The following is a 57,671-nucleotide window of genomic DNA, read 5'->3' as shown; positions in this document are numbered from 1 at the left end:
GTCCATGATCTTTTTCATGATAGGCAATATTGTATTGATTAACCAGTTGAATAAAATCCCATTGAGTAAAGCGCTTTAATGCAGACTTACAAAAATGACGATTTTCTGAAATATAATGGGTTGATTCTACGTTAAGGTTGGTAAAATTACATTTACCACCACCAGACATTAAAATTTTGCGTCCTAATTTTTTACCATTATCAATAACAGTTACATCATAACCTTTTTGTCCTAATAATCCGGCACAAAAAAGCCCAGCAGCACCCGCACCAATAATTGTAATTTTATTTTGCATATAAGACCTATTACCCATAATAAAGATTATCTATTATATAAGAGTAGCGATTCTAACTCACTCATTCTTGAAAAAATGTGTAAAAATCGCCAATTTTGATGCTCAAAAACCCCGTTCCTCAACTTTTTTTTAATCAAATATTAATTATTATTATGAGAAAAAAACCAATTTCTGAAACTTTTGTCTCTATTAAATTTTAATTATAGTATAAACAAATAGTTAATATGAGATATTAGCTTCATTAATAAATATAGACTGAGTTATTAAAAGATTGACTTATAAGTAATATTTATTTGACCAAAAACCTATTTTTAATTACCTTCACACCTATTATGGGATTAATGCCTATATCTTCTCAAAAAATAATAACGATGAATTAGAGGCAATGATATGTTATATAACCAGCATCATGAGAAAGATAACTGCGGATTTGGTTTAATCGCTCATATAGAAGGGCAACCAAGTCACAAAGTGGTGCGTACTGCAATCCACGGACTTGCTAGAATGCAACACCGTGGTGCCATTTTATCCGATGGTAAAACGGGCGATGGCTGCGGGCTTTTAATGCAAAAACCAGATCGATTTTTTAGAGTTGTCGCAGAAGATGCCGGATGGCGTTTGGCAACAAACTATGCTGTAGGCATGCTATTTTTAAGCCAAGATGAAGCCGAAGCCCAAGCAAGCCGTGATATTGTAGAAGAAGAGCTAGCCGAAGAAACTCTATCTATTTTAGGTTGGCGTGAAGTACCAATTGATAAAAGCGTTCTGGGTGAAATTGCCCTGTCATCACTGCCAAGAATCGAACAAGTTTTTGTTAATGCCCCTGCTGGATGGACAAAAATTGATTTAGAGCGTCGTTTATATATGGTACGACGCCGCATAGAAAAACGTGTGCAAGATGATACGTTTTACGTATGTAGTTTTTCAAATCAGGTCAATATCTATAAAGGCTTATGTATGCCTAAAGATTTACCTAGATTCTATTTAGATTTGGCTGATATTCGTATGGAAACAGCAATTTGTTTATTCCATCAGCGTTTTTCAACCAATACCGTACCACGTTGGCCACTTGCTCAACCATTTAGACATTTAGCCCACAATGGTGAAATTAATACTATCGAGGGTAATCGGCAATGGGCTAAAGCGCGATCTTACAAATTCAAAACGCCACTTATACCCGATTTACAAGATGCCGCGCCGTTTGTTAATGTTACAGGCTCGGATTCAAGCTCGCTAGATAATATGCTTGAATTATTTTTAGTAGGCGGTATGGATATTGTTCGTGCTATGCGTTTACTTGTGCCTCCTGCATGGCAAAACAATCCGGATATGAATGAAGATCTCCGTGCTTTTTTTGATTTCAACTCTATGCATATGGAACCGTGGGACGGCCCTGCAGGTATCGTTATGTCCGATGGACGTTATGCCGCTTGTAACTTAGATCGTAATGGCCTTCGCCCTGCACGTTATGTGATTACCACTGACAAACTAATTACTTGTGCATCCGAAATTGGTATTTGGGATTATCAACCAGATGAAGTAGTGACCAAAGGACGTGTTGGCCCCGGTGAATTACTAGTGATTGATACTGAAGAAGGTCGCATTTTACAATCGTCAGAAACGGATAACGATTTACAAAAACGTCATCCGTACAAAGAATGGATGGCTAAGAATGTAAAACGGCTGATTCCATTTGAAGATCTTCCTGATGATGATATCGGCTCTCGTGATTATGACGATACTTTACTAGCGACGTACCAAAAACAATTTGGTTATAGCAGTGAAGAACTTGACCAGTGTATTCGAGTTTTAGGTGAAAATGGTCAAGAAGCAACAGGCTCTATGGGCGATGATACGCCATTTGCGGTATTATCAAGTCGTCCTCGCTTAATTTATGATTATTTCCGACAAAAATTTGCTCAGGTAACTAATCCACCTATCGACCCATTGCGTGAAGCACACGTGATGTCACTATCAACGAGCATTGGTCGTGAAATGAATGTGTTTGCTGAAGCTGAAGGTCAAGCTCATCGAGTTGCTTTTAAATACCCGGTATTAGTTCATTCGGATTTTAAACAATTAACGACCTTAGAATCACGCTACTACAAATCTGAAACGCTTGACATCACTTATGAAATTGATGGTAGCTTACGTGATGCAATTGAACAATTATGTGGTGATGCCGAAGCAAAAGTACGTGAAGGAACTGTACTACTAATCCTATCTGATAAAAATATAGCGCCAGATCGCTTACCTATTCCAGCCCCAATGGCTGTTGGCGCAGTGCAACAACGTCTAGTTGAAAAAAATCTACGCTGTGATGCCAATATCATTGTTGAAACCGCAAGCTGTCGAGATCCGCATCAGTTTGCAGTCTTGCTAGGGTTTGGCGCAACTGCAATCTATCCATACTTAGCTTATGAAACTTTAGCGCAAATGGTCGATAATGGTACGATGAATAAATCTTACCGTGAAGCGATTATTAATTACCGTAATGGTATTAATAAAGGCTTATATAAGATTATGTCAAAAATGGGGATTTCAACAGTCGCCTCTTACCGTTGCTCTAAACTATTTGAAGCAGTTGGTCTCCATGAAGAAGTCGTTGAGCTATGCTTCCAAGGTGTAACTAGCCGTATCAGTGGTGCCAATTTTGAGGACTTTGCTCAAGATCAGTTTAATTTATCTAAAAAAGCATGGTTACGACGTAAACCATTAGAACAAGGTGGATTACTCAAATTTGTTTATGGTGGTGAATACCACGCTTATAATCCAGATGTGGTGCAATCACTACAAAAAGCAGTTAATGAAGGTAATTATGAAGATTATCAACGTTATGCGGATATTGTAAATAATCGACCACCAGCAACTCTACGAGATTTATTAAAACTAAATCCTCCTGAAAACGCGGCTATTTCGCTTGATGAAGTTGAACCAGAATCATCATTGTTTAAACGCTTTGACTCCGCTGCCATGTCAATCGGTGCCTTAAGCCCAGAGGCGCATGAATCATTAGCTGAAGCAATGAATACATTAGGTGGTTTTTCTAATTCTGGTGAGGGTGGAGAAGATCCCGCTCGTTACAACACGATAAAAGTATCACGTATCAAACAAGTGGCTTCTGGTCGATTTGGTGTTACACCAGGCTACTTAATGAGTGCCGATGTTATTCAAATCAAAGTAGCCCAAGGCGCAAAACCAGGTGAGGGAGGACAATTACCTGGTGATAAAGTCACCCCTTATATTGCAAAATTACGTTTTTCTGTGCCGGGAGTGACATTAATTTCACCTCCACCACACCACGATATTTATTCAATTGAAGATTTAGCTCAATTGATTTTTGACTTGAAACAGATTAATCCAACTGCAATGATTTCGGTTAAATTAGTCTCTGAACCAGGAGTAGGCACTATCGCAACAGGGGTTGCTAAAGCATATGCAGATTTAATCACCATTTCAGGTTATGACGGTGGTACTGGTGCCAGCCCATTAACATCAGTTAAATATGCGGGTTCCCCTTGGGAGCTTGGCTTGGTTGAAACCCAGCAATCATTAGTTGCTAACGGGTTACGTCATAAAATACGTTTGCAAGTTGATGGTGGGTTAAAAACCGGGGCAGATATTGTAAAAGCTGCAATTTTAGGCGCTGAAAGTTTTGGTTTTGGTACTGGGCCAATGGTTGCATTGGGTTGTAAATACCTCCGTATTTGTCACCTAAATAACTGTGCAACCGGCGTAGCCACTCAAGACGAAAAATTACGTAGCGAACATTATCATGGATTGCCAGAAAAAGCGATGAACTACTTCCGTTTTCTTGCGCGTAATACTCGAGAAGTTATGGCTGAACTTGGTGTTAGACAAATTGTTGATTTAATCGGTCGTACTGATCTGCTTATTGAACTAGATGGTATTACTGCAAAACAGCAAAAACTGGATTTATCAAGTTTACTTAAAACAGCATCCCCTATTGAAGGCAAACCAGTTCACTGTATTGAAGATAACAAACCATTTGATAAAGGTGTGCTTAATAAAGAGATCATAACTCAAGCACAAGATGCGGTTGATAATCGTCAAACTAAAAGTTTCTACTTTGACATTCAAAATACAGATCGCTCTGTTGGTACCACTTTATCCGGTTATATTGCTAAAAAATATGGCGATCAAGGCTTGGTTACCTCCCCTATTTCATTGAACTTCAATGGTACTGCAGGTCAAAGTTTTGGCGTTTGGAATGCTGGTGGTGTGGATTTAACCCTTACAGGGGATGCTAATGACTATGTTGGTAAAGGCATGGCGGGTGGTCGCATTGTCATTCGTCCACCACAAGGCTCTGCATTTTTGAGCCATGAAGCAACCATTGCTGGTAATACCTGTTTATATGGCGCAACTGGCGGTAAATTATTTGCTGCTGGTCGAGCGGGTGAGCGTTTTGCTGTGCGTAACTCTGGAGCCATAAGTGTGGTTGAAGGCATTGGTGATAATGGCTGCGAATATATGACGGGCGGAATTGTCTGTGTTTTAGGAAAAACTGGCGTAAACTTCGGTGCTGGTATGACTGGTGGTTTTGCTTATATTTTAGATACCGATGGTGATTTGCATAAGCGTATTAATAAAGAGTTGGTTGAAATGTTAAATGTTGCTGACTACTCGATTCATGAAGAACATTTACGTGGTTTAATCATGGAACACGCACAGCTTACTCACTCATCTTGGGCAGAAGAGATATTAGCTAATTGGGAAGATTTTGCGAAACAATTTGTTTTAGTTAAACCAAAATCTAGTGATGTTAAAGCGTTATTAGGTCACCGTAGTCGCTCTTCAGCAGAGCTACGTGTGCAAGCACAGTAAGGAGAAAACACGATATGAGTCAAAATGTTTATCAGTTTATCGATTTACAACGTGTTGATCCGCCTAAAAAATCGCTAAACGTCCGTAAAATTGAGTTTGTTGAAATTTATGAAGGCTTTTCAGCCTCGCAATCTCAAGCACAAGCAGATCGTTGTCTGGCTTGTGGTAATCCTTATTGTGAATGGCGCTGTCCAGTACATAACTATATTCCTAATTGGTTAAAATTAATTAATGAAGGAAAGATTTTAGAGGCGGTTGAGCTATCTCACCAAACCAATAGCCTACCAGAGGTGTGCGGTCGAGTTTGTCCGCAAGATCGTCTTTGTGAAGGTTCCTGTACTTTAAATGCTGAATTTGGAGCCGTAACGATTGGCAGTATTGAACGTTATATTACTGATGAAGCCTTTAAAATGGGATGGAAACCAAATCTATCTAACGTGGAAAAAACTGGACTAAGAGTCGCAATTATTGGTGCAGGCCCTGCTGGGTTAGCTTGCGCTGATGTCTTAGTACGTAATGGTGTTACACCAGTTGTTTTTGATCGTCATCCGGAAATTGGTGGCCTATTAACTTTTGGTATTCCTGCTTTCAAATTAGATAAAGAAGTCTTAATTCACCGCAGACATGTCTTTACCGAAATGGGAATTGAGTTTCGCCTTAATACTGAAGTGGGTAAAACTGTACAATTAGCCGATCTCATCAATGAATTTGATGCAGTTTTTGTTGGTACTGGTACTTATCAATCAATGCGTGCAGGCCTAGAAAATGAAGATGCCGATGGTGTTTATGATGCCCTACCATTTTTAATTGCTAATACCAAACATATTATGCAACACCAACAAACTGATGATGCGCCTTATGTCGATATGAAAAATAAACGCGTCGTGGTATTAGGTGGTGGTGATACAGCAATGGATTGCGTTCGAACGTCTATACGTCAAGGTGCAACTGAAGTGACTTGCGCCTATCGCCGGGATGAAGCTAATATGCCGGGTTCTAAACGCGAGGTTAAAAATGCTAAAGAAGAAGGCGCACAATTCCAATTCAATGTACAACCTCTGAGCATCGAAATCAATGATGCCGGTCATGTTACTGGTGTAAAAATGGTAAGAACGGAGCTTGGCGAACCTGATGCAAAAGGACGTCGTTCTCCGGTGATAATTCAAGGATCGGAATTTGTACTTCCGGCAGATGCAGTTGTAATGGCATTTGGCTTTAAACCTCATTCTATGCCGTGGTTAGCCGAACATGGTGTTGATTTTGATGATAGAGGGCGCATAATCGCACCACAAAGCAAAGGTTACCAAACCAGCCATCCAAAAATCTTTGCTGGTGGTGATGCGGTAAGAGGATCGGATTTAGTGGTAACTGCCATTAACGAAGGTCGCAAAGGGGCAGAAGGGATTTTAGATTACTTAGAAGTATAAAGTGATTAACTAAGTAAACCTTATTTCCATTCCCTACTGAGTGGGAGTAAGGCTTATTACTTAATATTTATTGATCTGCCTAAACCATAACGTTTATTGATTACAACCTAAATATCGTCATTTATCGGGTTGAAATCGCCAATGCATATTCACTTTGATAATTGGCATTAATGACTATTAGCTGATACCATGAAATTGTATCAGCTAATAACCTTTAGTTATTGTATTATTTGGTTATAAATAGACAATCTGAGAACCATTTTCAGGATTTTTAGTCGCCTCAGCAAACCCTTCTAAGAAAAAGGCTAGATGATCAGCTTCATCCCCTAAAAGGCGCCCTTTGACTTTATTCCAAGTTAATAACACGATAGCTGCTTGTGGTTCACAACAAATTAACATCGGTTGTTCAAGTTCTTCATTCCAATAAAACTCACCGCCGTATAATTTTTGGGCTGTCAGTAATAAGTAACAACCATACTCTTGAGCAATCATATTAAGCTGTTCTTCAGGGATACTAAAATTTTTCTCAGCTAATTCACCAATAATAATTTCAACAACAGCAATACTTTTTTCGGAATAATCGAGCTGGTTAATACTCCACGTTGGGCTATGTAAAATGGCATTTTGTGCCCATGCTTCGATTTCTTGATATAATTCATTTTTTTGTTCAGTCATTTTGATTTACTTCGCTAGATAATTGTTCAGATTGTTTGACAATTTGCCATGCATCTTCCATTTCTTCAAGTGTTGCGTCAATTAAATTGTGATTTTTTTGTTTAAGTAATAATTCTACCTGCTTAAAACGCCTTATAAACTTGTTATTGGCATTTTGTAAACATAACTCAGATTTAACTTTTAAATGTCTGGCTAAGTTAACGGTGGCAAAAAATAAGTCGCCAAGCTCTTCTTCAATTTTGGATTGATCTTGTGCGGTTTTATTCAATTCCTCTTCCACTTCGCTAAGCTCTTCTTTAACTTTATCAATAACAGGTTTTAACTCTACCCAATCAAATCCAACTGATGCACAGCGTTTTTGTATTTTTTCAGCTTTCATTAATGCTGGAATGGCGGTGGGAATATCATCTAATAGTGAATATTGTGCTCGTTTATCACGTTCTTGTTGCTTAAGTTGTTCCCAATTTGGCTTAACAGTAGTATCATTTGAAAAGACATGGGGATGACGACTAATCAGCTTATCAGCAACAGAGAGGCAGATATCATCAAAATTAAATAAACCTTGTTCATTTGCTAAGTCAGCATAAAAAACAATCTGAAACAGTAGATCACCCAGTTCATTTTTAAGTTCAGCCATATCTTTTTTTTCTATGGCATCTAAGACTTCATAAGTTTCTTCTAGAGTATATGATTTTAATGATTCAAAAGTTTGCTTACTGTCCCATTCGCAACCTTTAATTGGATTACGTAATTGTTTAGTAATAGCTTGTAAACGTTCTAATTGGTTCACGATATTTCTCACAAAGTAGTAATTGTTAAATAACATTGTATCAAAACAAAATAGTAATGTTTTAATAACTAAATAGTAAGCATCCAAAATTTAATAAAAATATTTCCATTTAAAAACAATGAATAAAAATTTAAAAACAACAAAATCACACAGATTTACACTCAAAATACACAATTAAGTATATAATACATTTAATTTCAACTTAAAAAACACTAAAAATATGAATAAACTACGAGAACTTACATTTAGAGGTATTATTCTTGGTGCACTGATAACAATGATTTTTACTGCATCAAATGTTTATCTGGGCTTAAAGGTCGGTTTAACTTTTTCATCTGCAATTCCTGCAGCTGTAATTTCTATGGCGATTTTGCGGTTTTTCCCTAATTCAACCATTTTAGAAAATAATATGGTTCAAACGCAAGCTTCTGCTGCAGGGACATTATCTTCAATCATTTTTGTTATTCCGGGCTTATTAATGATGGGATACTGGCATGATTTCCCATTTTGGTTAACCTTTGCTGTATGTTTGGCTGGTGGTATGTTAGGTGTGTTATTTTCTATACCGCTTCGACATGTCATGGTAGTAAAAAGCGATTTACCTTACCCTGAGGGTGTTGCTGCTGCCGAAATATTAAAGGCTGGGTCAAAGGCAGAAGGAAATGACGCTAATGGTGGATTAAAAGATATTTTATTCGGTGGCGTAATTGCTTCTTTAGTCAGTTTATTTACTAATGGATTTAAACTGCTATCTGGAAATACAGCTTATTGGTTCACAGCAGGCAAAGCAATATTTCAAATACCCTTAGGGTTTTCTTTAGCGTTATTAAGTGCTGGCTATCTAATTGGTATTATTTCAGGTATTGCAATACTACTTGGGACTATTATTGCTTGGGTATTTGGCATACCGATTTTAACAGTTATCAACGGTTATGATTCAAGTTTACCTTTATCTCAAGTTGCCATGCAAATTTGGGACAACGATATCCGTTTTATTGGTGCAGGAACGATTGCTATTTCAGCTGTTTGGACTTTGCTCTCTTTAATAAAACCAGTTATTGAAGGAGTGAAAATTTCTTTTAAAACTCTACGTTCAGATGTGCCAATAAAAGACACAACAGAACGCGATCTATCCCCTAAATGGATTTTTTCTATTATGGGGATGATGTTAGTCATTTTAGTCGTGACTTTTTATTCATTTATAGCTGATAGTGGCTTATCTACAGGCATAGCTTGGTCATTAGTTGCATGTGCGGTATTGTTTTCTTTTATTATGGGTTTTTTAGTTGCTGCAGCTTGTGGATATATGGCTGGTTTAGTCGGATCATCAGCAAGTCCTATGTCTGGTATTGCAATAGTTGCAGTTATTGCTGTTTCACTTATTTTATTAGGACTAGGTGAAATTAATGGCATGTTATCAACGATTGAAGGATCGAATTTTGCAACAGCATTAGCATTATTTACGACAAGTACTGTTTTAGCAATAGCATGTATATCAAATGATAATTTGCAAGATTTAAAAACAGGCTATCTAGTCAATGCAACACCATGGAAGCAACAAGTTGCTTTATTAATTGGTTGCTTTGTGGGTGCTTTAGTTATAGCTCCTATTCTAGAAACCTTATATCACGCTTACGGATTTACAGGTGCTGTTCCTCGCAGTGATATGGATCTTTCTCAAGTTTTAGCTGCTCCTCAAGCATCTTTAATGACAACTATTGCACAAGGTATTTTTTCGCATAAACTTGATTGGACAATGATTTTTATTGGCCTAGTATTAGGGGGAATAATTATCATCACTGATTTAATTTTTGCTAAAAATAACTCAAAATTTAGATTACCAGCTCTTGCTGTCGGATTAGGCATTTATTTACCACCAAGTGTCACTACACCGATTTTTGTTGGCACATTACTATCTTGGATTATAAAACGTTATACTTATGCTAACGCAAAGAAAAATAATACTGATCCAGAAATACAATTTAAAAAAGTTGATAGCAAAGCAGCTTTAATTGCATCAGGCTTAATTGTTGGTGAAAGTTTAATTGGCGTTATATTAGCGGTAGTAATTGTGATAAGTATTACTAATGGAGGAAGTGATGCCCCATTGGCAATATTTAAAAACTTAGGAAATTTACCACAATACCTAGGATTATTTGTATTTATCCTTATCTGTTGGCTTTTTATTCGCAGAGCTTTGTCGGCGATAAAAAGTAAAATTTAAGTGATATTAATATTTAGGCAATTATTACATTAATTATTAAATATGATTTTTATTCAACATATTAATAAATAATCTTATTTTATCATTTTCCGCATTGTTTACCGTATCAATCATAAATATTCGATTCAAATGCAATGCGGATAAATCACCAGTAAAACGTATTGCATAAAGTTCTTTTTTTGTTAGCATAGCTTTTTTTTAGAGTAATAGATGGCAATATTATGATTGTTTTTGATTCTATCCAAATTCGTCGTGGTGTTAATCTGCTTTTAGATAACGCTTCAGCAACAATTAATCCTAAACAAAAAGTTGGATTAGTAGGTAAAAATGGTTGTGGTAAATCCACCCTTTTTTCATTAATTAAAGGCGAAATTCACTCTGATGCTGGAAGTGTATCAATACCTACACAATGGCAGCTTGCTTGGGTTAATCAAGAAACACCTGCTTTAGATGTTCCAGCTATTGAATACGCTATTGATGGGGATCGAGAATATCGCCAATTAGAACAAAAACTAACGATTGCTAATCAAGAAAATAATGGTGAGCAAATTGCGATCATTCACGAACAACTCGATACCATTGATGCTTGGACAATACGGGCAAGAGCCGCAACACTATTACATGGTTTAGGATTTTCTAACGAACAACTCAATTTACCGGTTAAATCCTACTCCGGTGGTTGGCGGATGAGACTAAATTTGGCGCAAGCGTTAATGTGCCGTTCTGATTTACTGCTGCTTGACGAACCAACTAACCACCTTGACTTAGATGCAGTGATTTGGCTTGAAAAATGGTTGAGTAATTATCAGGGAACGCTTATTTTAATCTCTCATGACCGAGACTTTTTAGATCCACTTGTTAATAAAATTATTCATATTGAACAAAAAAGTTTATTTGAATATACCGGAAACTATTCTTCATTCGAAAACCAACGTATAACTAAATTGGCACAACAACAATCATTATACGAAAGTCAGCAACAAAAAGTCGCCCATCTGCAAAGCTATATTGATCGCTTTAGAGCAAAAGCAACCAAAGCAAAACAGGCTCAAAGCCGAATTAAAATGTTAGAAAAAATGGAGCTTATTGCACCGGCACATGTGGATAATCCTTTCCATTTCAATTTTAAACCTTCTGAATTTTTACCAAGTCCATTATTGATGATGGATAAAGTGGTTGCTGGTTATGGAGATAAAATCGTCCTTGAAAAAATTAAATTAAATCTTGTTCCCGGTTCGAGAATTGGTTTATTAGGACGGAACGGAGCTGGTAAATCGACTTTAATTAAATTATTAGCGGGAGAATTACAACCTAAAGAAGGTCATATTAATTTAGCCAAAGGTGTTCAATTAGGCTATTTCGCTCAGCATCAGTTAGAGTATTTGCGTGGTGAAGAATCCTCACTTTGGCATTTAACCAAGCTTTCTGATCCTAAAATAACAGAACAAGAATTGCGTAATTACTTAGGTGGTTTTGATTTTCATGGCGATAAAGTCAATGAACCTGTAAAAACATTTTCAGGTGGTGAAAAAGCTCGATTAGTTTTAGCATTAATTGTTTGGCAAAAGCCAAACCTACTGTTACTTGATGAGCCAACTAACCATTTAGATTTAGATATGCGCCAAGCATTAACTGAAGCGCTTATTGATTTCGAAGGCGCGTTAGTTGTTGTATCGCATGATCGCCACTTACTACGTTCAACAACTGATGAGTTTTATTTAGTTCACGATCACAAAGTTGAACCATTTAATGGTGATCTCGATGATTATCAAAAATGGCTTGCCGACGAGCAGAAAGCGGAAAATCAGCCTGAACCAGATCAAGATACAGCTAAAAAAGATAGTGTCCAAAATATTTCTTCGCAAGAACGAAAAGAACAAAAACGCCGTGAAGCGGAATTAAGAGCGCAAATGCAGCCAATTAAAAAATTGTTGCAAAAAGAAGAGCAAAAACTTGAACAATTGAGTACCGCTCTTAAAGACATTGAATTGCAATTATCAGATCCGATTATTTATGAAAATGATAAAAAATCAGAATTAACTGAATTATTATTAAAACAGAGTCAACTAAAAAACCAGCAGGAACAAGTAGAAATGAATTGGCTGGATTTACAACAACAATTAGAAGATCTTAATTGTGAGCAGTGAAACGGCTTCTTAAATTTTATTGTTGTTAATTTGAAGTGCACTCAGAATAATCTTTAATATTAATCATTGCCGCTAGTTATTTTCCCTTTAATGGCTAATTTTGGATATTCCAATATAGGCTTCGCACCACCAATATATCCTTTCTTGGTCACTGTTTACTAAGAGTTATCTGATTAAAGAACAAACGATTTAAATGACAACAAAAATACCTCCTTAGAAGAGGAGGTATTATACTTTAGTAAAAAATGATAAAAACAGTTAAGCAAACCAGATTGTATCACTAAAAATGATTTATTAAATCTGTATAGGTAATTTACTCATCTAACACAAACATTCCTTCTGGATGAATTTTTAGATAAAATTCATCGCCTACTTTAGGTTTTAATAAAATAGAATTAACTTGTAAAAGTAAAATTTGATCATGCCAGTTAACTGAAATTTCATACTGAGCCCCCATGTATGCTACATTTTCGACACGACATTTTTGGCAATCTTCAGCGCGGTTTTCCATCAATTCAATAGCCTCTGGCCTAACACCAACAACGCATTGTGTTGATTTAGGTTTGATTTGATCTTGGCAATCGAGCTTATAACCAAAAATTGAAATATAACCATTGTCATAATGCGCAGGGAAAATATTAGCGTCCCCCATAAAATTAGCCATGAACCTTGAAGCGGGTCTGCGATATAAACGTTGTGGTGAATCAACTTGCATAATGATCCCCTTTTTCATAACCAGTACCCTATCCGATACAGCAAAAGCTTCGCTCTGATCATGAGTGACATAAAATGAAGTAATATTAAAACGTTGCTGTAGTTCTCGTATTTTCTCTCGCATACTGCGACGTAAATTGGCATCCAAGTTACTTAATGGTTCATCAAATAATAAAACTTTAGGCTTAAGTATCAACGCACGGGCTAAAGCAACACGTTGTTGTTGTCCACCCGAAATTTGGTCGACAAAACGATCGGCAAATCCGGCTAGATCAACTAATTCTAATGCTTCTTCAACCCTTTTTTTACGCTCCTCTTTAGGTACACCAATCATTTTCAATCCATAACCAATGTTTTCACCTATCGACATATGTGGAAAAAGTGCATAAGATTGAAACACCATACAAATATCTCGTTGCTGAATAGATAAATTAGTTACATCTTCACCATCAATAAATATTTGCCCTTCACTAGGCTTTTCAAGTCCTGCAAGTTGACGCAAAATTGTGGTTTTTCCACAGCCTGAAGGGCCTAGTAAGGTAATCATTTCACCTTTAGCAACAGATAAATTGAAATTTTCAATCACCGTGTTTTTACCAAATCGTTTAGTAATATTTCTTAGTTCAACATAATTCTCATTCGACATAATTCATTCCTACACAAAAGTTTTTTAAGATTAAACTTTTAATTTAATTCAAAAAATTTATTAACCTTATAGATTCTATTTATATAATTAAACAATCCTAAGATTCAAGCATAACCAAAAGCTACTTACGTTCAATTAAACCTATAGTCCTTCTGAGACAAACTATTGGGTATTTTTAGCAGTTGAACGAGAAGTTCTTGATTCACCAACTAAATAATCAAACAACAAAATAATTGACAGCATAACTACAATTAATATTGAGCCGTAGGCAATGGCAATACCGTATTCACCATCTTCAACTCTATTTAAAATATAGGCAGTTGCAACACGTGTATCGGGTGTAACCAAGAACACAATTGCGCTCACCGTAGTAATAGCTCGCACAAAGCTATAAACTAAAGCTGATAAAATCGCTGGGCGTAAAAGCGGAATTAAAATATAAAATATAGTTCTAAATGATCCAGCCTTTAAGCTTAATGAAGCTTCATCTAGAGATTTATCTAATTGCCCTAGCCCAGCTATTCCAGCCCGAATACCAACCGGTACATTACGCATAATCATCGAGATAATCACTATAGCAGCGGTACCTGTTAGATAAAAAGGGGCGGTATTAAAAGCTAAAATATAAGATACTCCAGCAACTGTTCCTGGCACAGCAAAGCAAAGCATTGTAGTAAACTCAATAATCTTTTTACCTTTAAAATGTTGTCTAACAACAACATAAGCGATTAATAAACCCAAAAAGGCTGTGATTGGCGCAGCAATACCTGCAAATAATAAGGTATCTAATAAAGATGGCCATGCGCCATCGCTAAATCCTTGTCCAAATAGATTAATGAAATTTGCCAATGTTAGGGTGTAATCAACGCCCCAATTAACCGTAAAGCTACCATAGAAGATACTTCCATAAAGCAATCCATTAAATAGTGTCCAAAATGCAAATAATCCCACAATGATCCATTTCAAACTAATTGGTAATGGCTGAACATCACCACGAGAAAATTTTCCTGAAACGGTAACGTAAGATCTTTTACCAATCCAAAGATACTGTACACAAAATATTGCTAAAGAAAATAGTAATAACACACTACCAAGGGTACTTGCTGAAGGATAATCTAACTGTGCCCCAGTAATATAAAAATAGATCTGTGTAGCAAGCACATCAAAATTACCACCTAAAACTAAAGGGTTACTAAAATCGGCAAGTGATTGTACAAAAACAATTAAAAATGAATTGGCTAATGCTGGTTTTATTAATGGCAGAAAAATAGAAAAAAATGTCTTATAGGGTGTTGCTCTTAGTGTATAAGAAGCTTCTTCCAATGAAGGATGAACTGTTTTGATAGCACCGTCTAAAATCATAAATGACATTGGAGCAAAAGCTAATACCTGTGCAAGCCAGATACCAGTAAAACCATACAACCAGTTAGTATCAGATAAACCTAAATAATTAGCAGCAAATTCAGTAACATAACCAGATCGCCCCATCATCAGCGTAACACCAAGCCCAACGACAAAAGGAGGGGTAACAATTGGTAATAGAGAAAAAATTCGACCTATAACCACCGAACGCTTAGCGATTCTAGCAGTATACAGCGCACAGATTAAACCAAAAAATGTTGCACTAATTCCAACAGCAATACCTAATAAAATAGAGTTAAAAATCACCCGAATAATATAAGATTTTGACAAAATATCGATGAATTGGAATGGTACAAACTTCTCTCCGTCAGTAAACATTGGCATAAAGATAGTAATAGTTGGGTATAAAATAAATATTAATATCAATACGATAATTGTTATCATTGATCCAATAACAAAGCAATCCCCACCCATCCACTCAAGGCGAGCAAATGCATGAGTCATTATCATCCCTAAGCCAATAAACAAAAATATTGTCGCATAGCCCATGCTGTGATTAAAAAACCATGAACTTGTTACGGTAAATACCATACAAAATAATGCATAAACAGCATCAAAATAATGACGAGGTAGCGCAGAACGATCAAGAGGCTTAATAGGTCTTACTAATAAAACTAATGGTAATACAAACCATACAATACTAATACCAATATTTGACCAACCATATGATTCTAATAATTCATCAGTAGTTGATTCAAACAATCCATAATCTAATCCATAGGATGGAAATAAAATAAAAGAAATAACAATAAAAGCTAACCAGAAAAAAACTGGATCACACTTACACATTTGCTGTTTTAATTGACTAGAAATACTATATGACATAAATTCACCACAACTAACATAGTGCAAAAATTTTATTATCTACACAAAAAGAAGTAATTAGTAATTACTAGCTGATATACACAGCTAGTAGTAGGTAATATTCCAGAAAAATAATGTTATTTTTCCATTTTGACGTCATTAACCCATTTGTTAATTAAATAAGTTCGCATTTTGGAATCACCATATTTATCAAAATCATACTTAATTAGGTTAAGATCATTTAATTTTAGTGCTAGTGGTGAGGACTCTGCTGTTATATTAGTTGGAATCTGATAGGATTTGGCTTTTTGCCAAGCAATTTCTTGTGCTTGCTTAGATAATACCCAATCAACAAATAACTTAGCATTATCTAAATTACGTGCTCCTTTAATAATACTTATACCTCCGATCTCATAACCAGTGCCTTCACAAGGTGAAATTAAATCTAATGGCGCTCCGTTTTCCTTTTCTAATGAATAGTCATGTAAAAAACCGATACCAATCATAGTTTCTCCTCTTGCAGCATTACGTGCCGGAGCTACTCCAGATTTAGTATATTGAGAAATATTACGATTAAGCGCTTTAAGATAATCAAAGGCTTTATCTTCACCCCATAATTGAGTAAAAGTCGCTAGTGCTGTATAAGCGGTGCCAGAACTTTGTGGATCAGCAATTTGGATTTCACCTCGAAATTCAGGTTTAATCAGATCAGCCCAACATTTTGGTACTTCAACACCTAGCTGTTTTGCTCTGTTAGTATTTACACCAAATCCTAAAATACCAATATAAACGGCTGAAGAATAATTCCCTTTTATTTTAGCTGGATCACGGAATTCTGGTATGATTTGCTCTAAATTTGGTGATTGATATGCATACAATAATCCCATTTCACCGGCTTGAGAATGTGGATCTAGTGTTCCACCATACCAAATATCTGATTGCGGATTTTCTTTTTCTGCTTCAATTTTTGCCAATGTACTACCACTACCATTACGAATAAGTGATGTTTTAACATTATATTTTTCGCCAAAAGCCTTCGCTTCTTCCTCACATAACGCGTTTGTACCACTACAATAAATAACCAATCGACCTTTGGCATTAGCAACCGATGCACTTCCAACAGCAATTCCCATCAACATCAATAATGTTAATATTTTTTTTTGCATAGTTAATTCCTTCCCTTAGATAATTAATATTTTCTTTTTCATTGAATAAAAAACTATAATTTTTATATGTTACATAAAATGCATAATTGATACTGTGATAACGATCTAATTTTTTAGACAATTTATAATATTTACAACTATTTAATAAGAATGTTGTTTAAGACTTAAAGTTAAGTACATCATTATGAACTATCAAAATACTTGTTAGGAGAGATACTTAATGAGGTATGTAGTGATAGGATTGAACTTTTGAAGAAAAAAATATAAAAAAAGTATCCAATTTGTCGGTGATGAAAAAAATTCACCAACATTTTATATCGTACTTTTTATCGAAAGAATAGAACGTTGACGTTGATATCAAAACAAGGCTATCTACGTCATTACGTTTAAGTAGTGAATAAAGAATAATAGTTGTTATTTTATAAGGCAGGTTAAAAAAAATCACAGAATAATTTCTGTGATTTTTCTTTTCATTGAATTAAAAATATTCAGATAAATTAGCTCTTTTCTACTTGGCTAAAATCAAGTTCAACCGGTGTTGAACGACCAAAAATGGATACCGATACTTTTAGGCGACTTTTTTCATAATCAACTTCTTCAACTACACCATTAAAGTCTGCAAACGGTCCTTCATTAACTCGAACAAGTTCACCTGGTTCAAATAGGGTTTTAGGACGTGGTTTATCACCAACTTGTTGTAAACGATTCATGATAGCGTCAACTTCACGCTGGCTGATTGGTGCTGGTCGATCTGATGTTCCACCGATGAATCCTAAAGTTCTTGGAACACTTTTAACTAGATGCCAAGTTGCATCGTTCATCATCATTTCAACTAAAACATAACCTGGGAAAAATTTACGTTCACTTTTACGGCGTTGACCGCTTTTCATTTCGACAACTTCTTCGGTTGGTACTAAAACTTCACCAAAAGAATCTTCCATATTATGTAATTTAATATATTCACGTAATGATTGTGCAACACGTGCTTCATAGCCAGAATAAGCTTGGATCACATACCAGCGTTTTTGTTGTGTTTCACTCATATTAACGCCCTATTAATGTTAAATAAAAGATGACTGAACGGAATAAAGAATCCATACCCCAAAGAGCTGTACCAACAATAATTGTAATAACAGCTATTAATAAAGTTGTTTGTACTGTTTCTTTACGAGTTGGCCATACAACTTTTCTTAACTCTTTTCGTGATTCTTGCAGAAATGTTATAAATGATTTTCCTTTATTGGTTGTAAATGCAATAAATAAGGTTAAAAGCGAAATGACAACAACCGCAATAATTCGAACAACTGTATTTGGTTGATATATATCATTAGGCGCAGAGAAATAAGAATTTCCCCAAACAATTAACGCAATTAATACTAGAACCAAAACCCATTTAAACTTGTCTAGAACTGTGCTTGTATCTTGACTCTCGTTACTTACTAGCATATAGAACCTATAATTATGTTATTTATAATATTATCCATTTTCCAAAATGCTCTTTTTAATAAAAACATTTTGCTAAACAGACTAGATAAGAAAGGGCATCAAACGACACCCTTTCTAAATAGTGCTTGCTTTAATTATTTAATAACCTTAGCAACAACACCAGCACCAACAGTACGACCACCTTCACGGATAGCGAAACGTAAGCCGTCTGCCATTGCGATTGGGTGAATTAATGATACTGTCATTTTGATGTTATCACCTGGCATTACCATTTCTACGCCTTCTGGTAATTCAATAGTACCAGTTACGTCAGTTGTACGGAAGTAGAACTGTGGACGGTAGCCTTTGAAGAATGGAGTATGACGACCACCTTCATCTTTGCTTAGGATATATACTTCTGATTCAAAATCTGTATGTGGTGTGATTGAACCTGGTTTTGCTAATACTTGACCACGTTCGATTTCTTCACGTTTTGTACCACGTAGTAATACACCTACGTTCTCACCAGCACGACCTTCGTCTAGTAATTTACGGAACATTTCAACGCCAGTACAAGTTGTTTTTGTTGTTGGTTTGATACCAACGATTTCAACTTCTTCACCAACTTTGATCACACCACGTTCTACACGACCTGTTACCACTGTACCACGTCCTGAAATTGAGAACACGTCTTCAATTGGAAGTAGGAATGGTTTATCGATATCACGCTCTGGTTCCGGAATATAGCTATCTAAAGCTTCAGCTAATTCAACAATTTTTTCTTCCCATGCTGCATCGCCTTCTAACGCTTTTAACGCTGAACCACGAATTACTGGAGTGTCATCACCTGGGAAATCGTATTGAGATAGAAGTTCACGTACTTCCATTTCAACTAATTCTAATAATTCTTCATCATCAACCATATCGCATTTATTTAAGAATACGATGATGTAAGGAACACCTACTTGACGACCTAAAAGGATGTGCTCACGAGTTTGTGGCATAGGACCATCAGTTGCTGCTACTACTAAAATAGCACCGTCCATTTGTGCCGCACCAGTGATCATGTTTTTAACATAGTCAGCATGGCCTGGGCAGTCTACGTGTGCGTAGTGACGAGTTGGTGTATCGTATTCAACGTGTGAAGTGTTGATGGTGATACCACGTGCTTTTTCTTCTGGTGCATTATCGATTTGATCGAATGCGCGAGCTTGACCGCCGTATTTTTTAGAAAGTACAGAAGTAATAGCTGCTGTTAAAGTTGTTTTACCATGGTCAACGTGGCCGATTGTACCAACGTTAACGTGGGGTTTTGTACGTTCAAATTTTTCTTTAGACATTTATAGTCCCTCAATGTAATACAAATCGGTGGTGAATCACCACATTAACCAAGTATCATATTTAGTTTTAACATAATACTAATTTAAAATTAGCTTTGCATAATAACAGATAAAGCCATCTAGTGACAAGCTTTAAAGCTATCAAATATAATTTTTTTAGAAGTTTAGGAAAGTAACAAGAATGGTGCTGATAGGCAGATTTGAACTGCCGACCTCACCCTTACCAAGGGTGCGCTCTACCAACTGAGCTATATCAGCAATTGGAGCGGGCAGCGGGAATCGAACCCGCATCATCAGCTTGGAAGGCTGAGGTAATAGCCATTATACGATGCCCGCATGTTCAAACTCGGCTACCTAAATGCTTCAATTAGCAATTGCTAATGTTAGATAATGGTGGTGGGGGAAGGATTCGAACCTTCGAAGTGTGACACGGCAGATTTACAGTCTGCTCCCTTTGGCCGCTCGGGAACCCCACCCCGAATCATTATAAACTGTTTACTTAGGAAAATGGTGCCGGCTGCCGGAATCGAACTGGCGACCTACTGATTACAAGTCAGTTGCTCTACCTACTGAGCTAAGCCGGCCTAAGTGCTGCGCATTATGGACTAGAACATTTAACCTTGCAAGCAAAAAAAACATTTTTTTTATTGTTTGCTTAAAAAAAAATCAAAAATATAAAAAAAACCTGAAATATAGACTATTTCAGGTTTTTATTTAATCAAAAATAATGTGTTAAATTATTTCTTTTTTGTTGCTTTTTTAGTCGTTGCTTTTTTCTTAGTTGAAGCAACACCTTTAGCTGCTGTATGTACTGCTACATCTTCGCTGATATCACCTTTATCTTGATATGCACGACCGTAATAAGTATCAAGTAGAATTTGTTTCAATTCTGCAATTAAAGGATAACGAGGGTTAGCACCTGTACATTGATCATCAAATGCATCAACTGCAAGTTGGTCAACTTGAGCTAAGAAAGCTTTTTCATCAATACCAAACTCTTTAATAGAGAATGGAATTTCAAGATCTTTTCTTAATTGATCTAACCAACCAATTAATTTCTCAACTTTCTTCTCGTCTTTGTCTGATGCAGCAGTTAAGCCTAAGTGGTCAGCAATTTCAGCATAACGTCTAACGGCTTGAGGGTAACCATATTGGCTAAATGTACCTTGTTTAGTTGGTTTATCTGTTGCATTGAAGCGAACAACATTACTAATCAGCATTGCATTTGCCACACCATGAGGGATATGGAATGCAGCACCAATTTTATGAGCCATAGAGTGACAAACACCTAAAAATGCTTGAGCAAATGCAACACCAGCTAACGTTGCAGCACTATGCACTTTTTCACGAGCAACTGGGTTTTTAGCCCCTTCTTTATAGCTTGTAGGTAGATATGCTTTCAATATGCTCAATGCTTGTAATGCTTGTCCATCAGAGAACTCGCTTGCCATAATTGACACATAAGCTTCTAAGGCATGAGTTACCGCATCATAACCACCTGCAGCACAAAGTGATTTAGGCATATTCATTACTAAGTTAGCATCAACAATTGCCATATTTGGTGTAATTGCATAATCAGCTAATGGATATTTTTGGCCAGTTGCATCATCTGTTACTACCGCAAACGGTGTAACTTCAGAACCTGTACCAGAAGTAGTTGTCACACAAATTAATTTGGCTTTTTTACCCATATTAGGGAAATGACAAGTACGTTTACGGATATCCATAAAGCGCAATGCTAATTCATCAAATTTTGTTTCTGGATGTTCATAAAGTACCCACATAATTTTTGCGGCATCCATTGGAGAACCACCACCTAAAGCAATAACAGTATCCGGTTGGAATGCTATCATTGAGTCAGTACCTTTACGAACAACACTTAATGTTGGGTCTGCTTCAACATCAAAGAAAGTTTCACAAATTACACCACGCTCTTCAAGTTGATCGGTAATTTGTTTTGAGTAACCATTGTTAAATAAGAATTTATCGGTTACTAAAAATACGCGTTTGGCACCTTGTTCAATTACTTCATTTAAAGCAACTGGAAGTGAGCCACGTTTAAAATAGATAGAACTTGGTAATTTGTGCCATAACATGTTTTCTGCTCTCTTAGCGATTGTTTTCTTGTTGATTAAGTGTTTCGGACCGACATTTTCTGAGACCGAGTTACCACCCCAAGAACCACATCCTAGTGTTAAAGATGGCGCCAAATCAAAGTTATATAAATCACCAATACCACCGTGAGCAGCTGGTTGATTAATTAAAATACGACATGTTTTCATTTTACTACCGAAATAAGCAACACGATCACGATTGCTATCTTGGTCAGTATAAAGAACAGAAGTATGACCCATACCGCCCATTTCAACTAATTTCTCAGCTTTATCTACTGCTTCATTGAAGTCTTTAGCTTTAAACATAGCTAAAGTTGGAGAAAGTTTTTCATGAGCAAATGGTTCTGATAAGTCAACTTTACTCACTTCACCAACAAGCACTTTTGCACCTGCCGGGGCTTTAAATCCAGCTAATTCAGCAATTTTAGTCGCTGGTTGACCAACGATATTAGCATTTAAAGCACCTTTATCATTTAAGATAATACCTTGAACAGCTTTGGTTTCCTTAGCATTTAAAATATAAGCGCCATATTGTTTTAATAAACTACGAACTTCGTCATAAACAGAATCAACAACCACAATAGCTTGTTCTGAGGCACAAATCATACCGTTGTCGAATGTTTTAGACATCAATACTGATGCAACAGCACGTTTTAAGTCAGCTGTTTCATCAATAATTACAGGAGTATTACCTGCTCCAACACCTAATGCTGGTTTACCAGAACTATAAGCTGCCTTAACCATACCTGGACCACCAGTAGCTAAGATAGCTGACACACTATCATGATGCATTAATGCATTAGATAATTCGATAGATGGTTCATCAATCCAACCAATAATATCTTTTGGAGCACCAGCTTTAATTGCAGCATCTAGCACAATTCTAGCTGCTTCAATGGTAGATTTTTTAGCGCGTGGATGAGGTGAAAATACGATAGCATTACGAGTTTTTAAGCTAATTAATGATTTAAAGATTGCAGTTGATGTTGGGTTTGTTGTTGGAACGATACCACAAATAATCCCTAACGGTTCAGCTAAAGTAATGGTCCCATATGGTTCATTCTCAGCGATAACACCACAAGTCTTATCATTGCGATATTTATTAAGAATATACTCAGCAGCAAATAGGTTTTTGATAACTTTATCTTCAACAATTCCCATTCCTGATTCAGCAACAGCTTGCTGTGCAAGAGGGATTCGAGCTGCGGCTGCAGCTGTTGCTGCTGCTACGAAGATTTTATCAACTTGCTCTTGAGTATAAGTAGAATAAGTTTCTTGAGCTTTTTTCACTCGAGTCATTAACTCATTTAACTCATTCATATTGGTTACTGCCATAGATTTCTCCTTGAAAATTAAAAAATAAACTGGGATCGTTTGGCGTCTTCCTTGAACATATTTGTAATAGCAAAACGAAATTGTGGAATATCGTAAATCAGTTTTTTACTTAATACAATAAGATATTTAACAAAAAATGAATGTTCTTTAAAAGAACAAAATTTATTATTACTTTAAGCGAATTAAATTTGAAGATTTTTAAAAAATATAATTAATTAGCTAAAGGAAGCAAAATTGTTTCTTTAGCTAAATTGAATTAAAAATCAAACATTAATTAACTTGTCTAATACATAACTCACAGCCACAAAACCAAAAGTCGCTGTCACGGTAGTAATAGCACCAAATCCGGACTGACAATCCATTTTCTTACTACCTTCAGCTTGATTTTTAGTTGAACAAACCTGACCGTTTGGAGCTGGATAAATTAACTGTTCAGTCGAGAAAACACACGCTATGCCATACTTACCTTTACTATCTTTATTGAGTTTATAATCATTTTTTAAGCGCTCACGCAATTTAGCCGCTAACGGATCTTGAATGGTTTTAGCTAAATCAGCAATTTTAATTTTGGTCGGATCTTTTTGCCCGCCAGCGCCACCAATGGTGATAACTTTTAATTTATTTCGCTTGCAGTGCGCTAAAAGTGCAGCTTTATCACGCACGCTGTCAATGGCATCAATAATAAAGTTGAAGCATGGGTTTTGTTTCGACCCTAAATAATTTGCAACATTATCCGGACTGATAAAATCATCGATGACATTGACGATGCATTGAGGATTGATCTGTAAAATTCGTTCAGCCATAACAGCAGTTTTAGCTTTACCAATATTGGTATTTAACGCATGAATTTGCCGATTAGTATTGGTGATACACACATCATCCATATCAATTAAGGTAATTTGCCCAATACCACTACGGGCAAGGGATTCGGCCACCCATGACCCAACACCACCAATACCAATGACACAAATATGAGCTTGTGAAAATTGCGTTAATGCTGCTTCACCATAGAGCCTTGCAATACCGCTAAAACGTTGAAAGTAGGATTCTGATTTCATAATTGATTATCGAAGGTGCTTATCGTCAAACACCCAACACTCCAAAAACTTGTTTACCAATAATAAAGATAATTTGCTTTGCTAACTAATTTATATATAAATAATGTCGATATATTCGTTTTCAAGGACTCTGGATGCAATATATGCTTTCTCATTGCCAGAAAAGTCGATATTAAACTTGATTCACGCTGCATAATCAGCCATGAGATTGCTATTGGCCATTTTTGTACCTCACTGGAAATGTCCGGCTTTTCGATCACTTTAGTCAAATTAGATCAGCAGTTACAATACCTTTACGACCTACCTTGCCAAACCTTAGGAAGGAGAAAATAGAATGAACTTATCACTACTAATAAGATTATCGCCTTACTTGCAACTGTTTGAGATGTAGCCGCTCCACTCCCACATGCAATGATAATCTTTTTCTTAAAGTCTCCCAATAAATAGATTATTTGATGTCGATAATTTAAAAACTTAACGCGGGTAATATCTGGGATTAGTTATACTAAGTTAGTTAGACAATTGTGATTCTGCTATTAGCAATTTAATAGACAGAATCACAATAAGTATTGAAGGTTATTTAATTTTTGAAAGAGTGAATTGGTGCCGGAATTCGTCCGCCACGATGAATGAAATCGAATGAACTGAATTTACTCACCGGCATCACAGGAGCATGACCGAGTAATCCACCAAACTCAATATTATCACCCACCTTTAATCCCACAGCGGGAATAATCCGCACAGCAGTGGTTTTGTGGTTAATGACACCGATTGCTGCTTCATCGGCAATAATAGCAGAAATCGTTTCAGCGGAGGTATCACCCGGTATAGCTATCATATCAAGACCAACTGAACATACACAGGTCATGGCTTCGAGTTTTTCCAGATTAAGTGCCCCGCAATTAACCGCATCAATCATGCCAGCATCTTCGGAAACGGGTATAAAGGCGCCACTTAAACCACCGACATGACCACACGCCATTACGCCGCCTTTTTTAACGGCATCATTTAACATTGCTAAAGCTGCCGTTGTACCATGTGTGCCGACAACTTCCAGTCCCATTTCTTCTAAAATATGCGCAACCGAATCACCAATTGCCGGCGTCGGTGCGAGCGATAAATCTACGATACCAAATTTCACACCTAAGCGCTCTGATGCTTCTTTTCCAACTAATTGTCCCATACGGGTAATTTTAAAAGCAGTTTTTTTAATCGTTTCGGCAACCACATCAAAAGGTTGACCTTTTACTTTCTCAAGCGCACGTTTAACAACACCCGGTCCACTAACACCGACATTAATCACACAATCAGCTTCACCAACACCATGAAATGCGCCGGCCATAAAAGGGTTGTCTTCAACTGCATTGGCAAATACAACTAATTTTGCACATGCCATACTGCTATTATCAGCGGTTAACTCTGCCGCTTGTTTGATAATTTGCCCCATTTGCTTAACCGCATCCATATTGATACCGGTTTGAGTTGAGCCAACATTGACCGATGCACACACTCGCTCTGTTTGAGCCAGCGCTTGCGGAATGGATTTAATTAAAATCTCATCACCTTTGTGATAGCCCTTTTGTACTAAGGCAGAAAACCCACCAATAAAATTAACACCAACGGCTTTAGCTGCACTATCAAGGGTTTTAGCAAAGGCAACATAATCTTTATCATCACTGGCGCCGGCAATTAATGACATTGGCGTGACGGAAATACGTTTATTGATAATAGGGATGCCAAATTCGGAAGTGATTTGATCCCCAACTTTGACAAGATCTTTAGCCAATGTGGTTATTTTGTCATAAATTTTTTGACGCGCTTTCTCACCATTACTATCGATACAATCAAGGAGAGAAATTCCCATGGTTATTGTGCGGATATCAAGTTTTTCTTCCTCAATCATTTTAATTGTTTCGAGGATCTGTTTTGTTTCCATTAGTCCTATCCTTTAGTAAGAAATGTAGAATTAGAATTGAAATTACAAACGATGCATAGCATCGAAAATCTCTTCTCGCTGAATATTTACTTTTACCTTCAATCTGTCGCCTGTTTGCGTTAGCGAAGTTTTAACTTCATCAAACGAGACTTTTATTTTGGATAAATCAAGCAACATAATCATGGTAAAATATTCATCCATAATCGTTTGGCTCACATCTAAGATATTGATATCTAATTCAAACAGCTTCTGACTGATTCCCGCAATTATTCCGGTTTGGTCTTTTCCAATGACAGTTAAAATCGTTTTCATCACATACTCCGCACAAAATTCACACAATTAAAAGATATTTATTGAGTTGATTATAATAACATCTTCAAAAATTATCGAAATAGGAGTAGATTGTTTTTTTCAACAAAAATAAAAATATCATTAGAATAAACTGAAAGGGCGAAGTTATGATAAATTTCCAAAAATCCAATAAATTGGATCATGTCTGTTACGACATTCGTGGACCTATCTTAGATCATGCAAAACGACTTGAAGAAGAAGGTCAAACTATCCTTAAACTCAATATTGGAAATCCCGCCCCTTTTGGTTTTGCCGCCCCTGATGAATTATTGGTTGATGTCATTCGTAATTTACCTTCTGCGCAAGGATATTGCGATTCAAAAGGGCTTTACTCAGCTCGTAAAGCCATTATGCAACACTATCAAGCCAGAGGAATTACCAATTTAGATATTGAAGATATCTATATCGGCAATGGTGTGTCTGAACTGATTGTACAATCGATGCAAGCACTACTTAATAGCGGAGATGAAGTTTTAGTGCCTATGCCTGATTACCCATTATGGACAGCGGCAATTAGTTTATCCGGTGGCAATGCCGTTCACTATTTATGTGACGAAGAGGCCAACTGGTCACCGGATTTAGAGGATATAAAACGAAAAATCACCCCCAAAACCAAAGGGATTGTGATCATTAATCCTAATAATCCAACCGGCGCAGTTTATAGCAAAGAAGTGTTACTTGAGATTGCCGAAATTGCTCGCCAACATAATTTGCTTATTTTTGCAGACGAGATTTACGATAAGATTTTATACGATGATGCCGTGCATCATTCGATTGCCGCCCTTGCTCCTGACTTATTTGTTGTTACCATGAGTGGCTTATCAAAAACCTATCGAGTAGCAGGCTTTAGACAAGGCTGGATGGCGCTTTGTGGACCTAAACAGCATGTAAAAGGCTACATTGAAGGATTAAATATGCTCGCCTCGATGCGTTTATGCGCCAATGTGCCATTACAACATGCTATTCAAGGCGCATTAGGCGGATATCAAAGCATAAATGAATTTATTGTGCCCGGTGGCCGTTTATATGATCAATGTATGTTAGCTTGGCGGTTGTTAAATGAGATTCCGGGCGTTTCGTGCACCAGACCACAAGGCGCGTTATACCTGTTTCCAAAGCTGGATCAACAAAAGTTTAATATTCACAATGACCAAAAATTAGTATTAGACTTTTTATTACAAGAAAAAGTATTGTTAGTGCAAGGCAGTGGCTTTAATTGGCACAAACCCGATCATGTAAGAATTGTTGCACTGCCACATACCGGTGATCTTGAAGATGCCATTAACCGCTTTGGTAACTTTTTATCAAGTTATAAACAATAATTAGATACCAATAAAAAAGCGCCAGAATTGGCGCTTTTTATTTAATCAGTAATATGAATTAATTATCTTTTTAATTCAGCTAATTTATTACGGATATTTTGTGCACGTTTAGATGAAGATGGATGGCTACTTAAAATTGATGATTCACCGCCACCTAATTTATCAAATGCTGTTGCAAGACCAGCTGGATTAATTTTTCTCTTGATTAAATAATCAAATGAGAAGTTATCCGCTTCTTGTTCTTGAGCTTGTGAGAATTGAGCATTGATAACTTTTTCTGCTAATTTACCAATACTTGATTTAGATAATTTAGCAACTGCTGCATTACCTGATGCTGCTGCTGCATCACGAGCAATTTCTGTAGCATAAGCAACTTGGATTGCTTTTTTACTATGACCTAAAGCTACGTGACCTAATTCATGACCTAAAACACCTTCGATTTCGTTGTCATTCATCATATCCATTAGACCGCTGTAAACACGTACACAGCCGTTAGCCATTGCCCATGCGTTAACATCTTTAGTAATATATACTTTATAGTTAACTGGTGTACCGTTTATATTATTACCAAGAGCTTTGGCAATTTTATTTAAACGTTTAGCGTAAGCACTTTTAGCTGGAGCAATTTTTGATTGAGCATCCATTTGTGCACATGATTTTTGGCTTAATGCTTTCACATCATTATCACTGAGTGTTGCCGCTTTCAAACCTTTCATGCCAAGACTAGTTAAATCGTTAGCACTCATGTTTTTACAACCAGCTAACGACATAGCTGCAACTAAAGGTAGTGCAACAAGCAAAGTTTTTTGATGTTTTTTCATACTCTTTTCCTTATATTAACAAATTTTACTTTTTTCTAACTTAAAGCTAGATTTTTTGAATTTTAACGCAAATTTAATAATAATCAACAAATAATTACTTGCTTAGTCATTATTAGCACTTTAGACTAGTGCCTCATTTTTTGAGGAACACTAATATGCAACTGTCAGATTTTGATTTTACACTCCCAAAAGAACTGATTGCAAAATACCCATCAGAAACAAGAAGTTCATGCCGATTATTATCACTTAACAGCCGTACAGGTCATATTGAAGATAAAGTATTCACTGATATCACTGATTACATCAATCAGGGGGATTTACTTATTTTTAATAACACAAAAGTGATTCCGGCTCGAATATATGGAAAAAAAGCATCTGGTGGAAAAATTGAAATATTGATTGAACGTTTATTAGAAGATAATCGAGCTCTTGCACATATAAAAGCATCTAAATCACCTAAAGCAGGTGCTGAGCTGATTTTAGGTGAGGAAAATAATATTAGCGTTACCATGCTTGCTCGCCATGATACTTTATTCGAATTACAATTTCCTGATGATGTACTTAAAATTTTGAATGAAATTGGACACATCCCTTTACCACCTTACATAGATAGACCTGATGAAGATCAAGATCGTGAGGTATACCAAACTGTTTATAGTAAAGTGCCTGGTGCAGTTGCTGCGCCAACAGCAGGTCTTCATTTCGATGAGCCTTTATTAGAAAAGCTTAAAAACAAAGGTGTCGAAATGGAATTTGTAACGTTGCATGTCGGTGCAGGTACATTTCAACCAGTAAGAGTTGAAAATATTGAAACGCATATCATGCACGCTGAATATGCAGAAGTACCAGAATCAGTTGTCAAAGCAGTTTTAGAATGCAAAGCCCGAGGAAATAAGGTCATTGCTGTCGGTACAACATCAGTCAGAGCGTTGGAAAGTGCAGCAAAACAATCTGGCAAAATTGCACCTTTTTTTGAAGATACTCAGATATTTATTTATCCAGGTTTTGATTTTAAAGTAATTGATGCACTTATTACTAATTTTCATTTACCTGAATCCACTTTAATAATGTTAGTTTCTGCATTTGCTGGCTATGAAAATACCATGCGAGCTTATCAACATGCAGTAAACGAAAAATATCACTTTTTTAGTTATGGTGATGCCATGCTAATTACTAAATAAGTTATAGCCAATTAAATTTTACCTAAATTTAATTGGCAAAATATAAAAATACTAATAATGCTTTAACTTGTTAGTGATGTTATTAATACGATTTATATTAGTTGGATGGGATGTTGGTTGATTTTTAGCGTGAATTGGCATTTTTGTTAGCATATTAACCAATCCTTTGGGATCTATTTTTTCCTTAACTAATAAATCAAAAGCATAATTATCTGCTTCAACCTCATATTGATGGGAAATTTCTTCTTTTACCATAATCACTATTTCATTGGATTTATCAGTAATCTCAATATAAGGCGCTTGTCTAAATAAACTTATTCCGTGTTTTAGTGCAATATGAGCCTGTTCATGAGCAATCACTGCTTGTAACTCATCATCTTCAAGTAATTTCATCAATCCACTATTTATTCGAATACAACCATTAGCTGTAGACCAAGCATTAGGTTCACTATCAAGATAAACTTTGTAACTTAATTCAATATTATTTATTTTTCTAGGTAACTTATTGTTAAGATTAGATAATCTCTTACTAAGAAAATGATAATCGGGTGCAATAATTGCCTTCTTATCATTTTCAATGCAAGCTTGTTGACTAATAGCTAATATATCAGAGTCAGATAATGTTTTAATTCGTTCAGATGAAATGATAGTTGGTTGTATTTGATTTTGACATCCAACTAACATTACTACAAATAAGAAAATAATATATTTCAAAAGCTCAAAGATCCTTATAGATATTGTCTATTTAGGTTTAGCACGATAAACTACGCACCGCAAAAATAATACGATAGCGTATTATATCAATAATTAGCGCCAAACTGTTTATTTGGTCGCAAGAGGTTAACACAAAAAAATGAAATTTGAACTAGATAATACTGATGGCTTAGCTCGTCGTGGACGAATGAAGTTCGATCGTCGTGGTGTTGAATATACAGTTGAGACACCTGCATTTATGCCAGTTGGCACTTATGGTACCGTCAAAGGTATGACCCCAGAAGAAGTCGCTGCAACAGGTGCACAAATTTTATTGGGTAATACTTTCCATTTATGGTTAAGACCTGGACAAGAAATTATGCGTAAGCACGGTGATTTGCATGATTTTATGCAGTGGCCAGGCCCGATTTTAACCGACTCTGGAGGATTCCAAGTTTTTAGTCTTGGTGATATTCGTAAAATTAAAGAAGAAGGCGTCTATTTCCGTAATCCTATCAATGGTGATTCAATCTTTTTATCACCTGAAATTTCAATGGAAATCCAATATGATCTTGGTTCTGATATCGTCATGATTTTTGATGAATGTGCCCCGTTTCCTGCCGAGTGGGACTATGTCAAAAAATCAATGGAAATGTCTCTACGTTGGGCAAAACGTAGTCGCCAACGTTTTGATGAATTAGGCAATAAAAATGCCTTATTTGGTATAGTACAAGGCGGCATACATCAAGAATTACGTGATATCTCGATTAAAGGATTAACCGAAATTGGTTTTGACGGCTATGCCGTTGGCGGATTAGCGGTGGGTGAACCGAAAGCCGATATGCATCGTATCTTAGAAGGAACTTGTCCACAATTACCAGCTGATAAACCACGTTATCTAATGGGTGTTGGTAAACCTGAAGATTTAGTTGAAGGTGTTCGTCGTGGTATTGATATGTTTGATTGCGTGATGCCAACTCGTAACGCACGTAACGGGCATCTGTTTGTTACTAATGGGGTCATTAAAATCCGTAATGCAAAATATAAAGATGACACTACCCCACTCGATCCTGAGTGTGATTGTTACACCTGTAAAAATTACACTAAATCTTATCTTCATCATTTAGACAAATGTGGAGAAATATTAGGGGCACGACTCAATACCATTCATAATTTACGTTATTATCAACGCTTAATGGCTGAAATTCGTGAAGCGGTTGCTAATCAACGTTACGAAGCATTTGTCATCGAGTTTTACCAAAGAATTGGCAAAACCCCCGCTCCTTTCACAAAATAAAAATTATCATTATAATTTTTAGGGGTAACTATTGACACATCGAGGTTAGCGCAGTATTATGCGCATCCTAACGGCGAGTAGCGCAGCTTGGTAGCGCAACTGGTTTGGGACCAGTGGGTCGGAGGTTCGAATCCTCTCTCGCCGACCAATTTAAATAAAAAAGCCTGCTCATTGAGTAGGCTTTTTTATTATTCGCTTCAGTCTAGAGGATGAGAACCGACGGAGGTTAGAGCCGAGCGCAGCGAGACAACGTTGCTTTAGCAACAACCAGAAGAGTTAGTATGAAATGCAAGGAATTCTCTCTCGCCAACCAATTTCATAAAAAAGCCCGTTCTCGTTAATAGGCTTTTTTAAAACTAACTTATTTAAATTTAACTTCAAGTTAACTAAAACAATCCTTCTTATTATCCTAAATTTTTAAAGCTATAAACTCGCTCTTGAACATATTATTGGTTCTAATGATGGCATGTCTGGGGTTAAATCATCTTCTTTATTTATTAAGTTATTCAGCAATAAACGAGCAATATATTCCCCTTTATTATTTGAAGGCAAAGAAACTGTTGTCAATGTTGGAAAACTCACCTTACTAAATTCGCTATCTCCAAACCCACAAACAGCTAACTGGTATGGAACACGAATATGCCTCCGCTGGCATTCATAAAGAACCCCACAAGCTAATTCATCTGTTGTACAGATTAATGCATCTATTTCTGGCCAATTCAATAGAATGTCTGATAGTAACTCACTTCCTGTCGTAAAGTTGGCTGGTTTGGCTGCATTAATAATTCTGTGTGTGGGTAAATGTTTACTTAACATAACTTTATGCCAGCCATGTAACCTTTGTTGGAATATATGATATTGATGATTAGCACAAAGTAATCCTATATTTTTGTATCCTTTGTCAATTACATGTTCAGTTAACATTGACATTGCTAGACTATCATCTAATCCGATTTTAATGTTTGAGCATTCATCATAATGTTTACCTACATTAAAAATAGGAATTGTTTTATTATTAGTAAGAAGTTTTAAGAAATCATCATCTTCAAAATAGAAAAGCAATATAGCTTCAAGATTATGACTATAAAGAATATTTAGCAGTTGAGATTCTCGCTTATAATAAAGATTAGATTCAAATATAAGGATTGTATAACCTTGTTTAGCTAAATATGTTTGTAACGAATTTAATGATATTTGTATAGAATGTTCGAAAATTTTTGTAGTTATAACAGCAATAACTTTATTGGCAGAAGCTGAAGCTAACAAACTGGCAGAAATATTTGGTTTATAACCTAATGTATCGACGGCTAATTGAATTTTTTGGCGAAGTTTATCTGATACCTTATCTGGAGTTCTTAAAGCACGCGAAACTGTCATGGCTCCAACACCTGCGTATTTAGCCACATCAAACAAGGTTGTTTGGCCTGTACCCTTACGTTTTTTTACATCCTGCATACTTAATCTCAAAAGAACAAATCTAATTCATACTATTTATATATTATATCATTTAGGTAATATGAAAAGTTTGTTAGATAAAATGCACTTATTAATATAATATCATTACGTTAAAACAATTAGCTTTTAGCAATATATCAAAAATGCTACCTAAATCACATAATCGAAAAAAAACGCACCAAAAATGATAGCGCTATCACATTTTTATCTTTTTTAAATTTTTATAGTTAGACAATATGTTAATTTTCAATAGAAACATATAGAGATCTATTTCGGAGGTAAAATGTTAAATCAATGGCTAAATTATCAAACCGTCAAAACTATTGATTCTGTACAAGATTGGAAAGAGGCAATAAAAATTTGTGCAGAACCTTTATTAAATAACCATTCAATTTCTTCTAACTATATTGATGCTATTTTTCAACTACATGAATCAATTGGCTCTTACTATGTATTGGCTCCAGGTATTGCAATGCCACATGCTCGTCCAGAACAAGGGGTAAATAAGCTAGGTTTATCTATGTTGCTTGTCAAAAAAGGCGTTAATTTCAATTCAGCAGAAAATGATCCAGTTTATTTAATCACTTTATTAGCCGCTAATGACAGTACTAGTCATATCGAGTTATTAACTCAATTAGCAACATTATTCGCCGAAACAAAAGATATTCAGACAATTTTCAATGCAAAAAGCAGCGATGAAATTTTGTCTGTAATTAATCGTTATTAATCAAATTAAACAAATAAAAGGATAAACAATATGAAAATTATGGCAGTTTGTGGCTCAGGCCTTGGTAGTAGTTTTATGGTAGAAATGAATATCAAAAAAGTACTCAAAAAACTAAACATTGATGCAGAAGTCACTCACGCTGATCTAGCGTCAGCAACACCCGATCAAGCTGATTTGTTCGTAATGACAAAAGATCTAGCTACCAGCTCAGGAATTCCAACCGAAAAATTAGTAGTATTAAATAATATTATTGATATCAACGATTTAGAAAAGAAACTCGTTGAACATTTTGCCAAAAACTAAGCAAATTTTGAGGTGTTACTATGATTCAGGAAATAGTAAAATTTATTGTTGATATCCTAAAAGTTCCAGCGGTACTTGTTGGTTTAATCGCAATGGTAGGATTATTGGCTCAGCGTAAATCGTTTGCCGATACGGTTAAAGGAACCATTAAAACTATTTTAGGTTTCTTGGTATTAGGCGGTGGTGCAACAGTACTCATCAGTGCCATTACCCCATTAGGCTTAATGTTTGAACAAGCATTTGAACTACAAGGAATTGTTCCCAACAATGAAGCTATTGTTTCAATGGCATTAAATGAGTATGGCACAGCAACTGCTTTAATTATGGCGTTTGGCATGATTGCAAATATTATCGTTGCCCGATTTACTCGTTTAAAATACATCTTTCTAACTGGTCATCATACTTTTTATATGGCTTGTATGATTAGTATTATTTTAACTGTCTCAGGGTTTAAAGATTGGCAATTAGTCTTTACTGGCGCATTAGTTTTAGGGCTAATTATGGCGTTTTTCCCAGCTTTAGCTCAACCACAAATGCGCAAAATTACTGGTAATGACGATGTCGCGTTTGGTCACTTTGGTACACTAGGTTATGTCTTAGCTGGTTGGCTTGGAATGGCAGTTGGAAAAGGATCTCGTTCAACCGAAGAGATGAATTTGCCAAAAAACTTAAGCTTCTTACGTGACAGTTCAATTTCAATCTCGTTAACCATGATGATTATCTACCTCATTTTAGCTGTATTTGCCGGTTCAAATTATGTTGAAAGCAATCTTAGCAGTGGTGATAATTATTTAGTTTATGCCATTATTGAGGCAATTACGTTTGCCGCAGGCGTCTTTATTATATTGCAAGGTGTGCGCTTAATACTTGCTGAAATTGTCCCGGCATTTACAGGGTTTTCTGAAAAGTTAGTCCCAAATGCAAAACCAGCTTTAGATTGCCCTGTCGTCTTCCCTTATGCCCCTAATGCCGTATTAATTGGCTTTTTATTCAGCTTTTTAGGTGGATTAGTCGGATTATTTGTTCTAGGTCAACTTAACGCTGTGCTCATTTTACCGGGCGTGGTTCCACATTTCTTCTGTGGTGCAACTGCTGGTGTATTTGGTAATGCAATGGGTGGACGTCGAGGCGCAATGCTTGGCGCATTTGCTAATGGTTTATTAGTGACATTCTTACCTGTGGTATTATTACCTGTGTTAGGATCACTTGGTTTTGCCAATACAACGTTTTCTGATGTCGATTTTTGTGGTGTAGGCATTTTACTTGGTAATATGGCAAAATGGTTTAATAAAGATGTTATCATGATGATTATTGTTGGTATCTTCGCTTCATTAGTTGTGTATAACTATGTAGCTAAACCGAAAAGCGATATCCATAATGATTAATAGATAATATTGTATAGATTAAAATCCATCTAATTTGCCAGACTAATCAGTCTGGCAATTTCATAAAAATAGTCATTGTATAGTTGTTTTTTAAAGGAATGAAAAAAGGAATGATAACCAACAAAATGGAATTTATGTCACTGAAGATATTTATCTAAAAACCGCAACGACTCATTATGCCAATATCACATTATTGATTCAAATCGTGTTTTGTTCAGTCAATTTATGGCATGGCCAAACAAATGTGAGTCAGATACGGCTAACTTTTTAGCAGATTGTTTTATCAAACATCAACAAGATGAAACTAAAACCTATGTCATTTTAAATAATAACATACCAGTTGGATTACTTTCCTTTAACCACATTGATAAAAGCAATAAAACAGCTTATATAGGCTATTGGCTAGATAGCAAAGCACAAGGTAAGGGTATTATTACACAAGCTATCCAAGCACTCACACATTATTATGCGATAAAAAAACTTATTAAACGTTTTGTCATTAAATGTTCTGTCACTAATTTAAAAAGTAATCAAGTCGCTAAGCGTTGTGGTTTTGATTATGAAGGAACACTTAAACAAGCAGAATATCTTAATGGCACTTATTATGATCAAAATATTTATAGCTTAATTTCAAGTTATATCTAAATTTAAAAAAATAAACCGACAATAGTCGGTTTATTGAATGTATTTATTAAGGAATATATTTCAATTAATGATATAACCATACACAATTAATGCAGTTATAACGATTAAAGTTCCACAAGCAATAACGTATTGTGTTTTGACACGATATCTTTTCATTTCACCAAGCGAAAGCTCTTTATTATGATTTTTTCTGTGATAATAGTAGTACAAAGGTAAGCCTATCAATGTCAAACAGATTGAAGCAATACCGTTTACAGTTTGATAAATCAACATACCATAAATAACATAAGCTGCTCCGCTTATAGCCACAATGGGAATAATAGGATAACCGATAACTTTATAAGGCCTAGGCACGTCAGCATATTTTTTTCTGGCAATAATCACGCCAACAAAAGTAAGTAGATAAAATACCCAAATCGCAAACATTGAAATCTCAGATAACCGATCAGCATCTAGTAATATTGAATACAAAAATGAAAAAATGACCAAAACAATAATGGCATTAACCGGAGAACGGCTATCTTCATCAATAGTACTTAAAAAACGTGCTCCAATAATCGTACCTCGTTCCGCCATACTAAACATAGTTCGGGATAACGTCATGATATAACCATTGATACCGCCTAAAATTGAAACCATAATGCCAACTGCAACTAAATTACCACCTAAATGTCCAAACATTCGTTGTGAAGCCACCGCAGATGCATCATGTCCAAGCGTAACCATTTCTTTTACAGGAAATATTTTGAATAATGCAATATTAATACAGGCATAAACTATTACTAAAAATATAATGCCGAGAATAATGGCTTTGGGTAACACTCTTGATGGATTACGAATTTCACCAGCAACGGACGCTACTTGCGCCCAACCATCATAAGCAAACAAGGTTGCCAATATTGCTACTGCAAATGGCGCAGTAGTTTCAATTCCCTGGCCGCTTGAACTAAATAATGCAACTTGACCATTACCTTTCCATAATCCAAATATTGCTAACAACAAAATTGGAATGAGTTTACAAAAAGTAGCGATGGTTTGCAGATATCCAGCTTGTTTAACCCCTATTGAATTGATACATGCAATGAACCCCAAAACCCCAGCACTAACCGCCAATCGATAAGAATCATTGATATCAAATAATAAACAACAAACTGAGCTAAAATATCCTACCAATGCGCCTACTAATGATGGCGCAAATAAAACGGTTATCATCCAACCATATAGATGTGAAACTTTTGCACCATAAATCTTTTCTAAATAAACCAACATGCCACCTGTTTTCGGGAACATAACGCCCAATTCACAGAGTGTTAAACCACCACAAATAGAAAAAGCACCACCGATTATCCAAGCTAACAATGCAAAATTATAATCCCCAGCTACTTCTAGTACCGCTGGCGGTTTCATAAAGGCACCAGCCCCTAAAACCATTCCAACAACTAGTGATAGTGCAGAAAGTAAACCCAAATCTTTCCGCAAATTATTCTCTAAATTGTGCTCAGACATAAACAACCCCTTAAATCTATCAATTAAGCAAGCAAAATTGGCTTATGATAGGGTTTTATTTATAAAACACAAGAAAGATTATTCTTAATCTAAAAAAAGTCATACAAGTTATAAAATAGTTAACATTCTGTTTAATAAAAAAGTCAGCATAAAGCTGACTTTTAACAATTCAATGATAATGATTATTTTTTCTTCATTTTCATATCGATAACCATACGACCACGAATTTTACCCGCTTTCATTTCATCAATCATATTATTGATATCTTCAAATGGGCGTTTTTCAACTATTGGCACAACTTTACCTTCAGCACTAAAACGAAATGCTTCGGCTAAATCTTCACGTGTACCAACTAGCGAACCTAAAACTTGAATACCATCTAAAACTGTCTTAGGAATACTTAAATCCATTGTTTCAGAAGGAAGACCTAATGCAACAACACGACCTAATGGACGAACAGAACCTATAGCCTGATTAAATGCAGTTTTAGTAACTGAAGTCACAACTGCACCATGAACACCACCACCTGTATGCTCTTTAATATAGGCACCAACATCTTCCACCTTTTTAGGATTAACAACTAAATCAGCGCCAAGTTTTTTACACAATTCTAACTGGCTATCACTGTTACTAATAGCAACAACTTTGTTATTAAAAACATTCTTACCATATTCAATAGCCAAAGTTCCAAGGCCACCAATTCCAAATACTGCGAGCCATTGACCTGGTTTAGTATCAGCTACCTTAATTCCTTTATAAGTGGTAACCCCCGCACAAGTTACACTTGTTGCTTGAGCTGGATCTAATCCATCAGGGACTTTTACCGCATAATCAGCTTTAACAATACATTGCTCAGCCATACCGCCATCAACAGTATAACCAGAATTTAATGCACTACGACAAAATGTTTCGTTACCGGAAATACAATATTCGCAAGTACCACAACCTGCATGGAACCATGCAATACTGACACGATCACCAACTTTCAAGCTTTTTACATCAGGCGCAATTTTAGTCACGATACCGACACCTTCATGACCAATTACACGACCAGGTTTTTTACCGAAATCTCCAGCTGCAACATGAAGATCGGTATGACAAAGTCCACAATATTCAACCTCAACTAAAGCTTCCCCCGCTTCTAAAGGACGTACAGGGATATCTTTAATTTCAACTTGACCATCGCACTCTTGTCTAATAACTGCAGCTTTCATTTGTTTCTCCTAGATAATTACAATTTAAAAACATAACTGCTTTTATTTTAGCCTATTTATTTAGAAAAAATATGCGCTATTTCACAATTATCAATAAAAATGAGAATTATTTTTAATTTATTGTGTATATGCGATATTTACCCTAAACATCTAAAAAAACTGGTGATCATAAAAATTCTACAAGTTAGCCTCGCGAGTAAATATATAACTAAAAGTAATATAAATATGCGATATCGGCATTTCTCAAATTTACTAAAAATTTTTATAGTTAAATCCTAAAAATTTTCATTGTTATAAATACCGAAAATATGGTGACAACAAGGAGCATACATGAAATTATTCAATATTAAACAAATATTTATTATAGGACTACTGTCAATTTTGTTGCCATTTTATTCGGTGGCGGATGAAAAAACACCACAACGAGGTGGAACACTAGTTGTCCATTATTCTGGAGAACAAAGGGTTCTCAACCCTGCTTTACGCGCTTCAACGGGGGTATATGAAGTATCAGGAAAAGTAGTTGAATCATTAGTCGATCTCGATGCAGATGGCCAAATTGTTCCTGTTCTTGCTACATCATGGACTTCCTCACCAGATGGAAAAACAATAACATTCAAATTACGCGAAGGTGTTAAATGGCACGATGGTAAACCCTTTACATCACAAGATGTAAAATATAACGCATTAGAATTTTGGAAAAAAAGATTAAATTTCTCAACTGCATTACAACTTAATTTAACCTCTGTCGATACACCTGATGACCATACAGTGGTATTCAATTATTCTCGTCCAATGCCATTAGATTTACTATTAAGAGCTTTAGTTGATCTTGGCTATGTTGTTCCCAAACATTTGTACGAAGGTACCGATGTATTAAATAATCCTTATAACACCGCACCCGTAGGGACTGGGCCATTCAAGTTCGTTGAATATCAACGAGGACAACATATTATTGTTGAACGCAATGCTGATTATTGGCGACAAGGATATCCTTATTTAGATAAAATAATCTGGCGCATTATTAACGATAACTCTTCAGCATCAGCTGCACTTGAAAGTGGACAAATTGATTTAAGTGCATACTCAAAATTAAGCCTTGCTGATATTAATCGATTCAAACAAAACTCAAAATTTGAGGTTTTAACAAAAGGTTCTCAAGCAAATATTTTCAATAATACTTTAGAATTTAACTTCCGCAATCCGATCATTGCTAACCTAAACGTTCGCAAAGCAATTGTTCAATCACTCGATATTCCTTTCTTCATTGATGACTTTTTATACGGATTTGGTAAGCCTGCAACCGGTATTATTCCATCATCAAACGTTTTTTACCCTAAAGACAGTAAAATTGTTTACCCTTTTGATAGAGAAAAAGCTGAACAATTATTAGATGAAGCGGGTTATCCACGAAAAGCTGACGGCACTCGTTTTACCTTAAAATTAGTCCATATTAATAATGGTGAAGATGTTCCACTTTTTGCAACATTTATCCAACAATCTTTAGCTGAAGTCGGCATTAATGTGGTTATCGTTAATCTCGACACTGCTGGCGCTTTAAATGCCGTTTATAAACTCCACGATTTTGATATTGCAACAGGGTGGCACCAATATAGAGGCGATCCAGCAGTATCGACAACTGTTTGGTTACGTTCTGGCAGTCCTGAAGGAGCGCCTTGGACAAATCAATATGGCTGGAAATCTGATGCTGTCGACCAATTAATCGATAGTGCCGCAACTGAAATAGATCCAGTCAAACGTAAAGCACTTTATGGTCAACTAGTTGATGTCGTGAATACTGAACTACCACTCTGGTTCGCAACAGAACGTGAATTCATCTCAGTGATTAATAACAAAGTACACAATCATCATAATACAGCACGTTGGCCATCAAGTAGTTGGTTTGATGTATGGATAGAACACTAAGTTAAGGTGAAATGATGACGCATATACTGACTTTAGCACTTAGACGATTATTAACCACGATTCCAGCACTGGTTATCATACTAATTGCGCTATTTTTATTATTACAATTGGCGCCTGGCGATACAGTGGATGCTTTACTTGCCCAAATTGGTGGTGCCGAGTCAAGCGTTATTGATGAAATGCGTCATCATTATGAACTTGACCAATCAACAAGTTCACGATTAATCAATTATTTATGGCGATTAGTTCATTTAGATTTGGGGCAATCAGCAATATATAATAAGCCAGTTAGCCATATGATCTTAGAACGTTTACCGGCTACATTACTATTGATGGTTTGCGCAATGTTCTTAGCGTTTACCTTCGGTACAATCCTTGGCATTTTATCCGCTCAAAAAGTGAATCGTTGGCCAGATACACTCATTTCAGTATTGGGGCTAATTTTTTATTCAACACCTTCATTTTGGTTAGCTCTCATGGGAATTGTCTTCTTCTCAATTTATTTGAATTGGCTACCACCCAGTGGGTTTGGCAGTATCGGCGAATCATTAACGGGTATTTCAGCATTTTTTGATATTGCATGGTATTTAATCTTACCAACTACCACCCTAGCTTTAGTTTATCTAGCAATCTATTTACGCATTATGCGCGCTTCATTACTTGAAGTATCGACCTTAGACTTTGTAAAAACAGCTAAAGCGAAAGGATTAAGTAGCCGCCAGATACTGGTTAATCACATACTACGTAACGCCATGTTACCAATGATAACACTAATCGGCCTACAAGCAGGCACCATGTTAGGCGGTTCGGTGGTTATTGAAACCATTTTTGCCATCCCTGGATTAGGACGTCTTGCCTATGATTCTGTAGTACAAAGAGATCTAAACACTTTACTTGGCGTAGTATTTGTTTCAGCAATACTCGTTATCATTATTAATTTTATTGTCGATATGCTTTACGCAAAGCTCGATCCACGCATTACAGGACATTAATGATGGCGATATTAAAAGACTATTTCCGTAGCCCAATTGCTAGAATTGGTACAATTTTACTGTTATTAATTATCATTATTGCATTAAGCGCAGATTGGTTTTTTCCTGGAAATCCGCTTCGCTTAGCTGGCCGCCCCTTACAATGGCCTTTTGCAAATCCTAAATTTATCCTGGGAACAGATCAGGCAGGAAGAAATATCGCTGCCCAGCTTTTTCATGGTGCAAAAGTATCACTGATTATCGGACTCATCTCAACATTCATAGCAATTATTATTGGTGTGGTTATTGGTGCTATTTCAGGATTCTACGGAAGATGGGTTGACGACATACTGATGCGCCTTACAGAAGCATTCCAGATTTTACCTAACTTTTTACTATTACTCGTTGCTGTTGCGGTATTTGGTTCAACAATCAATATTGTGGTGATTGCAATTGGTGTTGTTTCTTGGCCACCCGTTGCAAGGTTAACTCGAGCAGAATTTTTATCATTACGCAATCGTGAATTTGTGCAGGCGGGAAAAACCATAGGCATGAGCTCAACTAGACTCATGTTTAAAGAGATTTTACCAAACGCATTACCGCCAGTAATTATGTATGCCAGTGTTATTTTATCAACCGCGATATTAATGGAAAGTGCGCTAGCCTTTTTAAGCCTTTCCGATCCCAATATCTCATCATGGGGAAATCTAGTCGGTAATGGACGACTAGTATTACGTCAACAATGGTATGTTTCAGCTATTCCTGGCATTGCAATATTGCTAACCGTTTTATCTGCATCATTAGTTGGACAAGGAATAAATGATGCACTCAATCCAAGGTTAAAAAAACGATGAATCAAAAAAGACTATCAATTAAAAATTTAACCCTAGATTTGCCTCATGGTTCGGATCGAAAATATGCGGTTAATGATGTGTCACTCGATCTTTATGCTAACGAAATCCTATGTATTGTTGGTGAAAGTGGTTCGGGTAAATCTTTATTATCCAATGCAATCATGGGATTATTACCTGACGGTATTATTGCTTCTCAAGGTGAGATTGATTACGACGGAAACAACTTACTCACTTACCATGATGAACAAATGCGTAAAATTCGTGGTGCGCATATTGGTATGGTTTTCCAAGACCCGATGACTGCGCTAAATCCATTAAAAACCATCGCTAATCAAATTAGTGAAATGTTCACTATCCACACTAAGTTAACTAAACAAGAGATTAATCAGAAAGTTATCCAATTATTAACGGATGTGCAAATGCCCAATCCGCAGTCTGTTGCTAAAGCTTATCCACATCAACTTTCTGGTGGCCAGCGTCAACGTGCCATGATTGCTATGGCATTAGCATTAGAACCCGCTATTTTGATTGCTGATGAACCAACAACAGCTTTAGATGTCACAACTCAAGCATGCATATTAGAATTAATTCGCGAACTACAATCACGCAAAGGTACCGCAGTATTATTCATTACTCATGATTTTGGTGTAGTTGCTGATATTGCAACTCGTATTGCGGTTATGCAGAAAGGACAACTCGTTGAGCAAGGCTTGGCAAGTGACGTGTTAAATTCGCCAACACATCCTTATACACAAGCGTTAATAGCTGCTGTCCCTCCCCTTACTCCTGGTGATGTTCGACGTATTAATAAAGAAATTATTCTTGAAGTGAACAACCTATCAAAAACGTATCACAATCATAGCTTTTTTAAGCAAAACCGACGTACAACCTATGCGGTTAATAATGTTAGCTTTAAGTTACATAAAGGTAGTACTTTAGGCGTTGTGGGAGAAAGCGGCTCAGGTAAATCAACGTTAGCCAGATGCATTATTAAATTATTAGAAATAGACAGCGGTCAAATCAACTTTGAAGATGTAGATATTGCCAATTTAAAAGGGAAAAAACTTAAACAATATTCACGCCATATTCAGATGGTCTTTCAAGATCCCTATGCGTCATTAAATCCACGTCGAAAAGTCGGCGATCAAGTTACGATTGGACCAATACTTCACGGAACAAACAAACACGAAGCAATCAAAAGAGCAAAAGCGTTATTCAACATGGTGGGATTGGAAAGCGAGGCATTAAACCGTTATCCCCATGAATTTTCAGGAGGACAAAGGCAACGAATAGGCCTTGCTCGAGCATTAGCATTAGAGCCGAAAATATTGATTGCTGATGAACCGGTATCGGCGCTTGATGTTTCAGTTCAGGCACAAGTTCTTGAACTATTAACGCAATTACAAAAAAAGCTGGATTTAACGGTTCTATTTATCACCCATGACCTGCGAGTTGCTGCACAAATTTGTGATCATATTATTGTAATGAAATCAGGAAAAATCGTCGAGCAAGGTATTGCATCACAAGTCTTTCTAAATCCGACAGCATCTTATACCAAAGATCTACTAGATGCGGTTCCTGGTAAAGGATGGAATCCACATCGATTAATTGATATGTCTCCCGCTATTCATATTTAAGGAGTGAATATAATGACAACACTTAGTCCACAAATTGATCATGTTGTAATCACCGTATCAGATCAGCTCGATCAAGCAAATTATCAATATCAAAAACTGGGATTCACAACAACCCCTAGAGGACACCATTCACTAGGAACAAGTAACAATTTAGCGATATTTACGACCACATATCTTGAGCTTTTAGGTTTTGAACCTCAAAATGCGGGTAAAGTAGATAAAAGTTGGTGTTTTGATGACGGGCTAACTGGGTTGGTTTTCAAAACCAAAGATGCCAACAAACTTTATCAACAACTAGTTAGCCAAGGTATAAAAGTTGAGGGTGACGGTCCTAAATCCTTTTTTAGACCTGTCGAATTAAATGATGGCACTAAACCTGAGGCGCGTTTTAAAACCGTCAGATTAGACCCTTCCTATACACCAAATGGACAGATCTTTTTTTGCGACCAACTGACTCCGGAACTTGTTTGGCGTAAAGAGTGGCAAACGCACCCAAATGGTGTAATAAATATTAATCAAGTCATTATTGAAGCTCAAAAACCCCGTTCCTCAATTAAATTGCTTGAAAAAACTTTCCCTTCAGCAAACATTATCGAAATTGACGGAGGCATACGTCTAAAAGCTGAAGATAAATTTATTGATTACCTTACACCAAATGCAATACAGCATCTTTTTGGCTCGTCAGTAAGTAAAGCGAATAACGACCAAGATCGTAAAGTTGCTTTAGGCTTCACAACACAATCATTAGCGCAAACCCAACAAGCACTAGAAAAAGGAAAAATTAAATACAATTTACAAAATGATACGATTATCGTACCTGCCAGTGAAACATATGGTGTAGTTATGATTTTTAGCCAATTATAAATAGGAACTATGAGTATGAGTAAAATTTTATTTATAGGTAGTGGCCATATGTCTGAAGCGATTATTAGAGCGCTAATAAAAAATAAAGCATATGAACCCCAAAATATATTAGTAAACGATATTGTTAAACCTCGCTTAGATTATTTACATTCAACTTATGGAGTTACTCCAACTGGCAAAATCATCAATGCAGATATTATTGTATTGGGGGTTCGACCTCAAGATGCATGGCGTAACATTGTTCAACAATTGGATGTTAAAGAGACTATTATCATTTCAATCATTGCTGGAGTAACAATTGCCCAAATAAAACAATCCTTAAAAGTTGATCTTCCTGTTATTAGAACAATTCCAAATACACTTACCGATACAGGTTTTGGTTATTCAGGTATTGCTACTGACGAGAATGATCAGGCTGTTGCGAAACAAAAATCCGTCACCCAATTCTTCAAAAGTTTTGGTAAACTTGAATATATTGACGAATCACTGCTTGATATTTTTACTGGCTATGCTGTTGCAGGACCGAATTATATTTATTATTTTTATGAATCGTTAGTTGATGCTGGAGTTTTAGTTGGATTGCCCCGAGATATGGCCAAACGCATTGCAATTGAAAATTTACACGGCGCAGCCTCAATGCTTCAATTAAGTCAAAAACATCCAAGGCAATTGCTTGATATTAATAACTCGCCAGCCGGAGTTGGAATGCATAGTTTGTATGAACTAAATAATAGTGATTTTGCCGCAGGGTTACAACGAAGCGTGAAAGCTGGAGTCATTCGAACTATTGAGCTAGGAAAAAGCAGTAAAATAAGCTAAATATAATTGTTGAGGAACTTAAAAAACCCCGCTCCTCAACTTTTTTTATTATCTATTAAATGTTAAGAGATATCTTTTGCTATATATTTTTGGCTATTATTATTGATTAATAAAAATAGCCCGATCAATGCACCTAACACAAATAATCCAACAACATAAATAGCGGGCGCCATTTTACTTACAAAATCACTAAAAAATGAGATTAGTAATGGCGTTAAGCCACCAGCTATGGCATAAGCCATATTAAATGAGAACGACACACCGCTATAACGCACCTGAGTTGGAAACACTTTAACCATAAAATAAGCAAAAGAACCGACAATTCCAACACTAAAACCTGCTAATGAATAAGTGATAAATAGAAGATTCGGATTATCGAGTGATAGATAAAATATAGCAATCATGATAGCAGCCACGATACAACCAACAACAAGTACTTTGCCCATCGAAAACTTATCCATCATCATACCGTAAAATGTACAACTGATAATCAGTCCGATGATAGCTAATATATTCCCTTGCAAAGCTTCGATTGCTGAATAACCAAATTGTTTTTGTAATAAAATTGGCGTCATTAACATTATCACCATAATACCGGCTGACAACACCCAAGTAAGTAGCATCGATAAAATTGTTTGGGGTAAATATTGAGTAATCACTGTAATTACTGGCAACTTTCTTGATAATTCTTGATTTTTACGCTTTTGAATTTCAAGAAAAATCGGCGTTTCTTTTAGCCAACGACGTAGATACATAGCGATTAAACCGAAAATACCACCGATAATAAATGGAATTCGCCATCCCCACTCATTCATTTGTTCTACCGAGATACTTTTACTCATTATTGTCGATACCAGTGAACCAAGCAGGATACCTAAACTTAATCCACTAGTTAAAATACCACACGCTAGACCTATTTTATTTTTAGGAACATGTTCGGCAACAAATGTCCATGCTCCAGGAACTTCACCACCAACGGCAAGTCCTTGGCATAATCGCATCATTAACAGTAATAATGGCGCAAAAATACCGATATTGGCATAAGTTGGTAGACAGCCAATAAATAATGTTGGTAAAGCCATTAATAGGATGCTAAGTGTAAACATTCTTTTGCGGCCAAATATATCACCAAAATGAGCCATCACAATACCACCAAAAGGGCGAATCAAATAGCCGGCAGCAAAAATGCCAAAAGTCTGAACTTGACTTAACCATGTAGGCATATTAGTCGGAAAAAATAAATGGCTAATCGTTATTGAAAAAAAGACAAAAATAATAAAATCATAAAACTCTAATGCGCCACCTAACGCGGAAAGCGCTAAGGTTTTATAATCCTGATTATTTAATGTTCTCACATTTTGGGAAATTGCAGAATTTGGCATAATCATCCTTGTAAATAATTGTTTACAATCAGTCTATTAAATTGTACTACTATACAAGAACTAACTGTTATTTAAAAGAAAATATCTAAAAGCAAACAAAAATCAAAACTAGCACTAAATGATTAATAGTTAGCCATACAAATACCTACAATAACAAAATCTTAACAAATGGAGAGTTCTAAAATGGCAACAAAACGCATTTCTCGTGGAAAATTCAACCGTATGCAACAATTATCTAACCAAGATGGCGTAATTGCAGCATTAGCAATCGATCAGCGTGGTTCAATGGTAAAAATGATGCAAAATGCCGTTGGTCAAGAGCGTTATCACATTGACATGGTTTATGAATTTAAAGAGCTTGTTTCTCAGGAATTAACCAAATATGTTAGTGCCATTTTGCTTGATGAAGAACTTGGTTTCAAAGGTATGGCGGCAAAAAATAAAAATGCTGGCTTAATCATGTCTTATGAAAAAACTGGTTATGATGCCAATACTCCCGGTCGTTTACCCGATATTTTGCCTGAAGATTCACTGCAACGTTTATTGAAAAAAGGTGCTGATGCAGCAAAAGTCCTTGTTTATTATAATCCGGATGATCCTCAAGATATCTTAGATAAAAAACATGCCTTTTTAGAACGTTTAGGCAATGAAGCGAGAGCCGCTGATATTCCGGTATTTGTCGAACCAATTGTCTATGATAATGTGGTGACTGATGATAAAAGCCCTGAATTTGCCAAAATCAAACCTCAAAAAGTGATCAAAACTATTGAGGAATTTACTAAAGATCACTATTACATCGATATCTTAAAAGTAGAAGTGCCAGTTCTATTTAAAAATGTTGAAGGATTTAACGATAATAATCCTGTGGTATATTCCCAAAAACAAGCTGCTGAATATTTTAAACAAGCAAGTGACGCTGCTACACGCCCATTTATCTACTTAAGTGCGGGTGTACCAACCAAAACTTTCCATGAAGAGCTTATTTTTGCTGGCGAACATGGCGCTAAATACAGTGGTATTTTAGGTGGTCGTGCAACTTGGTTTGAAGGCGTGGCAGCATATGCTAACGGCGGTAAAGATGGCTTAAAACGTTGGCTAGATACAACTGGTCGTGAAAATGTTGAGCACCTTAACAAAATCTTAAAACAATACGCAACACCTTGGTATGATGTGTATGGTGGCAAAGATAAGATTGAAATTATTGATCCTGTATTAAGCAATTAATTGATTATTTTTTGAAATTTATAACGAAGATTCAATACAAAAAAGAGTACAAGTTTTCTTCCTGCTTGTACTCTTATAATTAGCAATTAATTAGCTGATTACTTTTTGATACTCCTGCAAATATCTCCAATTAGATAGCTTTATCAAAAAATAAATTTACTTTACTTTTTTCAGACATGGATTCTAAATATTCTCTGATTTTAGTTGGAAATTTAAGTCCTTTAACACATGTTAAATTGCGTAATACTGGAAACAAACAAATATCATCCCAAGATAATAAGCCATTACATGCATTAGGTGAAGTAATTAAAGATTCAAGTTGAGTGAATAAATCAGCAACCTTAGCGATTAACGAATCAGTCTGAGCAAGACATTCATCAAACGATCCCATCTTTTTGCTCTTATTTGTGACAAAATTATCAATAGCATCTTGAGTAGCAAATTCAGCTAAACCAAGTTTGATATAACGCGGACACTCTAACTTATAGTCATATTGTTGAAGTTGTTTTATCAATGCTTCAATTTTTGGATTTTTAGGTCCTGTTAAAATAGGACTACCGCCATAATTGCTATCTATATAAGCAACAATATCCAAACTTTCTGGCATATAGCTACCATCTTCTTTTTGTAAGATGGGTACCATTTTTTCGCCAATCATGCTTTCTGGTGATTTAGCATCATTACTTAGAAAAACATGCTGCTCAACCGGAATATTTTTCAAGCCAAAAATCATTCTTGCACGTACACAAAAAGGACAGTGTTCATAAATAAATAATTTCATATTCGTCTCCTAAAACAATCAATGCCCCATAATAAAAAAGCCAAGACTAAAAACAGCACAAAAACCAATCCAGAGGAATAAAGCGCTTTAGCGTAACCAACCTTCACTACATTAATAAAAGGATAGGGATATTGATTAGTAAAATAACCTCTTGTGAAGATATAAATACCATAAATTAGCATTGACAAAAACGAGCCAACGATAATCTTGAAATGAATGCGTCGAAATGGCCCCCATATTAACCAACTTAATACTCCAGCAATAGGTAAAACGACATGTAAACTCTCATTAGTAAATTGTAATAATGTACTCGGTGGTTTATGAATACTTCTTAATAATAGATTATAGACAATAGCCGTTATAATTACTCCGATTAAACCATTTAATCGAATCACTTTAAATAAATATCGATTACAGTTTGGATTAAAGGCTAACCACAAACAGCTAAATGCCAACATGAGATTAGACAACACGGTAAAAAAACTGTAATAAAAAACCATTCTCCCGATAGGTGTTCCTGGTTGCCAAGGCCGAAGTCGTGTATGCCAATAAATATAAGTTTCAAGACCTATTACCAAAAAAGCATATAGCACAATAAAAAGATTAATATTTCGTTTCAGCATAACTTATTATAAAAAATAACTGATAGTGCAGTATATCGTAGGCTAAAGAAAAGATACAAAAGATTCTTCCAACATAAACTAAAGTGAATAGTTATTAGCAGTTAGTATATAATAGGAAAAATCGTCGAAAAAAGAGTTGGCTTTTAATGTCTGATAAAGAGATATCATCACAAAATAAAATATTAATTGAACAATTTTTAGACTCAATTTGGTTGGAACGAAATCTTTCTGAAAATACTATCGAATCTTATAAACTCGACCTGTTTGCTTTAAGCCAATCACTGCAATCACAGCAAGTTAATTTCATCACTGCGCAATCAATTAATTTGCAGGAATTTTTATTGCAACGCGTTAAAGATGGTTATAAAGCAAGTAGTTCAGCTCGTTTACTTAGTGCGACTAAACGTTTTTTTCAATATTTATATCAAGAAAATTATCGTACGGATGATCCATCAGCTATATTATCATCGCCCAAATTACCCAAAAAGTTACCCAAAGATCTAACAGAATTACAGGTTGATGCTCTTCTTGAATCACCAAGTATTGATGATCCAATAGAATTGCGAGATAAAGCCATGTTAGAAGTGCTTTATGCAACAGGGCTACGCGTTTCGGAGTTAGTGAATCTAGAGATTAGCGATGTAAGTCTTAGACAAGGAGTAGTTAGAGTCGTTGGTAAAGGAAATAAAGAGCGTTTAGTTCCTTTGGGAGAAGAGGCTATTTATTGGCTTGAATACTATTTCAAATATGCGCGCAACGATCTTTTAAAAAATGGCCCTGTTGATGTTCTTTTTCCAAGTCGATTGGGTAAAAAAATGACACGACAGACTTTCTGGCATAGGATAAAATATTATGCCATACTAACGGGCATTAATATAGAAGCCCTTTCGCCTCATGTACTTAGACACGCTTTTGCAACGCATTTACTTAATCATGGTGCCGATTTGCGTGTTGTACAAATGTTACTTGGGCATAGTAGTTTATCAACTACACAGATTTATACACATGTTGCAACAGAAAGATTAAAACAGTTGCACAGCAAACATCATCCTCGCGCATAGCGGTTCAATAAACTAAGGATAATTGAATGAAAAAATTAGTAATCAGTTTAGGTTTAGCATTGATCTCAACTTCAGTATTAGCCTCTAACGCCGATATTACAAAAACAATGGAAAAGTTAGGTTTTTCTAGCAAAGAAATTACAATCGAAAATAACCCAATACAAGGGCTAAAAAGTGTTACCACACCTGATGGTATCTTTTATGTCACTGATGATGGTAAATTCTTAACTCAGGGGCCAATCTATAATCTTGAAGGCAGTGAACCAGTAAATATTGCCAACAGCAATAACTTAAAATTAATGAAATCAATTGAAAAAGATGCCATTGTTTATCAAGCTCCAAATGAACAATATGTTATCTCAGTTTTTACCGATTACACATGCCACTACTGTAAATTATTACACGAAAATATTGAGCAATATTTAAATGCAGGCATCTCAGTTCACTATTTTGCTTTTCCACGAGCAGGAGCAGATAGTGAAGTAGGTAAAAATATGCAATCCATTTGGAGTGTAGTTGATCGCAAAGCCGCTTTTGAAAATGCATATAAAGGTAATAAAATTTCACCTGCTAATAGCATGATCCCTTATGTAACACAGCAATTTAACGTTGGTAAAAAACTAGGTATTAGTGGAACACCAGCAATAGTATTACCTGATGGACAACTTGTCTCTGGTTACGTTCCGGCTGATAAATTAATCGAAATTTTAAAAAAGAAATCTAATAACTAGTACTGTATAATTTATAACCTTTAAATTATAGAATACAAAAAATTGTTAGCGCATACGCGCTAACATTCATCATATGAAAGCAGATAAATTAATACATCGTAAATTACCCGAAACGCTACCAGAATTATCAAATGACATTCCGTTATTGTTGCAGCGAGTATATGCATTGCGCGGAATAACGTCTATGCAAGAACTAGACTATACCACTCGTAATCTATGTAACTACGACAATCTAGATGGGACCAATAAAGCTGTTGACATTCTTTATTCTGCAATGAAGAACAATGAGCGAATAATGATTGTTGGAGACTTTGATACCGATGGCGCAACCAGTACCGCATTAACGGTAAAAGCGTTAAAAAAAATGGGGTGTCAATTTGTCGATTATATTATTCCAAATCGTTTTGATGATGGATATGGCTTAAGTATTAACGTCGTAAAGAAAGCAATTTTACAAAAAGCGGATCTTATTATTACTGTTGATAACGGTGTTTCTGCTGTTGAGGCGGTCGAATTTGCAAAACAGTCGAATTTAACCGTCATTATTACCGATCACCACTTATGTCCAGAAAAACTACCTCCTGCGGATGCAATTATCAATCCTAATTTACCAAATTGCACTTTTCCTTCAAAACATTTAGCAGGTGTTGGTGTAGCTTTTTATTTTATGCTGGCATTACGGTCAAAATTACGCAAGGAAAACTGGTTCACCACACATAATTTAGAAGAATTTAATATTGCTAGCTTATTAGACTTAGTTGCCCTTGGCACTATTGCCGATGTGGTAAAACTCGACCTAAATAACCGAATACTAGTCCATCAAGGTGTTAGCCGTATCCGAGCAGGCTATTGTTGTGAAGGAATTAAAGCATTATTAAATATTTCCAGACGAGATCCCCTTACGTTCACCTCAACAGATCTTGCTTATTATATAGCCCCAAGACTAAATGCTGCTGGACGAATGGATAATATGTCTCTGAGCGTAGAATTATTGCTATGTGAAGACTATGATAGTGCAGTCAATCAAGCAGCCGATCTTGATACGCTTAATAGTGATCGAAAATTAATTGAGCAAACGATGTATCAAGAAGCTTTATCCCACGTTGAACAGATACATAAAACTTCTTTCCCTAATTCAATAGTGGTACATCATCCTGAGTGGCATCAAGGTGTTATTGGTATAGTCTCAGCACGATTGAAAGACAAATATTATCGTCCTGTGATATGTTTCGCTTCGACAGAAGATGGATTATTGAAAGGTTCTGGAAGATCAATAGATGGTATTCACTTACAAAATGTACTCTATGAATTGAATCAAAGATATCCAGATATTTTGGTTAGCTTTGGTGGTCATGCCATGGCTGCTGGATTAAGTATCCAAGAAAAAGATTTAGATAAATTTAGGGATCTTTTAGAAACAGTGATAACTGAGCAACTTGATTTGAAGGTACTTGAACAAACGATTGAAACCGATGGCGAGATAAATAACGGAGATTTTAATTATTCAATTGCAAAACTACTAAAAGACTCTGGTCCATGGGGTGAAGGATTTATCGAACCTACATTTGATGGCGAATTTATTATTCATCAGCAACGCATATTTGCTGAAAAACACCTTAAATTAGTATTAGAACCCAAAAATGGGGGACCAATAATTGAAGGGATCTGTTTTAATGTTAATTTAACAAAGTGGCCAGACCAAACGATAAAAGAAGCAAAAATTGTTTATCACTTAGATGTAAATGAGTTTCGAGGAAATCAAACCCTAAAATTAATGATAAGACATATTTGGCCTATCGCATAAGCGATTAAGATCGACTATAATTACTAGATTCTGTAAAATCAGATCAGTTAATCATAAAAATAAAATTAGCAATACAATAGTTTTATCATTAGTACATTTTATACAACATTAAGGACAAAAAATGCATATTCATATTCTTGGGATTTGTGGCACATTTATGGGCGGTATTGCATTAATAGCTCGTTCATTAGGTCACAAAGTAACAGGATCAGATAAAAATGTTTACCCACCAATGAGTACGCTGTTACAAAAAGAGCATATTGATATTATTGAAGGAGACGATCCATCACAATTAACACCAACTCCTGATCTAGTTATCATTGGCAATGCCCTATCAAGAGGAAATCCTTGTGTTGAATACATTTTGGACAATAACATTCCTTACGTCTCTGCACCACAATGGTTACATGATAATGTACTAAAAGACCGTTGGGTTATTGCTGTGGCAGGTACACACGGCAAAACAACAACGGCTGGAATGGTTAACTGGATTTTAGAAAAACAAGGCTATAAACAGGGTTTTGTTATTGGTGGTGTTCCGGGTAATTTTGAAGTATCAGCAAGATTAGGTGAAGGTAACTTCTTTGTTATTGAAGCAGACGAGTATGACTGTTCATTCTTTGATAAGCGCTCTAAATTCATGCATTATTGTCCAAAAACACTGATTATGAATAATTTAGAGTTCGATCATGCAGATATTTTTGATGATCTTAGTTCTATCCAAAAACAGTTCCATCATCTAGTTCGTTTAGTACCAAGTAAAGGATTGATAATTTCTCCTCAAGAAGATGTCAATTTAAAACAAGTATTAGCAAAAGGTTGTTGGAGTAAACAATCTTTTACCGAATCTGAAGACGGTTGGTTAGCGAAAAAGATTGCTAATGATGCTAGTCAGTTTGATGTTTATTACAACAACAAAAAGATGGGTACAGTTAACTATTCTTTAGTTGGTGAACACAATATGCATAATGCCTTAATGGCAATTGCCGCTGCACACAATGTTGGTATAGATCCAGCAGATGCTTGTTTAGCGTTAGGATCATTTTTAAATGCTAAAAGACGCTTGGAGCTATATGGTGAGGTCAATAACATTGAAATTTATGATGATTTTGCTCATCATCCAACGGCAATTTTAGCAACATTAGAAGCATTACGCAGCAAAATTGGTGCAAATCGACGAATTTTAGCAGTATTAGAGCCTCGTTCTAACACAATGAAGTTAGGGATTTCAAAAGATGAACTTGCTCCATCATTAGGTCGCGCTGATGAAATATATATGTTCCAACCAGAACAACTACCTTGGTTAGTTGCTGATGTAGTCGATGCCTGTATCCAACCGGCTTATTGGACAGCTGATATTGACTTATTAGTTGAAATGATAACAAAATCAGCCAAACCAACCGATGCCATTTTGATTATGAGTAATGGTGGTTTTAGTGGAATTCATAACAAGATTTTAGAAAGCTTAAAAAAACAACAATTAAGAAAACAATTAGATGCATAACGATTAATCGCACTAAATAATTAATTTTCCTAAATGCATCTGCATATTAAAAGATGCAAAAAAGATTGTTGTAATACTTAAATATGCCACTCTTATTTATAATCCGATAATAGTGGCATCGAGTAATAGTGGTAATGTTTTAACAGTGACTCGGTAAGACTTATAACTTAACATTTATCACTCACTAAAGTAACTTTGGTGAGTGATTACTTACATTGTACAGCAAAAAGCTCACATAATTAGCTCTTCATTATTAACTACAGTGAACAGTAATTGCTAACCCACCACGTGAAGTCTCGCGGTATTTTGCATTCATATCCTTTCCGGTTTCGTACATAGTTTCAATCACCTTATCAAGCGAAACGATAGCTGCGGTAGTGCGTCTTAATGCCATGCGTGTCGCATTAATTGCTTTAACTGCAGCAATCGCATTACGTTCAATACAAGGAACTTGTACTTGACCATCAACAGGATCACAGGTTAAACCTAAATTATGTTCCATACCAATTTCGGCTGCCATACAAACTTGCTGAGGATTACCCCCCAACAATTCAGCCAGACCAGCAGCCGCCATTGAACAAGCAACACCGACCTCACCCTGACAACCAACTTCAGCACCTGAAATAGATGCATTTTTTTGATAAAGTAAACCAATGGCTCCACAAGTTAAAAAATAGCGAATAAAAATATCGGGCGAGACCGGATCGATAAACTTATCATAATAGGCAAGAACGGCTGGTATTATGCCGCAAGCGCCATTGGTAGGAGCCGTCACTACCCTTCCCCCTGCGGCATTTTCTTCACTGACTGCTAACGCAAACATATTTATCCAATCAATAATAATCATTGGATCATTATTATTTTTGCTAGTCAATAATTGGCGATAAAGTGCATTTGCTCGACGAGGAACCTTAAGCGCACCAGGTAATAATCCTTCAGTATTCATGCCGCGTTTAATACAATCAAGCATTGTTTGTCCAACTAAAGAAAAATAATTTACAACATCATCATAACTATGCAGTTGTAACTCATTTTTTAACACAATACTCGATACCGACAACGAATTATCATCACAATGCTTCAATAATTGCGCTGCTGTTGAAAAAGGATAAGGCACATCAACAGAATTCTGTTCTTGTTGTCCAAACTGCTCCTCTTCAACAATTTTTCCTCCACCCACTGAATAATAGGTTTTCTGGACGATGAGTTCATTACCATGATAAGCGCTTAACGTCATACCATTTTCATGTAATGGTAAAAAAGTTGAATGAAAAATAATGCTTTCGTTTGAAAAATCAATTTGGTATTTACCATTATATATCGGTAATTTACCACATTGGTTCATGGTTTGAATAAAATGGGGAATTTGGTCAATATTAACGGTATCAGGCTTTTCGCCAGATAATCCAAGAATAATTGCAACATCAGTATGATGCCCCTTGCCGGTCAGTGATAAAGAACCATAAACATCTGCCACAATTTTTGTCACTAATGGCATTTGCCCATTATCAATCAGTTGATCAATAAACGCCTTACCCGCTCGCATTGGACCAACTGTATGTGAACTAGAAGGACCTATACCAATTTTAAATATCTCAAAAACTGAACCCATTTTATCCCTTTTATAATCTTTGACATGCACGTAGTTATGAATAAAAAATGACTTATATAGTGCTATATTATGGTGATAAGTATTAGCTAATCAAGCTAATAATTGAGATTAAATTTTTATCCTTAAATAAATTAAAAAAAAGTTGAGGAGCGGGGTTTTTGACACCTAATTTTGGTTTAAAAACATGTCAAAATGATTATATAGAATCATAGTAACAATTTTATAATACCCGTTATTTTAATCCATAACAGAGTCGTAGTAACAAATGAACCCTGTATCTATATGTTCAATTTTTAAAAATCCCCCCGTCAAAAGATCCATTTGAAAATAACTTGGTTTTTCTATCAAAGTCACCTTACCATAGAGTTTATTACCAAAGTACATGTATCCGTCGTTGTTAATGTAAACATCATCATCCGGTTCGATTAATCCACCACACGGGCAATCAGCACTGCTTACTAAATCATCATCTTTAGTTTTGCAAGTATCAAAGCGCCAACCGACATTTGAAATTTCATCATAACTCATATCCATTAAATGGTATTTGGCGATTTTGAATGGATAGTAAAGTAGAATCATGCAGAACAAAATAAGAGCAATACGAGATAAAAA

The 57,671-nt window shown here is 35.9% G+C and carries 46 protein-coding genes, 5 tRNA genes and 1 other RNA gene (2 of these 52 cut by a window edge); 25 read left to right on the top strand and 27 right to left on the bottom strand.

The window, feature by feature from the left end; translation table 11 throughout:
* On the bottom strand, positions 1-295 hold the 5' end (the start) of the coding sequence (locus J3U27_RS02535; protein WP_267376757.1) for an NAD(P)/FAD-dependent oxidoreductase. Its footprint begins 887 nt before the window's first position; only the first 295 of its 1,182 coding nucleotides appear in the window; its start codon is at positions 293-295; its stop codon lies beyond the left edge, outside the window.
* Between the two features lie 390 nt (positions 296-685).
* On the opposite strand from J3U27_RS02535, the gene gltB reads away from it, so the two are divergent.
* Positions 686-5,143 carry a glutamate synthase large subunit gene (gltB, locus tag J3U27_RS02530; protein WP_267330383.1) on the top strand — a complete coding sequence of 1,486 codons (4,458 nt, stop codon included), beginning with the start codon at positions 686-688 and terminating at the stop codon, positions 5,141-5,143.
* Between the two features lie 14 nt (positions 5,144-5,157).
* Entirely contained in the window at positions 5,158-6,570 is a 1,413-nt protein-coding gene (locus J3U27_RS02525) for an FAD-dependent oxidoreductase (RefSeq protein ID WP_267376754.1), read from the top strand.
* 234 nt (positions 6,571-6,804) lie between these two features.
* On the opposite strand, the gene J3U27_RS02520 is transcribed toward J3U27_RS02525, so the two are convergent.
* Positions 6,805-7,245 carry a hypothetical protein gene (locus J3U27_RS02520; protein WP_267337150.1) on the bottom strand — a complete coding sequence of 147 codons (441 nt, stop codon included), beginning with the start codon at positions 7,243-7,245 and terminating at the stop codon, positions 6,805-6,807.
* A complete protein-coding gene (gene mazG / locus J3U27_RS02515; RefSeq protein WP_065563738.1) occupies positions 7,238-8,035 on the bottom strand; it encodes a nucleoside triphosphate pyrophosphohydrolase in 798 nt (265 codons plus the stop codon). Before mazG ends, J3U27_RS02520 begins: the two co-directional genes overlap by 8 nt.
* 220 nt (positions 8,036-8,255) lie before the next feature.
* Here mazG and J3U27_RS02510 point away from each other — a divergent pair, with 220 nt between their 5' ends.
* Positions 8,256-10,259 (top strand): OPT family oligopeptide transporter, encoded by a 2,004-nt coding sequence (locus J3U27_RS02510; RefSeq protein ID WP_267376752.1) that lies wholly within the window; start codon positions 8,256-8,258, stop codon positions 10,257-10,259.
* Positions 10,260-10,480: 221 nt separating this feature from the next.
* A complete protein-coding gene (locus tag J3U27_RS02505) occupies positions 10,481-12,406 on the top strand; it encodes an ABC transporter ATP-binding protein (RefSeq protein WP_267330379.1) in 1,926 nt (641 codons plus the stop codon).
* A gap of 313 nt (positions 12,407-12,719) precedes the next feature.
* Here the strand turns inward: J3U27_RS02505 and fbpC are convergent, their stop codons facing one another.
* The 12 genes from fbpC to tcdA all read right to left on the bottom strand — a co-directional run bounded on the left by fbpC (position 12,720) and on the right by tcdA (position 24,430).
* Entirely contained in the window at positions 12,720-13,766 is a 1,047-nt protein-coding gene (gene fbpC, locus J3U27_RS02500; protein ID WP_065735070.1) for a ferric ABC transporter ATP-binding protein, read from the bottom strand.
* A gap of 162 nt (positions 13,767-13,928) precedes the next feature.
* On the bottom strand, positions 13,929-16,013 hold the full coding sequence (locus tag J3U27_RS02495; RefSeq protein ID WP_267338776.1) for an ABC transporter permease: 2,085 nt from the start codon (positions 16,011-16,013) through the stop codon (positions 13,929-13,931).
* Positions 16,014-16,129: 116 nt separating this feature from the next.
* Entirely contained in the window at positions 16,130-17,131 is a 1,002-nt protein-coding gene (locus tag J3U27_RS02490; RefSeq protein ID WP_416379937.1) for an ABC transporter substrate-binding protein, read from the bottom strand.
* Positions 17,132-17,655: 524 nt separating this feature from the next.
* Complete coding sequence (gene nusG, locus J3U27_RS02485) at positions 17,656-18,201, bottom strand: transcription termination/antitermination protein NusG (protein ID WP_065563741.1); 546 nt, start codon at positions 18,199-18,201, stop codon at positions 17,656-17,658.
* A 1-nt stretch (position 18,202) separates the two neighbouring features.
* Positions 18,203-18,544: a preprotein translocase subunit SecE gene (gene secE, locus J3U27_RS02480; RefSeq protein ID WP_220225611.1), complete on the bottom strand. Its 342-nt coding sequence runs from the start codon at positions 18,542-18,544 to the stop codon at positions 18,203-18,205.
* A 194-nt stretch (positions 18,545-18,738) separates the two neighbouring features.
* The gene (tuf, locus tag J3U27_RS02475) at positions 18,739-19,923 is read right to left on the bottom strand and encodes an elongation factor Tu (protein WP_065733704.1); all 1,185 of its coding nucleotides are present in this window, start codon (positions 19,921-19,923) and stop codon (positions 18,739-18,741) included.
* A 182-nt stretch (positions 19,924-20,105) separates the two neighbouring features.
* Positions 20,106-20,181 (bottom strand) — tRNA-Thr (locus tag J3U27_RS02470).
* A 3-nt stretch (positions 20,182-20,184) separates the two neighbouring features.
* Positions 20,185-20,259: transfer RNA gene (locus J3U27_RS02465), tRNA-Gly, on the bottom strand.
* A 55-nt stretch (positions 20,260-20,314) separates the two neighbouring features.
* Positions 20,315-20,399, bottom strand: a tRNA-Tyr gene (locus tag J3U27_RS02460).
* Between the two features lie 32 nt (positions 20,400-20,431).
* Positions 20,432-20,507, bottom strand: a tRNA-Thr gene (locus tag J3U27_RS02455).
* Between the two features lie 153 nt (positions 20,508-20,660).
* Positions 20,661-23,372 carry a bifunctional acetaldehyde-CoA/alcohol dehydrogenase gene (gene adhE, locus J3U27_RS02450; RefSeq protein WP_065735067.1) on the bottom strand — a complete coding sequence of 904 codons (2,712 nt, stop codon included), beginning with the start codon at positions 23,370-23,372 and terminating at the stop codon, positions 20,661-20,663.
* A 263-nt stretch (positions 23,373-23,635) separates the two neighbouring features.
* Positions 23,636-24,430 carry a tRNA cyclic N6-threonylcarbamoyladenosine(37) synthase TcdA gene (tcdA, locus tag J3U27_RS02445; RefSeq protein ID WP_267330981.1) on the bottom strand — a complete coding sequence of 265 codons (795 nt, stop codon included), beginning with the start codon at positions 24,428-24,430 and terminating at the stop codon, positions 23,636-23,638.
* Between the two features lie 78 nt (positions 24,431-24,508).
* Between tcdA and J3U27_RS11585 the strand changes: the two genes are divergently transcribed.
* Positions 24,509-24,763, top strand: a complete 255-nt coding sequence (locus J3U27_RS11585; protein ID WP_081303423.1) for a dihydroxyacetone kinase subunit DhaK — start codon at positions 24,509-24,511, stop codon at positions 24,761-24,763.
* A 247-nt stretch (positions 24,764-25,010) separates the two neighbouring features.
* Here the strand turns inward: J3U27_RS11585 and J3U27_RS02440 are convergent, their stop codons facing one another.
* Together J3U27_RS02440 and J3U27_RS02435 are read right to left on the bottom strand one after the other, a co-directional pair.
* Entirely contained in the window at positions 25,011-26,366 is a 1,356-nt protein-coding gene (locus J3U27_RS02440) for a PFL family protein (RefSeq protein ID WP_267339197.1), read from the bottom strand.
* A gap of 42 nt (positions 26,367-26,408) precedes the next feature.
* Entirely contained in the window at positions 26,409-26,678 is a 270-nt protein-coding gene (locus tag J3U27_RS02435) for an ACT domain-containing protein (RefSeq protein ID WP_065562050.1), read from the bottom strand.
* Positions 26,679-26,824: 146 nt separating this feature from the next.
* Here J3U27_RS02435 and J3U27_RS02430 point away from each other — a divergent pair, with 146 nt between their 5' ends.
* A complete protein-coding gene (locus J3U27_RS02430; RefSeq protein ID WP_065735064.1) occupies positions 26,825-28,039 on the top strand; it encodes a pyridoxal phosphate-dependent aminotransferase in 1,215 nt (404 codons plus the stop codon).
* A gap of 62 nt (positions 28,040-28,101) precedes the next feature.
* Here the strand turns inward: J3U27_RS02430 and J3U27_RS02425 are convergent, their stop codons facing one another.
* Positions 28,102-28,860 (bottom strand): M48 family metalloprotease, encoded by a 759-nt coding sequence (locus J3U27_RS02425; protein WP_065735063.1) that lies wholly within the window; start codon positions 28,858-28,860, stop codon positions 28,102-28,104.
* Positions 28,861-29,015: 155 nt separating this feature from the next.
* On the opposite strand from J3U27_RS02425, the gene queA reads away from it, so the two are divergent.
* Positions 29,016-30,041 carry a tRNA preQ1(34) S-adenosylmethionine ribosyltransferase-isomerase QueA gene (gene queA / locus J3U27_RS02420; RefSeq protein ID WP_267330976.1) on the top strand — a complete coding sequence of 342 codons (1,026 nt, stop codon included), beginning with the start codon at positions 29,016-29,018 and terminating at the stop codon, positions 30,039-30,041.
* Positions 30,042-30,092: 51 nt separating this feature from the next.
* On the opposite strand, the gene J3U27_RS02415 is transcribed toward queA, so the two are convergent.
* The gene (locus J3U27_RS02415; RefSeq protein WP_267354087.1) at positions 30,093-30,755 is read right to left on the bottom strand and encodes a M48 family metalloprotease; all 663 of its coding nucleotides are present in this window, start codon (positions 30,753-30,755) and stop codon (positions 30,093-30,095) included.
* A gap of 139 nt (positions 30,756-30,894) precedes the next feature.
* Between J3U27_RS02415 and tgt the strand changes: the two genes are divergently transcribed.
* From tgt to J3U27_RS02400, 3 genes are all read left to right on the top strand, one after another.
* A complete protein-coding gene (gene tgt, locus J3U27_RS02410; protein ID WP_267330975.1) occupies positions 30,895-32,031 on the top strand; it encodes a tRNA guanosine(34) transglycosylase Tgt in 1,137 nt (378 codons plus the stop codon).
* A gap of 71 nt (positions 32,032-32,102) precedes the next feature.
* Positions 32,103-32,179: transfer RNA gene (locus tag J3U27_RS02405), tRNA-Pro, on the top strand.
* A 40-nt stretch (positions 32,180-32,219) separates the two neighbouring features.
* Positions 32,220-32,344: non-coding RNA, RtT sRNA (locus tag J3U27_RS02400), on the top strand.
* Positions 32,345-32,454: 110 nt separating this feature from the next.
* Here J3U27_RS02400 and J3U27_RS02395 read toward each other — a convergent pair.
* On the bottom strand, positions 32,455-33,486 hold the full coding sequence (locus J3U27_RS02395) for a LacI family DNA-binding transcriptional regulator (RefSeq protein ID WP_065735059.1): 1,032 nt from the start codon (positions 33,484-33,486) through the stop codon (positions 32,455-32,457).
* A 283-nt stretch (positions 33,487-33,769) separates the two neighbouring features.
* On the opposite strand from J3U27_RS02395, the gene J3U27_RS02390 reads away from it, so the two are divergent.
* From J3U27_RS02390 to J3U27_RS02375, 4 genes are all read left to right on the top strand, one after another.
* A complete protein-coding gene (locus tag J3U27_RS02390; protein WP_267376744.1) occupies positions 33,770-34,213 on the top strand; it encodes a PTS sugar transporter subunit IIA in 444 nt (147 codons plus the stop codon).
* 30 nt (positions 34,214-34,243) lie between these two features.
* Positions 34,244-34,516: a PTS sugar transporter subunit IIB gene (locus tag J3U27_RS02385; protein ID WP_065562042.1), complete on the top strand. Its 273-nt coding sequence runs from the start codon at positions 34,244-34,246 to the stop codon at positions 34,514-34,516.
* Positions 34,517-34,536: 20 nt separating this feature from the next.
* Positions 34,537-35,901 (top strand): PTS ascorbate transporter subunit IIC, encoded by a 1,365-nt coding sequence (locus J3U27_RS02380; RefSeq protein ID WP_267376741.1) that lies wholly within the window; start codon positions 34,537-34,539, stop codon positions 35,899-35,901.
* A 210-nt stretch (positions 35,902-36,111) separates the two neighbouring features.
* Positions 36,112-36,546, top strand: a complete 435-nt coding sequence (locus tag J3U27_RS02375; protein ID WP_324169998.1) for a GNAT family N-acetyltransferase — start codon at positions 36,112-36,114, stop codon at positions 36,544-36,546.
* Positions 36,547-36,606: 60 nt separating this feature from the next.
* On the opposite strand, the gene J3U27_RS02370 is transcribed toward J3U27_RS02375, so the two are convergent.
* Together J3U27_RS02370 and adhP are read right to left on the bottom strand one after the other, a co-directional pair.
* The gene (locus tag J3U27_RS02370; protein WP_065735055.1) at positions 36,607-38,052 is read right to left on the bottom strand and encodes an APC family permease; all 1,446 of its coding nucleotides are present in this window, start codon (positions 38,050-38,052) and stop codon (positions 36,607-36,609) included.
* A gap of 182 nt (positions 38,053-38,234) precedes the next feature.
* Positions 38,235-39,266: an alcohol dehydrogenase AdhP gene (adhP, locus tag J3U27_RS02365; RefSeq protein WP_065735054.1), complete on the bottom strand. Its 1,032-nt coding sequence runs from the start codon at positions 39,264-39,266 to the stop codon at positions 38,235-38,237.
* A 330-nt stretch (positions 39,267-39,596) separates the two neighbouring features.
* On the opposite strand from adhP, the gene J3U27_RS02360 reads away from it, so the two are divergent.
* From J3U27_RS02360 to J3U27_RS02335, 6 genes are read left to right on the top strand one after another with little or no spacing between them, the layout of a single operon-like run.
* Positions 39,597-41,192 (top strand): ABC transporter substrate-binding protein, encoded by a 1,596-nt coding sequence (locus J3U27_RS02360; protein WP_267376739.1) that lies wholly within the window; start codon positions 39,597-39,599, stop codon positions 41,190-41,192.
* A gap of 14 nt (positions 41,193-41,206) precedes the next feature.
* Complete coding sequence (locus J3U27_RS02355; RefSeq protein WP_267329299.1) at positions 41,207-42,184, top strand: ABC transporter permease; 978 nt, start codon at positions 41,207-41,209, stop codon at positions 42,182-42,184.
* A 2-nt stretch (positions 42,185-42,186) separates the two neighbouring features.
* Entirely contained in the window at positions 42,187-43,017 is an 831-nt protein-coding gene (locus J3U27_RS02350; RefSeq protein WP_267376738.1) for an ABC transporter permease, read from the top strand.
* On the top strand, positions 43,014-44,654 hold the full coding sequence (locus J3U27_RS02345) for an ABC transporter ATP-binding protein (RefSeq protein ID WP_267330967.1): 1,641 nt from the start codon (positions 43,014-43,016) through the stop codon (positions 44,652-44,654). The genes J3U27_RS02350 and J3U27_RS02345 overlap by 4 nt, the downstream gene beginning before the upstream one ends.
* Before the next feature lie 12 nt (positions 44,655-44,666).
* Entirely contained in the window at positions 44,667-45,518 is an 852-nt protein-coding gene (locus tag J3U27_RS02340) for a VOC family protein (protein ID WP_267376736.1), read from the top strand.
* Positions 45,519-45,533: 15 nt separating this feature from the next.
* On the top strand, positions 45,534-46,337 hold the full coding sequence (locus tag J3U27_RS02335; RefSeq protein ID WP_267376735.1) for a pyrroline-5-carboxylate reductase family protein: 804 nt from the start codon (positions 45,534-45,536) through the stop codon (positions 46,335-46,337).
* A gap of 62 nt (positions 46,338-46,399) precedes the next feature.
* Here J3U27_RS02335 and J3U27_RS02330 read toward each other — a convergent pair whose 3' ends face one another.
* Complete coding sequence (locus tag J3U27_RS02330) at positions 46,400-47,719, bottom strand: MFS transporter (protein WP_267337697.1); 1,320 nt, start codon at positions 47,717-47,719, stop codon at positions 46,400-46,402.
* A 183-nt stretch (positions 47,720-47,902) separates the two neighbouring features.
* Between J3U27_RS02330 and J3U27_RS02325 the strand changes: the two genes are divergently transcribed.
* Positions 47,903-48,943, top strand: coding sequence for a tagatose 1,6-diphosphate aldolase (locus J3U27_RS02325; RefSeq protein WP_065735046.1), 1,041 nt, complete (start codon positions 47,903-47,905; stop codon positions 48,941-48,943).
* Between the two features lie 130 nt (positions 48,944-49,073).
* Here the strand turns inward: J3U27_RS02325 and grxB are convergent, their stop codons facing one another.
* Together grxB and J3U27_RS02315 are read right to left on the bottom strand one after the other, a co-directional pair.
* On the bottom strand, positions 49,074-49,724 hold the full coding sequence (gene grxB / locus J3U27_RS02320) for a glutaredoxin 2 (protein WP_267342317.1): 651 nt from the start codon (positions 49,722-49,724) through the stop codon (positions 49,074-49,076).
* Positions 49,721-50,347, bottom strand: a complete 627-nt coding sequence (locus tag J3U27_RS02315) for a Pr6Pr family membrane protein (protein ID WP_141677512.1) — start codon at positions 50,345-50,347, stop codon at positions 49,721-49,723. The genes grxB and J3U27_RS02315 overlap by 4 nt, the downstream gene beginning before the upstream one ends.
* Positions 50,348-50,493: 146 nt before the next feature.
* Here J3U27_RS02315 and xerD point away from each other — a divergent pair, with 146 nt between their 5' ends.
* The 4 genes from xerD to mpl all read left to right on the top strand — a co-directional run bounded on the left by xerD (position 50,494) and on the right by mpl (position 55,447).
* Positions 50,494-51,408 (top strand): site-specific tyrosine recombinase XerD, encoded by a 915-nt coding sequence (gene xerD / locus J3U27_RS02310; RefSeq protein ID WP_065562027.1) that lies wholly within the window; start codon positions 50,494-50,496, stop codon positions 51,406-51,408.
* Positions 51,409-51,434: 26 nt separating this feature from the next.
* Entirely contained in the window at positions 51,435-52,139 is a 705-nt protein-coding gene (gene dsbC / locus J3U27_RS02305; RefSeq protein ID WP_065735043.1) for a bifunctional protein-disulfide isomerase/oxidoreductase DsbC, read from the top strand.
* A gap of 73 nt (positions 52,140-52,212) precedes the next feature.
* Positions 52,213-53,943 carry a single-stranded-DNA-specific exonuclease RecJ gene (gene recJ, locus J3U27_RS02300; RefSeq protein WP_267332346.1) on the top strand — a complete coding sequence of 577 codons (1,731 nt, stop codon included), beginning with the start codon at positions 52,213-52,215 and terminating at the stop codon, positions 53,941-53,943.
* A gap of 121 nt (positions 53,944-54,064) precedes the next feature.
* Positions 54,065-55,447, top strand: a complete 1,383-nt coding sequence (mpl, locus tag J3U27_RS02295; RefSeq protein WP_220225585.1) for a UDP-N-acetylmuramate:L-alanyl-gamma-D-glutamyl-meso-diaminopimelate ligase — start codon at positions 54,065-54,067, stop codon at positions 55,445-55,447.
* A 253-nt stretch (positions 55,448-55,700) separates the two neighbouring features.
* Here the strand turns inward: mpl and J3U27_RS02290 are convergent, their stop codons facing one another.
* Positions 55,701-57,059 (bottom strand): L-serine ammonia-lyase, encoded by a 1,359-nt coding sequence (locus J3U27_RS02290; protein WP_065735040.1) that lies wholly within the window; start codon positions 57,057-57,059, stop codon positions 55,701-55,703.
* A gap of 237 nt (positions 57,060-57,296) precedes the next feature.
* Positions 57,297-57,671, bottom strand: partial view of a hypothetical protein gene (locus tag J3U27_RS02285; RefSeq protein ID WP_065562022.1) — the 3' portion only. It continues 6 nt past the right edge of the window; only the last 375 of its 381 coding nucleotides appear in the window; its start codon lies off the right edge, out of view — the gene reads right to left on this strand; its stop codon occupies positions 57,297-57,299.

The organism is Gilliamella sp. B2911 (assembly GCF_026536965.1).
In the GTDB taxonomy this organism is placed as follows: domain Bacteria; phylum Pseudomonadota; class Gammaproteobacteria; order Enterobacterales; family Orbaceae; genus Gilliamella; species Gilliamella apicola_E.
This window is presented reverse-complemented; position numbering and strand designations above follow the sequence as displayed.

Excerpts from the sequence above, each read along its gene's own strand:
- adhE (WP_065735067.1), bottom strand. The coding sequence starts at position 23,372 with ATGGCAGTAACCAATATGAATGAGTTAAATGAGTTAATGACTCGAGTG.
- J3U27_RS02440 (WP_267339197.1), bottom strand. The coding sequence starts at position 26,366 with ATGGAAACAAAACAGATCCTCGAAACAATTAAAATGATTGAGGAAGAA.
- gltB (WP_267330383.1), top strand. The coding sequence starts at position 686 with ATGTTATATAACCAGCATCATGAGAAAGATAACTGCGGATTTGGTTTA.
- nusG (WP_065563741.1), bottom strand. The coding sequence starts at position 18,201 with ATGAGTGAAACACAACAAAAACGCTGGTATGTGATCCAAGCTTATTCT.
- J3U27_RS02350 (WP_267376738.1), top strand. The coding sequence starts at position 42,187 with ATGGCGATATTAAAAGACTATTTCCGTAGCCCAATTGCTAGAATTGGT.
- J3U27_RS02370 (WP_065735055.1), bottom strand. The coding sequence starts at position 38,052 with ATGTCTGAGCACAATTTAGAGAATAATTTGCGGAAAGATTTGGGTTTA.
- fbpC (WP_065735070.1), bottom strand. The coding sequence starts at position 13,766 with ATGTCGAATGAGAATTATGTTGAACTAAGAAATATTACTAAACGATTT.
- J3U27_RS02355 (WP_267329299.1), top strand. The coding sequence starts at position 41,207 with ATGACGCATATACTGACTTTAGCACTTAGACGATTATTAACCACGATT.
- J3U27_RS02330 (WP_267337697.1), bottom strand. The coding sequence starts at position 47,719 with ATGCCAAATTCTGCAATTTCCCAAAATGTGAGAACATTAAATAATCAG.
- J3U27_RS02335 (WP_267376735.1), top strand. The coding sequence starts at position 45,534 with ATGAGTAAAATTTTATTTATAGGTAGTGGCCATATGTCTGAAGCGATT.
- J3U27_RS02510 (WP_267376752.1), top strand. The coding sequence starts at position 8,256 with ATGAATAAACTACGAGAACTTACATTTAGAGGTATTATTCTTGGTGCA.
- J3U27_RS02290 (WP_065735040.1), bottom strand. The coding sequence starts at position 57,059 with ATGGGTTCAGTTTTTGAGATATTTAAAATTGGTATAGGTCCTTCTAGT.
- J3U27_RS02395 (WP_065735059.1), bottom strand. The coding sequence starts at position 33,486 with ATGCAGGATGTAAAAAAACGTAAGGGTACAGGCCAAACAACCTTGTTT.
- J3U27_RS02505 (WP_267330379.1), top strand. The coding sequence starts at position 10,481 with ATGATTGTTTTTGATTCTATCCAAATTCGTCGTGGTGTTAATCTGCTT.
- tcdA (WP_267330981.1), bottom strand. The coding sequence starts at position 24,430 with ATGAAATCAGAATCCTACTTTCAACGTTTTAGCGGTATTGCAAGGCTC.
- J3U27_RS02490 (WP_416379937.1), bottom strand. The coding sequence starts at position 17,131 with ATGTTGATGGGAATTGCTGTTGGAAGTGCATCGGTTGCTAATGCCAAA.
- J3U27_RS02425 (WP_065735063.1), bottom strand. The coding sequence starts at position 28,860 with ATGAAAAAACATCAAAAAACTTTGCTTGTTGCACTACCTTTAGTTGCA.
- J3U27_RS02390 (WP_267376744.1), top strand. The coding sequence starts at position 33,770 with ATGTTAAATCAATGGCTAAATTATCAAACCGTCAAAACTATTGATTCT.
- J3U27_RS02435 (WP_065562050.1), bottom strand. The coding sequence starts at position 26,678 with ATGAAAACGATTTTAACTGTCATTGGAAAAGACCAAACCGGAATAATT.
- J3U27_RS02380 (WP_267376741.1), top strand. The coding sequence starts at position 34,537 with ATGATTCAGGAAATAGTAAAATTTATTGTTGATATCCTAAAAGTTCCA.
- queA (WP_267330976.1), top strand. The coding sequence starts at position 29,016 with ATGCAACTGTCAGATTTTGATTTTACACTCCCAAAAGAACTGATTGCA.
- mpl (WP_220225585.1), top strand. The coding sequence starts at position 54,065 with ATGCATATTCATATTCTTGGGATTTGTGGCACATTTATGGGCGGTATT.
- J3U27_RS02345 (WP_267330967.1), top strand. The coding sequence starts at position 43,014 with ATGAATCAAAAAAGACTATCAATTAAAAATTTAACCCTAGATTTGCCT.
- J3U27_RS02340 (WP_267376736.1), top strand. The coding sequence starts at position 44,667 with ATGACAACACTTAGTCCACAAATTGATCATGTTGTAATCACCGTATCA.
- J3U27_RS02385 (WP_065562042.1), top strand. The coding sequence starts at position 34,244 with ATGAAAATTATGGCAGTTTGTGGCTCAGGCCTTGGTAGTAGTTTTATG.
- J3U27_RS02430 (WP_065735064.1), top strand. The coding sequence starts at position 26,825 with ATGATAAATTTCCAAAAATCCAATAAATTGGATCATGTCTGTTACGAC.
- adhP (WP_065735054.1), bottom strand. The coding sequence starts at position 39,266 with ATGAAAGCTGCAGTTATTAGACAAGAGTGCGATGGTCAAGTTGAAATT.
- J3U27_RS02315 (WP_141677512.1), bottom strand. The coding sequence starts at position 50,347 with ATGCTGAAACGAAATATTAATCTTTTTATTGTGCTATATGCTTTTTTG.
- J3U27_RS02520 (WP_267337150.1), bottom strand. The coding sequence starts at position 7,245 with ATGACTGAACAAAAAAATGAATTATATCAAGAAATCGAAGCATGGGCA.
- recJ (WP_267332346.1), top strand. The coding sequence starts at position 52,213 with ATGAAAGCAGATAAATTAATACATCGTAAATTACCCGAAACGCTACCA.
- dsbC (WP_065735043.1), top strand. The coding sequence starts at position 51,435 with ATGAAAAAATTAGTAATCAGTTTAGGTTTAGCATTGATCTCAACTTCA.
- J3U27_RS02360 (WP_267376739.1), top strand. The coding sequence starts at position 39,597 with ATGAAATTATTCAATATTAAACAAATATTTATTATAGGACTACTGTCA.
- tuf (WP_065733704.1), bottom strand. The coding sequence starts at position 19,923 with ATGTCTAAAGAAAAATTTGAACGTACAAAACCCCACGTTAACGTTGGT.
- grxB (WP_267342317.1), bottom strand. The coding sequence starts at position 49,724 with ATGAAATTATTTATTTATGAACACTGTCCTTTTTGTGTACGTGCAAGA.
- J3U27_RS02525 (WP_267376754.1), top strand. The coding sequence starts at position 5,158 with ATGAGTCAAAATGTTTATCAGTTTATCGATTTACAACGTGTTGATCCG.
- J3U27_RS02495 (WP_267338776.1), bottom strand. The coding sequence starts at position 16,013 with ATGTCATATAGTATTTCTAGTCAATTAAAACAGCAAATGTGTAAGTGT.
- tgt (WP_267330975.1), top strand. The coding sequence starts at position 30,895 with ATGAAATTTGAACTAGATAATACTGATGGCTTAGCTCGTCGTGGACGA.
- J3U27_RS02325 (WP_065735046.1), top strand. The coding sequence starts at position 47,903 with ATGGCAACAAAACGCATTTCTCGTGGAAAATTCAACCGTATGCAACAA.
- xerD (WP_065562027.1), top strand. The coding sequence starts at position 50,494 with ATGTCTGATAAAGAGATATCATCACAAAATAAAATATTAATTGAACAA.